Annotated in this window: 59 protein-coding genes and 1 pseudogene (2 of these 60 running past the window's edge); 32 read left to right on the top strand and 28 right to left on the bottom strand. The window is 46.5% G+C overall.

The features are described 5' to 3' along the window. Positions 1-51, top strand: the 3' end of a protein-coding gene (locus H3H32_RS15555; RefSeq protein ID WP_182463569.1) for an NIPSNAP family protein. The gene continues 744 nt to the left of window position 1, outside the view; only the last 51 of its 795 coding nucleotides appear in the window; its start codon lies off the left edge, out of view; its stop codon occupies positions 49-51. Positions 52-68: 17 nt separating this feature from the next. Then, complete coding sequence (locus tag H3H32_RS15550) at positions 69-581, top strand: heme-degrading domain-containing protein (protein ID WP_182463568.1); 513 nt, start codon at positions 69-71, stop codon at positions 579-581. Positions 582-774: 193 nt separating this feature from the next. Here the strand turns inward: H3H32_RS15550 and H3H32_RS15545 are convergent, their stop codons facing one another. Both H3H32_RS15545 and H3H32_RS15540 read right to left on the bottom strand, forming a co-directional pair. After that, on the bottom strand, positions 775-2136 hold the full coding sequence (locus H3H32_RS15545; protein WP_182463567.1) for an amidohydrolase: 1362 nt from the start codon (positions 2134-2136) through the stop codon (positions 775-777). 487 nt (positions 2137-2623) lie between these two features. Next, positions 2624-3172: a glycosyl hydrolase family 95 catalytic domain-containing protein gene (locus H3H32_RS15540; protein ID WP_374191843.1), complete on the bottom strand. Its 549-nt coding sequence runs from the start codon at positions 3170-3172 to the stop codon at positions 2624-2626. A 678-nt stretch (positions 3173-3850) separates the two neighbouring features. Here H3H32_RS15540 and H3H32_RS15535 point away from each other — a divergent pair. Beyond that, a complete protein-coding gene (locus H3H32_RS15535; protein ID WP_182463565.1) occupies positions 3851-4246 on the top strand; it encodes a hypothetical protein in 396 nt (131 codons plus the stop codon). Between the two features lie 8 nt (positions 4247-4254). On the opposite strand, the gene H3H32_RS15530 is transcribed toward H3H32_RS15535, so the two are convergent. The 6 genes and pseudogenes from H3H32_RS15530 to H3H32_RS15510 all read right to left on the bottom strand — a co-directional run bounded on the left by H3H32_RS15530 (position 4255) and on the right by H3H32_RS15510 (position 12287). Continuing rightward, positions 4255-5166: a helix-turn-helix domain-containing protein gene (locus tag H3H32_RS15530; protein ID WP_182463564.1), complete on the bottom strand. Its 912-nt coding sequence runs from the start codon at positions 5164-5166 to the stop codon at positions 4255-4257. A gap of 224 nt (positions 5167-5390) precedes the next feature. Beyond that, the gene (locus H3H32_RS15525) at positions 5391-6206 is read right to left on the bottom strand and encodes an SDR family oxidoreductase (protein ID WP_182463563.1); all 816 of its coding nucleotides are present in this window, start codon (positions 6204-6206) and stop codon (positions 5391-5393) included. Between the two features lie 398 nt (positions 6207-6604). Further along, complete coding sequence (locus tag H3H32_RS15520; protein ID WP_182463562.1) at positions 6605-7924, bottom strand: Gfo/Idh/MocA family protein; 1320 nt, start codon at positions 7922-7924, stop codon at positions 6605-6607. A gap of 122 nt (positions 7925-8046) precedes the next feature. Next, positions 8047-8430: a c-type cytochrome gene (locus tag H3H32_RS38435; RefSeq protein WP_445265560.1), complete on the bottom strand. Its 384-nt coding sequence runs from the start codon at positions 8428-8430 to the stop codon at positions 8047-8049. Positions 8431-9090: 660 nt separating this feature from the next. Continuing rightward, positions 9091-10109: pseudogene (locus H3H32_RS38015) on the bottom strand (DUF7133 domain-containing protein); the annotation flags it as partial. A 471-nt stretch (positions 10110-10580) separates the two neighbouring features. Next, positions 10581-12287 (bottom strand): hypothetical protein, encoded by a 1707-nt coding sequence (locus tag H3H32_RS15510; protein ID WP_182463561.1) that lies wholly within the window; start codon positions 12285-12287, stop codon positions 10581-10583. 272 nt (positions 12288-12559) lie between these two features. Here H3H32_RS15510 and H3H32_RS15505 point away from each other — a divergent pair, with 272 nt between their 5' ends. Beyond that, positions 12560-13324, top strand: coding sequence for a DeoR/GlpR family DNA-binding transcription regulator (locus H3H32_RS15505; RefSeq protein ID WP_182463560.1), 765 nt, complete (start codon positions 12560-12562; stop codon positions 13322-13324). Positions 13325-13346: 22 nt separating this feature from the next. On the opposite strand, the gene H3H32_RS15500 is transcribed toward H3H32_RS15505, so the two are convergent. After that, positions 13347-14057 (bottom strand): LytR/AlgR family response regulator transcription factor, encoded by a 711-nt coding sequence (locus tag H3H32_RS15500; RefSeq protein WP_182463559.1) that lies wholly within the window; start codon positions 14055-14057, stop codon positions 13347-13349. 181 nt (positions 14058-14238) lie between these two features. Then, positions 14239-15282: a sensor histidine kinase gene (locus tag H3H32_RS15495; RefSeq protein ID WP_182463558.1), complete on the bottom strand. Its 1044-nt coding sequence runs from the start codon at positions 15280-15282 to the stop codon at positions 14239-14241. A gap of 240 nt (positions 15283-15522) precedes the next feature. On the opposite strand from H3H32_RS15495, the gene H3H32_RS15490 reads away from it, so the two are divergent. Beyond that, positions 15523-17967 (top strand): outer membrane beta-barrel protein, encoded by a 2445-nt coding sequence (locus H3H32_RS15490; protein WP_182463557.1) that lies wholly within the window; start codon positions 15523-15525, stop codon positions 17965-17967. 4 nt (positions 17968-17971) lie between these two features. Here the strand turns inward: H3H32_RS15490 and H3H32_RS15485 are convergent, their stop codons facing one another. From H3H32_RS15485 to H3H32_RS15455, 7 genes are all read right to left on the bottom strand, one after another. Continuing rightward, positions 17972-18325, bottom strand: a complete 354-nt coding sequence (locus H3H32_RS15485) for a TerB family tellurite resistance protein (protein WP_182463556.1) — start codon at positions 18323-18325, stop codon at positions 17972-17974. 173 nt (positions 18326-18498) lie between these two features. After that, positions 18499-18600: a carbonic anhydrase gene (locus H3H32_RS37530; protein ID WP_240543828.1), complete on the bottom strand. Its 102-nt coding sequence runs from the start codon at positions 18598-18600 to the stop codon at positions 18499-18501. 75 nt (positions 18601-18675) lie between these two features. Continuing rightward, positions 18676-19077 carry a hypothetical protein gene (locus H3H32_RS15475; RefSeq protein ID WP_182463555.1) on the bottom strand — a complete coding sequence of 134 codons (402 nt, stop codon included), beginning with the start codon at positions 19075-19077 and terminating at the stop codon, positions 18676-18678. Between the two features lie 204 nt (positions 19078-19281). After that, complete coding sequence (locus H3H32_RS15470) at positions 19282-20643, bottom strand: HAMP domain-containing sensor histidine kinase (RefSeq protein ID WP_182463554.1); 1362 nt, start codon at positions 20641-20643, stop codon at positions 19282-19284. After that, on the bottom strand, positions 20640-21335 hold the full coding sequence (locus H3H32_RS15465) for a response regulator (RefSeq protein ID WP_182463553.1): 696 nt from the start codon (positions 21333-21335) through the stop codon (positions 20640-20642). The genes H3H32_RS15470 and H3H32_RS15465 overlap by 4 nt, the downstream gene beginning before the upstream one ends. Before the next feature lie 240 nt (positions 21336-21575). Beyond that, positions 21576-24320, bottom strand: coding sequence for an alpha-d-galacturonidase (locus H3H32_RS15460; protein ID WP_182463552.1), 2745 nt, complete (start codon positions 24318-24320; stop codon positions 21576-21578). A gap of 115 nt (positions 24321-24435) precedes the next feature. Then, complete coding sequence (locus H3H32_RS15455; RefSeq protein ID WP_220472644.1) at positions 24436-26475, bottom strand: aceric acid hydrolase; 2040 nt, start codon at positions 26473-26475, stop codon at positions 24436-24438. Between the two features lie 252 nt (positions 26476-26727). Between H3H32_RS15455 and H3H32_RS15450 the strand changes: the two genes are divergently transcribed. Together H3H32_RS15450 and H3H32_RS15445 are read left to right on the top strand one after the other, a co-directional pair. Next, positions 26728-27540, top strand: a complete 813-nt coding sequence (locus H3H32_RS15450) for an RpnC/YadD family protein (protein WP_182463551.1) — start codon at positions 26728-26730, stop codon at positions 27538-27540. Between the two features lie 128 nt (positions 27541-27668). Continuing rightward, positions 27669-27959: a hypothetical protein gene (locus tag H3H32_RS15445; protein WP_182463550.1), complete on the top strand. Its 291-nt coding sequence runs from the start codon at positions 27669-27671 to the stop codon at positions 27957-27959. Between the two features lie 148 nt (positions 27960-28107). On the opposite strand, the gene H3H32_RS15440 is transcribed toward H3H32_RS15445, so the two are convergent. Genes H3H32_RS15440 through H3H32_RS15420 form a run of 5 tightly spaced genes read right to left on the bottom strand, consistent with a single transcriptional unit; the run spans position 28108 to position 30469 of the window. Next, positions 28108-28671 carry a DUF4256 domain-containing protein gene (locus tag H3H32_RS15440; protein ID WP_182463549.1) on the bottom strand — a complete coding sequence of 188 codons (564 nt, stop codon included), beginning with the start codon at positions 28669-28671 and terminating at the stop codon, positions 28108-28110. 21 nt (positions 28672-28692) lie between these two features. Next, entirely contained in the window at positions 28693-29271 is a 579-nt protein-coding gene (locus H3H32_RS15435; protein ID WP_182463548.1) for a YdeI/OmpD-associated family protein, read from the bottom strand. Positions 29272-29280: 9 nt separating this feature from the next. Further along, positions 29281-29673 (bottom strand): DoxX family protein, encoded by a 393-nt coding sequence (locus tag H3H32_RS15430; protein WP_182463547.1) that lies wholly within the window; start codon positions 29671-29673, stop codon positions 29281-29283. Next, on the bottom strand, positions 29657-30139 hold the full coding sequence (locus H3H32_RS15425) for an SRPBCC domain-containing protein (protein WP_182463546.1): 483 nt from the start codon (positions 30137-30139) through the stop codon (positions 29657-29659). Before H3H32_RS15425 ends, H3H32_RS15430 begins: the two co-directional genes overlap by 17 nt. A gap of 6 nt (positions 30140-30145) precedes the next feature. Continuing rightward, positions 30146-30469 (bottom strand): ArsR/SmtB family transcription factor, encoded by a 324-nt coding sequence (locus H3H32_RS15420; protein WP_182463545.1) that lies wholly within the window; start codon positions 30467-30469, stop codon positions 30146-30148. A gap of 192 nt (positions 30470-30661) precedes the next feature. Here H3H32_RS15420 and H3H32_RS15415 point away from each other — a divergent pair, with 192 nt between their 5' ends. Both H3H32_RS15415 and H3H32_RS15410 read left to right on the top strand, forming a co-directional pair. Beyond that, the gene (locus H3H32_RS15415) at positions 30662-30916 is read left to right on the top strand and encodes a DUF8507 family protein (protein WP_182463544.1); all 255 of its coding nucleotides are present in this window, start codon (positions 30662-30664) and stop codon (positions 30914-30916) included. Further along, positions 30913-31347 (top strand): putative toxin-antitoxin system toxin component, PIN family, encoded by a 435-nt coding sequence (locus H3H32_RS15410; RefSeq protein ID WP_240543787.1) that lies wholly within the window; start codon positions 30913-30915, stop codon positions 31345-31347. Before H3H32_RS15415 ends, H3H32_RS15410 begins: the two co-directional genes overlap by 4 nt. 17 nt (positions 31348-31364) lie before the next feature. Here the strand turns inward: H3H32_RS15410 and H3H32_RS15405 are convergent, their stop codons facing one another. The 3 genes from H3H32_RS15405 to H3H32_RS15395 form a co-directional block, all read right to left on the bottom strand. Further along, positions 31365-32159, bottom strand: a complete 795-nt coding sequence (locus H3H32_RS15405) for a hypothetical protein (protein WP_182463543.1) — start codon at positions 32157-32159, stop codon at positions 31365-31367. A gap of 62 nt (positions 32160-32221) precedes the next feature. After that, positions 32222-32545, bottom strand: a complete 324-nt coding sequence (locus tag H3H32_RS38260) for a hypothetical protein (protein ID WP_374191841.1) — start codon at positions 32543-32545, stop codon at positions 32222-32224. Then, a complete protein-coding gene (locus H3H32_RS15395) occupies positions 32511-32798 on the bottom strand; it encodes a hypothetical protein (RefSeq protein ID WP_182463541.1) in 288 nt (95 codons plus the stop codon). The genes H3H32_RS38260 and H3H32_RS15395 overlap by 35 nt, the downstream gene beginning before the upstream one ends. A gap of 330 nt (positions 32799-33128) precedes the next feature. On the opposite strand from H3H32_RS15395, the gene H3H32_RS15390 reads away from it, so the two are divergent. The 14 genes from H3H32_RS15390 (at position 33129) to H3H32_RS38255 (ending at position 47792) form a co-directional block, all read left to right on the top strand. Further along, entirely contained in the window at positions 33129-34547 is a 1419-nt protein-coding gene (locus H3H32_RS15390; protein ID WP_182463540.1) for an L-fucose/L-arabinose isomerase family protein, read from the top strand. Between the two features lie 151 nt (positions 34548-34698). Further along, positions 34699-35589, top strand: a complete 891-nt coding sequence (locus H3H32_RS15385; protein WP_182463539.1) for an alpha/beta hydrolase — start codon at positions 34699-34701, stop codon at positions 35587-35589. 60 nt (positions 35590-35649) lie between these two features. After that, complete coding sequence (locus H3H32_RS15380) at positions 35650-37263, top strand: DUF1593 domain-containing protein (RefSeq protein ID WP_182463538.1); 1614 nt, start codon at positions 35650-35652, stop codon at positions 37261-37263. Between the two features lie 13 nt (positions 37264-37276). After that, complete coding sequence (locus tag H3H32_RS15375) at positions 37277-38086, top strand: transketolase (protein ID WP_182463537.1); 810 nt, start codon at positions 37277-37279, stop codon at positions 38084-38086. Positions 38087-38135: 49 nt separating this feature from the next. Then, the gene (locus tag H3H32_RS15370; protein WP_182463536.1) at positions 38136-39176 is read left to right on the top strand and encodes a nucleoside hydrolase; all 1041 of its coding nucleotides are present in this window, start codon (positions 38136-38138) and stop codon (positions 39174-39176) included. Positions 39177-39200: 24 nt separating this feature from the next. Next, positions 39201-40178 carry a transketolase family protein gene (locus tag H3H32_RS15365; protein WP_182463535.1) on the top strand — a complete coding sequence of 326 codons (978 nt, stop codon included), beginning with the start codon at positions 39201-39203 and terminating at the stop codon, positions 40176-40178. 110 nt (positions 40179-40288) lie between these two features. After that, a complete protein-coding gene (locus tag H3H32_RS15360) occupies positions 40289-41710 on the top strand; it encodes a DUF1593 domain-containing protein (protein ID WP_182463534.1) in 1422 nt (473 codons plus the stop codon). Positions 41711-41820: 110 nt separating this feature from the next. Continuing rightward, the gene (locus H3H32_RS15355) at positions 41821-42780 is read left to right on the top strand and encodes a D-ribose ABC transporter substrate-binding protein (protein ID WP_182463533.1); all 960 of its coding nucleotides are present in this window, start codon (positions 41821-41823) and stop codon (positions 42778-42780) included. Between the two features lie 6 nt (positions 42781-42786). After that, the gene (locus H3H32_RS15350) at positions 42787-43413 is read left to right on the top strand and encodes a DUF2291 domain-containing protein (protein WP_182463532.1); all 627 of its coding nucleotides are present in this window, start codon (positions 42787-42789) and stop codon (positions 43411-43413) included. An 80-nt stretch (positions 43414-43493) separates the two neighbouring features. Further along, positions 43494-44690 (top strand): sugar ABC transporter ATP-binding protein, encoded by a 1197-nt coding sequence (locus H3H32_RS15345; protein WP_256432995.1) that lies wholly within the window; start codon positions 43494-43496, stop codon positions 44688-44690. Next, positions 44653-45015, top strand: coding sequence for an ATP-binding cassette domain-containing protein (locus H3H32_RS37860; RefSeq protein ID WP_256432994.1), 363 nt, complete (start codon positions 44653-44655; stop codon positions 45013-45015). Before H3H32_RS15345 ends, H3H32_RS37860 begins: the two co-directional genes overlap by 38 nt. A gap of 80 nt (positions 45016-45095) precedes the next feature. Then, positions 45096-46076, top strand: coding sequence for an ABC transporter permease (locus H3H32_RS15340; protein WP_182463531.1), 981 nt, complete (start codon positions 45096-45098; stop codon positions 46074-46076). Positions 46077-46178: 102 nt separating this feature from the next. After that, positions 46179-47660: an FGGY family carbohydrate kinase gene (locus H3H32_RS15335; protein WP_182463530.1), complete on the top strand. Its 1482-nt coding sequence runs from the start codon at positions 46179-46181 to the stop codon at positions 47658-47660. Positions 47661-47693: 33 nt separating this feature from the next. Continuing rightward, the gene (locus H3H32_RS38255; RefSeq protein ID WP_374191840.1) at positions 47694-47792 is read left to right on the top strand and encodes a hypothetical protein; all 99 of its coding nucleotides are present in this window, start codon (positions 47694-47696) and stop codon (positions 47790-47792) included. Between the two features lie 79 nt (positions 47793-47871). Here H3H32_RS38255 and H3H32_RS15330 read toward each other — a convergent pair whose 3' ends face one another. Then, a complete protein-coding gene (locus H3H32_RS15330; RefSeq protein ID WP_182463529.1) occupies positions 47872-48225 on the bottom strand; it encodes a hypothetical protein in 354 nt (117 codons plus the stop codon). 61 nt (positions 48226-48286) lie between these two features. Here H3H32_RS15330 and H3H32_RS15325 point away from each other — a divergent pair, with 61 nt between their 5' ends. From H3H32_RS15325 to H3H32_RS15310, 4 genes are all read left to right on the top strand, one after another. Continuing rightward, positions 48287-48748 carry an OsmC family protein gene (locus H3H32_RS15325; RefSeq protein WP_182463528.1) on the top strand — a complete coding sequence of 154 codons (462 nt, stop codon included), beginning with the start codon at positions 48287-48289 and terminating at the stop codon, positions 48746-48748. 179 nt (positions 48749-48927) lie between these two features. Beyond that, positions 48928-49083, top strand: coding sequence for a hypothetical protein (locus H3H32_RS15320; protein ID WP_182463527.1), 156 nt, complete (start codon positions 48928-48930; stop codon positions 49081-49083). A gap of 111 nt (positions 49084-49194) precedes the next feature. Continuing rightward, positions 49195-49989, top strand: a complete 795-nt coding sequence (locus H3H32_RS15315; protein WP_182463526.1) for a thymidylate synthase — start codon at positions 49195-49197, stop codon at positions 49987-49989. A gap of 36 nt (positions 49990-50025) precedes the next feature. After that, positions 50026-50592, top strand: a complete 567-nt coding sequence (locus H3H32_RS15310) for a pentapeptide repeat-containing protein (protein ID WP_182463525.1) — start codon at positions 50026-50028, stop codon at positions 50590-50592. Positions 50593-50694: 102 nt separating this feature from the next. Here the strand turns inward: H3H32_RS15310 and H3H32_RS15305 are convergent, their stop codons facing one another. Together H3H32_RS15305 and H3H32_RS15300 are read right to left on the bottom strand one after the other, a co-directional pair. Next, entirely contained in the window at positions 50695-51891 is a 1197-nt protein-coding gene (locus H3H32_RS15305; protein ID WP_182463524.1) for an FAD-dependent monooxygenase, read from the bottom strand. Positions 51892-51899: 8 nt separating this feature from the next. After that, entirely contained in the window at positions 51900-52205 is a 306-nt protein-coding gene (locus tag H3H32_RS15300; RefSeq protein ID WP_240543786.1) for a 2TM domain-containing protein, read from the bottom strand. Positions 52206-52338: 133 nt separating this feature from the next. Here H3H32_RS15300 and H3H32_RS15295 point away from each other — a divergent pair, with 133 nt between their 5' ends. From H3H32_RS15295 to H3H32_RS15280, 5 genes are all read left to right on the top strand, one after another. Further along, on the top strand, positions 52339-54042 hold the full coding sequence (locus tag H3H32_RS15295; RefSeq protein WP_182463523.1) for a helix-hairpin-helix domain-containing protein: 1704 nt from the start codon (positions 52339-52341) through the stop codon (positions 54040-54042). Between the two features lie 110 nt (positions 54043-54152). After that, on the top strand, positions 54153-55424 hold the full coding sequence (locus tag H3H32_RS15290) for an AAA family ATPase (RefSeq protein WP_182463522.1): 1272 nt from the start codon (positions 54153-54155) through the stop codon (positions 55422-55424). Further along, on the top strand, positions 55424-56170 hold the full coding sequence (locus tag H3H32_RS15285) for an RloB family protein (protein ID WP_182463521.1): 747 nt from the start codon (positions 55424-55426) through the stop codon (positions 56168-56170). The genes H3H32_RS15290 and H3H32_RS15285 overlap by 1 nt, the downstream gene beginning before the upstream one ends. A 144-nt stretch (positions 56171-56314) precedes the next feature. Next, positions 56315-57031, top strand: a complete 717-nt coding sequence (locus H3H32_RS37525) for a carboxypeptidase-like regulatory domain-containing protein (RefSeq protein WP_240543785.1) — start codon at positions 56315-56317, stop codon at positions 57029-57031. Next, positions 57012-57671 carry the beginning of a TonB-dependent receptor plug domain-containing protein gene (locus H3H32_RS15280; RefSeq protein ID WP_240543784.1) on the top strand. It continues 1050 nt past the right edge of the window, so the window shows 660 of its 1710 coding nt (coding positions 1-660); it begins with the start codon at positions 57012-57014; its stop codon lies beyond the right edge, outside the window. Before H3H32_RS37525 ends, H3H32_RS15280 begins: the two co-directional genes overlap by 20 nt.

Raw genomic sequence — 57671 nt, 5'->3', positions numbered from 1 at the left:
TCGAACATTAACCGTATGTTTCTGATTCCTACCAATTTCTCCCAGATTTAGCCGATACATAGCACCTGATGGAATCACAAACAAACCTGGCTGCTGACCTGGCCCGAATAGCGCTTCAGGAGGAACGCCTACAGTTTGATTATTTTACGGCGGAGACTGCCTGGGAGTTGGGAGGTCGATTACGGGATGCGGTCAAAGCCCGGAATGGAGCTGCGGCAATTGATATCCAGCTCGCTGGTCAGCCCTTGTTTTTTCTGGCCATGCTTGGTACAACGCCCGATAACGGTGAGTGGATTCGGCGCAAACGCAATACAACCCTGCATTTTCACCGGAGTTCCTATGTGGTCGGACTTCGTTTGCAACAGACCCAGACTACGCTTTCGGATCGTTATGGTCTGAGTAACCAAAACTATGCATCGCACGGCGGGAGTTTCCCGATCTGGCTCAAAGGCGCAGGTTGCGTGGGGGCGATTACCGTTTCGGGCTTACCGCAGCGCGAGGATCATGGCCTGATTGTAGCCGTCCTAGCCGACTGGCTTAAAGTGCCTATTGAGGGTTTGGCGCTGGACGAATTGATTTAAAGCTCAGTTTTTCGTGGCGTTCCCGTGGCGTCAGGTTCTAAACCTGTCGTAGCGAGGTTTCTCAAAACCTAACTATATCCTAGTCTGTGTCCTCGTTGAGCGTAGTATTGACTACGTTCGAGCGTTATCCGGTCTCCGACCGGGGTGAAATGAAAAATTACCTTGTCCTCTATGGTTCAATCTAAATAAAATCTTATTTACCGCTTGTACTGCTTGCCGTAAGTTCTTTAACGGCAACGCCTTTGCTGGCAAACTCCATATAATCGGTGGTAAGGCGGCAGAGCGATTTCATACCTAATACAAAACCACCTTCGTCGACCTGGAAATCAGGCGTATGGTGCGGAGCTGCATTTTCCACTTTGGTTCCTTTTTTCATGCCGCCCAAAAAGAAAAAGAAGCCCGGCACTTTTTCCTGGTAAAACGAAAAGTCTTCGGCACCCGTCGAAGCGGGTGTAATGCGGAGATTGTTTTTACCGGCAACGGCTTCGAGCGTTGGTATCATTTGATCCGTTAGTTTAGGATCGTTGTACGTAACTGGGCAGCCAACATTAATCGTCACATCGGCTTTGGCTCCTGCACTTTCGGCAATGTTCGTAGCAATTTCGCTGATACGTCGATGAACCAGTTGTTGAGCTTCCGAGCTGAACGTGCGAATTGTACCAATCATACTGGCTTCTTCCGGAATGATATTTTGCCGAATCCCACCATGTAAAGCACCTACGGTGACCACTGCGGCATTATCGGTAAGGATAACGTTACGGCTAACAATGGTCTGTAAACCCATCACCACCTGTGCCGATGTCACGATCGGGTCCACACCCGACCAGGGAGCGGCTCCGTGCGTTTGTTTTCCTTTGATTTTGATAGCATAAGTATCTACAGCAGCCATTGTAGCACCAGGTCGATACTTGAGTGTGCCTACTTCCGTTTGCGAGTTAATGTGCAATCCAAAAATGGCGTCTACCTTTGGGTTTTCCAGAACGCCTTCCTTGATCATCAATTTGGCTCCCCCTTCTTCACCCGCTGGCGCTCCTTCTTCAGCGGGTTGGAAAATAAACTTAACCGTGCCACGCAGGTCATTTTTAACGGATGCCATCACTTCGGCCACGCCCATTAGAATGGCTACGTGCGTGTCGTGCCCGCAAGCATGCATCGTGCCCGTCTGCTGACCATTGTATTCGGTTCGCACTTCCGATTTAAAAGGCAGATCCACGCGCTCAGTAACAGGTAGCCCATCCATATCGGCGCGGAGAGCAACCACAGGACCTGGTTTACCGCCTTTGAGCAGAGCGACGACGCCTGTTTTACCAACGCCTGTTTTAACCTCCATACCAAGTGCCTGTAAATGAGCGGCCACTTTAGCGGCCGTTTGAAACTCCCGATTTCCCAGTTCTGGATGCTGGTGGAAATCCCGACGCCAGGCAACCACCTTTTTTTCTAGACTTTCGGCCGTTTTGTCCATGCGGGCGTTTAAGGTTCCCACCTGTGCCGAGGCAGAATAAACGCTCAGGACATTAAGCGCCAACGCAGCGATAAAGAATGGAGATTTTTTCATCGACTTGATCAATTTGGTTGTAAATGCAGGTTTAATGCAATTTACGATTAAGTCGATAGATAATTTTGATTTTTAATTATGAATCATATTTATTAATTAATAATCATAGATTATGCGGAATAATTCATCTTTTGTAGTCGTCTTTTCAGGTGCGATATTCCGTGGTGTCGGTTACTTTTAACCGACACTGTTAGGTTTCTCAAAACCTAAAGAGAGATGTGACATTAACGTGAATACAGGATTAGGAATGGCCTGTTAGGGCCTTCACAGCGCAGGTAAAAAAATCTCTTTGTAGATGGTTAAGTGTGCCGTCAGGTACACAATCGTTATGTACCTGACGGCACATGGCTCGTCCTGAAGTCAAATTTTACTACCTACACTACGTTGTGAAGGCCCTATAGGCCTATCTAATCCCGTATTCATATTATATTAGTAATCTTGGCGTGATGGCGGATGTAAGCATCTGCCATCACGCCAAGATTGTGGATTACAACACCGTCAAGTCGCCATTCAGCTTGTACGTTTTTCCTTTTTCAGTTTTGAGCTGTAGCTGCTTGTCGCCATATCGAAGTACGCAGGTTTGCCCAGCTTTAGAGGTAATATCGACTCCGCTCAGCTGCCCGTTTTGCCAGCGGATATTTAGGGTAAACCCACCTTGCGCGCAAATGCCGTTGATGTAGCCCGTTGGTAAGGCGGAAGGAAGGGCGGGTAGCAGATCAAGTGTTTTCCCCTGACTTTGCAACAGCATTTCGGTAATGCCGCTCGAACCCCCAAAGTTGCCGTCGATCTGGAAAGGAGGATGAGCGTCGAAAAGGTTAGGGTAGGAGCCACCGCCTGTAGTACCTTCTGGCGAAATGGCTGGCCGGAAGAGAAGTTTGAGCATGTTATACGCATGATTCCCATACCGGAAGCGTGCCCAAAAGTTGATTTTCCAAGCCAGACTCCAGCCCGTTCCTTCATCGCCACGTTCCAATAACGATTGCCGTGCCGCTTTCATGAGGTCGGGTGGATCATTCGATTTCTCGAATTTTTGCAGTCGTTCATCAGTAGGCAGGTTCTAGTTAGGAGAGTCTCCCAAATTGAGTGTTAGTGTATTGAAGTACGATTGACAATCGCGCACATGGGCTGCTTTGACCGTATCAAAACGCTTGGCTCGTAGCGCCTGGAAAGGACGCTGGCTCATCGCGGCAGGATCACCCGAAACGTCTTTGTAGTTTTTGAAATTAGTCCCTGCTGTTAAATATACCGTCGCTTCGTCGGCTCACGACACGATAAGTTTCCCGTCTGATACCGTTATCTGACCTTTTTGGGTCTGAATATGCAGCAGACTTTCGCCTTTTAAAGCCCCGTTACTGACCTGAACCGACAAGGCAATCGTTTGCTTATCAATTTGCCGTTCTCGGATACTGTGAGTTTGTTGGGGTCAGCTACTTGTTCGGTCGTTTTACAGGCAAGTATACTGAATGATAAAAAGATAAAAAGTAGTAATCGTTTGCGCATGAGATTTAGCATGCACAAAGAATGAGTTTTATCTAGCTGCTTCTTTGTATGATTTTATCAATCACCAATTTTTCTAAAATGAAGTACCTGGAAGTTGTGAGTTTGGAAAGGGAAATAGCTTACTGATTGAAGAAAATAAGTGTGTGGTTTGTGTGAAGATGGGCCACAAACGATTCTATACGCTAAATTCACTCGAAAGTACTATTTTTGGTAGGTGAACCGACGTATACATCCCGACGACCTTGATGCTTCCCCCTATAAAGAGTTGATCCAAACTCTGGCTTTTCAATGGGTTAGTGCCGACTTGCCTGCCGGTACGATAACTTATGATAATTATATCGTGGCCATTCGTACGTTGCTCTTAACGACGCAAAATCCGACACGAACGGCGACTGTTGTTCGGGCTGTTCTAAAGCAGGCCGTTGAGCTCAATAAAACATCGTTTTGGGTAGAAGAGGAACTCAAGTTTGAGGGCATGATCGATGGTGCTGATCGGAATGATTTTTTGTTGCTCGAACTCAGTCAGGCTGATGAGGTCGATGACCGAATGCTCGATATCTACAACGAGCGTGTGAACCGATTTACCTCCGATATAGCTGGTGATTCGTAGCCTTTCATCTAATTCATACTTCTAAACTCTACAGGTGTTTTGCCCGTTTTTTGCTTGAAAAGTTTATTGAAGTATTGAGGATAGTCAAACCCTAATGAGTAAGCAATTTCGCCAACGGATTTATTGGAGTTTAATAAACTATTTTTTGCTTCCTCAATTAAATAAAAATGGATATGATCCTGGGCATTTTTGCCCGTTTCCTTTTTTAATAAATCACTTAAATAGCCGGGTGATAAGTTTACCTGTTCTGCTACAGATTTTACAGTAGGTAAGCCATTTTCGTTTATGTCATTTCGTTTAAAATAGTTGCTCAATATTTTTTCAACCTGAGCAACTATCAGATTATTCGAATGCTTTCTGGTAATAAATTGTCTGCCATAAAATCGAGAACAATAATTTAATAGCAATTCGATGTTGGATACAAGAATATCCTGACTATGGAGATCTATATTTTCCTGTAATTCGGCTCGTAATTTCAGGATGCAATCATATAAAATCTGTTTCTCTTTTTCGGATAAATGAAGCGACTCCGAGATTTCGTAAGAGAAAAAGCTGTACCCCTTCATTTTGTCGTTCAGTGAAGTAGCTCTGATTAAGTCGGGGTGAAAAAACAATCCCCAGCCCATCATATTCTCTGATACGTCAATTTCATTATCCATTTCGAGTACCTGATTGGGAGCCATACAAATTAGGCTACCGTCTTGAAAATCAATAACTTTTCGGCCGTATTTTATATTGTTTCTATTGTAGGTTTTGAATATTAATGCGTAGAAATCGGAAGAAATCTTTGTTTCGGCATTTATCGATTCATTCACCTGACTAAAATCGACAACGGCAATCAATGGATGTTGTATGAGGGTATCCAATTGAAAGAAATTGACAATATCATTGACTGTTTGTAAATGAATAAATACACTCATAGCCTATTGATTGATTCTTGTAAGTATTTTGATTTTCTGTAATTACTATTTATTGAATCACTTTTTTGTCATTCCGACGATAGGAGGAATCCGCTCCGGCAGCCCGGTCAAGCTTGACTAATACACAACGTTGAGATTCCTCCTATCGTCGGAATGACAAAAAATAAGGCAAAGAATTTAGTAGGGACTTCAACATTCATTTTAGTCCCTACTAAATTCTTTAGTTAAAGCCCAAACTGCATTTTCATGTTTTTGATGAAAAGCTCATCACTCGATTCCTGACGGTTTTCTATGATTGCTTTGGCATCGTCTCCTGCTGTGTACCGTAGCTGGTTAGTACCGTCGGTAGCGGCCTGATAAATTACATTAGCTACTACACTTGCCGGAGACGCGTTTATAAATAGAGCGGGCAACGCCGACATTACTTTGCCAACCATAGGCTGGTATTCGGTAAGCGTTTCATCGTTACTAAAGTCAAATGAACTGCCCGAAAAATTAGTAGCAATCGCCCCCGGTTCAATGATTTTTACCTTTCCCCCAAACTGCTCAACTTCATAGCTCAACGATTCGGAAATGCCTTCGACGGCAAATTTGGTTCCATGATACAAGGCGCCTAAGGGGAAGGTCATTTTACCGCCAATGGAAGATATATTAATGATTACCCCGCTTTTGTTTTGGCGGAAGTGGGGGAGCAGGGCCTGGGTAACATCTAGGAGGCCAATAACATTAGTGTCAAACTGGCGAACGATTCGCTCCCTGGCAAAAGATTCTAAAGGGCCATAAGCGCCATAGCCTGCATTGTTCAACAATACATCAATTTTCCCCATTTTCTGGATGCCTTCTTTTACGGCTCGCCGAATAGAATCCAAATCCAGAACATCGAGTTGGGTAACCAAAACATTATCCAGGGCGGTTAATTCCGTTTCCTGTTCAGGCTTCCGCATAGTAGCGATCACGTTCCAGCCTTTTGCCTGAAATAACTTCGCTGTTTCTTTACCAATACCGGTACTTGCACCCGTAATAAAAATTGTCTGATTCATTTTTTGACAGTTTTAATTCGGATGCAAAGTTTTCGGTAAACGCTGGCTTGCGAATAATACGAATTCAGGGAGATTGTATGCTTTTTACGGATTCTGGCTGGAGACTGGGGATAGCAAAAGATCTAGTGTAAGTATTGTCCACAGAGGTACAGAGTCCACAAAGATTTTTATCTTTCATTGAAACTGTTTAAACTTTTCCTTCTATGGAAAAATCTAGGCTGTTTTTTGTCATTCCGACGTCAGGAGGAATCTCAACGTTGTGTATTAGTCAAACTTGAGATTCCTCCGTCGGAATGACAAAAAATAATTCAGTTTTAGCGAAATTTAGAAAGTCTAAATAGCTTAACTACCAGACCATTAAAGCTCCGTGCCTCTGTGGACAATAAATTCAGCAATTCTTAAATCTTAATCCCCCATTCGTTTGTCATTGGGCGACCAAGGAGCGCATTGGCTTCATCGTCATTTTTGAATTGCTCTTTCTTCGGATTCCATTGAAGCGGCCGTTTCAGTCGATAGGCGATGTTGCCAATATTACAAACCGATGCTGTTCGATGACCAATTTCGACGTCGCAAATGGGCTTGCTGCGTTTCCGCATGGCATCAAAAAAGTCTTTGTAATGATTGTCGCTGTGGTACACGTGCTTCTCGTTTTCGCCAATCACTTTTGTCGCTAACGAAGAGGGTGTAGTTTCCAGTTTTTTGCGCTGAACCCGTAGTTCTCCTTCCGTTCCGGTAAAGAGAATAGCATTGCTCCAATCCCATTTCTCGTGGGTCATCACAATCCCGTTGTCGTAGCGATAGGTTAAGAATGGATGCTCCTTACCATCGGGGGCAATGACCTCAACAGGGCCACTGTTATCCATATCCAAAGACCACTGCACAATGTCGAACATATGAGCACCCCAGTCGGTAACCATGCCGCCCCCAAACTCCCGGTAATTGCGCCAGTTTGGGAATACGTCTTTTGAGATTGGAGGGGCTAATTCTGAATTAAACGCAACGGGAGCATTGGGTCCGAGCCATTTACTCCAGTCCAGCCCATCGGGAATTGGCTCCGCAGGGAGATCGTAGGGGGTAGGCGGAGGACCAACGTTTACTTTGATGCTTTTAACCGTACCGATATAACCATTTCGAATCAATTCGGCTGTTTGGCGAAACTCCGGCCACGACCGTTGCATACTTCCGGTTTGGAACACACGGTTGTATTTACGTGCCGCGTTTACCATCGCCCGCCCTTCTTTAACGGTTAGGGCAAGGGGTTTTTCGCAGTAAATATCTTTTCCGGCTTCGGCTGCCCGAACGGCCATCGCTGCATGCCAGTGGTCGGGTGTGGCAATGACGACGGCGTCGACATCTTTGCGGGCGAGCAAATCCCGGAAATCAGTATAGACCGGTACATCGGAGTAAGCGCCTAACTGCGTGTTTTTCTCATAATGCGCCTTGATTCGATCGAGAGCCAGTTGAGATTTGGCTTTGTACACTTCACTGATGGCCACAATTCGGGCTTCGTTGGTGCCCAGAAATGAGTTAATCAGGCCTTTACCTTGCTTCCCTGTGCCAATAAAACCCAGTGAAATGACATCGCTGGGGGCTAGGTATTTCGAGCCATCGGGCCGTTTGCCGCCCAATACATACCGGGGGACAATCATAAATCCCGCTACGGCAGCGGCTGTTTTTCCAATGAAATCCCGGCGATTGATTGACTGTTCCTCGTTCATTATAAACCTGAATTAAGCGTTGCTGACAGATTAGTTAATTAAACACAACCGTTCGTTTTTCCGACCGGATTGTTTGTAGTTGGAAAAAGCCATTTCTGGGTTCATTCCTAATGTACGATTGCTTAATTTCGATTGGCGGGCGGAAAAAGGTTGTCAAACGCATCGATCGTCCAGGCCGTATTGACGGTTGAATACTGCTCGCGAAGGGCTTTCACATCGGCTGGCTGAACAACTGCCGATTGGCGTCCATTGGCGACTCGTATGGAAGTCCCCACGAATTCGTAGCGGATATAGCTGATAACCGAAGCAATCCATTCATCGGAATTCTCTTTCATCGAAGCCATTTCGCTCGGATACGATTTGCCTTCAATGGGGCCTTTTAGCCCATTTAGGAGAATCCGAATGGCGATTTCTTTGTCGGCGTTCACATGTTTGGCTCCCCGTAAAGCAGGCGCAGCATTGGTCGGAAGTCCTTTTCCATCGCCACCATGACAAGGCGAACACATGGATTTGTAAATTTCACTACCGCCTACAATCAGTTTTCGATCTGCTGGCGAAAAGCCTGCCAGTTTGGCTCCGTAGATCTTGGCGTCCTCATTTTTATCAATGCTCTTTTTAACGCTCGCCAGCATCTGATTCGTCGAATTCTGGGTTAGAATGTCCTGCGAAATTCGTTTGGCAAGCTCATTCTTACTAGCGCCCAACGATAAAAGTACCTGAACTTTTACATCGTAATTGGCGTCGGTCGCTAATTTTCCTACTTCCTCAATCCATCGATTGTCATTCTTTTTGATGTAAGGTTCGCTCATCCAGACGGCGGCCCGCCTGATTTGTGGATCGGAATCTTTTAACGAAACCGCGAGGATTTCTTTAGTAATTCCATTCAGCCCTTCGAGCGTCCATAAGGCATGCAGGCGTCCCAACGCGGAGACATTTTTCTTGCCGGTAGCCATCAGGGTTAACTCCGGTACAACCGATTTGTCGCCTAAAACGATGATCTGCTTTTGGGCATTATCGCGCCACCACCCATTTGGATGATCCAGATAAGCGAGCAGATTGCTGGCTGGAACATCGAGAAGAGCCGGTTTAGGCCCGCGTTTGTATCCATCATGAACCAATCGCCAGATTCTACCGCGTTGATTCACCTTGGCCAGTCCGTAATAGTCAATTTTTCCCCGCAGATAACTCCCTTTCTGGGTCCAGTTGGATTCCTGAATAATGCCCCGATTCATATCGATAATATACAGGCATCCATCGGGCCCGGAGTACGTATTAACGGGTCTGAAAAAGGCATCGGTGCTGGCTATGAATTCTTTGTGGTTATAGACATTCTCCAGATACGTTTTGCCGTCGCGGTTAACGACTTTCGCGCGTCGGATAATCGGGCAACTGGTTCGTTGATGATGTAATCGCCCACTAAATCGGCGGGCAGGCGGTCACCTCTAAAAATGGATTGACCATTGGCCGAGGTAAAGTGGTTCAGCGTGCTGTCCGGACGTACTCGGGGCAATCCACCCTGTACATCGGGGTTCTGTATCCGCGACCAGACCGGGCTGAACGTTTCTTCGCTATAAGCATCGGCAAACTCGAGCTGACCATATTTGGGGTTGATCTGAAAGCCAGAACCAGCGTTTTCGCCACCACCCCGGCTGAAGAATAAACGCCCATAATTATCGGAGGTTAAGCCCCATTGGCCATTCGAACCACTGTGTAGCGAATCGGGTTGGAGCATTCCGTTTACGTAGCGAAACCGGATTGGGTCAACGGTTTGATAGATGTAGTTATCGATGTTCCAGATCAAGCCACTACGTTGGTGTTCCAGATTTCCGGGGGCAACTTTCCCTACTGTATAAACCGCCTTTTTTACGTCCGAAACGCCATCTCCGTTGGTGTCTTTGTAGCTGAAAATATCGTAGGTATCAGTCTCGTTGACCAGTAATTCGTGGTTGACGCACAGGAGCATACGGGGCAAAATCATGTCTTTGATAAACACCGAACTTTTGTCCATTTTGCCATCATTGTTGGTGTCTTCCAGCAACATAACCCGACTTTTGGCGTCCTTCGTCCCGGTACCATCCGCATCCTGCGTATACGTTTCCATTTGCGCCACGTACATTTTGGCATTGCCATCCCAGGCAATAGCAACCGGCTCCGTGATCATTGGCTCACTCGCCACCAACTCCATATGATAACCTTCCGGAATGATGAATCTCGCCTGACTTTGTTCTGGGGTGAGGGGTGTAAGGACGAACGGCAACGTGTCTTTAACTGGAGCAACCTGACTGGGCGACGTTGTAGCCACCGTTGTTGTGGTAGGGCTTTTAGTCGCTACTTTAACCGAACAGGCATAAATGACTACCGCAAAAGCTAATAAGCCGTATTTAAGGTTACTGTGTTTCATCTTATTTTTAATGACCTGTTTTTAGACTGTCTATTATCCAAGATCTATTCACAGTCTAATGGACGGGGAGTTAAGATTCTACTCTAAAGTTTCTTTGGATCGTTTTACCCACGGGCTTCAGCCAGTGTTCCAATTCAACGCATACACAGACCGAGGCAGATCCATTAGAGGTTAATTAGCTCAACTCAATCAGTCCGTGTTTCAATTCAACGCGTGCACAGGCTAAAGCCCGTGGGTACAACAAAACCATACAGCTTAACTTAATAAAAGGCTGTGTTTGAATGGCGTAAATCCCGTCAGATAAACGGTGGGCGTATCCAGCGCGGGTAAGGCACCTCGCAATTGAATGCCTTTGTGGGCCACTCTGCCCGGCCCGAAGTGGATGGTATCACTCCCGACTGTATACGAGCCCGATTCGCCTGCCAGCAGGTAGGCTTTGTCTTTGTTCGGATAGTTTGCAACGCCAGCCAATATACCCCCCGCTCGAAAGATTAGCTCCAGCGCTACCGGAACGCCCTCAGTGCCCACCATGTCAATGTCAATTTGTAGGCCATTGGGGGTTTCTTTCACGGCAACCGTTGTCTCCAGCTTTTGGACCTCACTTTGCTGGCGGTTGCTTCTTGGCATTTTATCCCAATCGCCGTCAGGGGCAATCTTGTCGGAGGAAAAAGGCTGGTAATAGGGGCCTTCCAGCGAGTTGTGCATCACCCAGTTATTGCCTTTCTGCTCAATCTTACTGGCCTGAAATTGCCCTTTTCCGAAAAATGAAGCCGCTACCCGGACGCCCTGCAACACAGCATTTCCTTTATGAAAGGTAAGCCAGGCTGCATTATTCGATAAAAGGGTGGCATCCCAATTCCCTCGTCGAATACGTACGAGACCCGAGTAAGGGAACGCTTTGGCGTAGTTAGTAGGCAAGGGCTTACTGGCTGGAAGTTCGTTCCAGAGGGTAGGATCTTCTAAAAAATAATCGAGATAGCCTGCCAGCTGCTCCTTCGGACAAGTGGCTTCGATAAGCCGACACATGGCCGCCATCTCGCCATTTTTATCCAGCAAGGCCATGTATCGGTAGCAATAATAATACTTGGCCATGCTCCCAATGGTCCCTTTGTCCTGCCGGTTCGACGCTTCGGTGACTACCTCGCCATTGGGGTGAACATAGTAAAGCGTCATCATCAGATTCCTGCGGACGGGCTCAAACAGTTCGGGTTTAGGCAGGCCTCTGGCGATGATTATCAACGACCGATCGACGATCGGCGAATAGCTGTTGGTGCTTTTCTCATTGAATTGGCCGTCGGGGTCAATATCGATGTGTTCGGCCAGCCACTGGTTGATTCGGTTGACGTAACGGCTGTCTGGAAACACGCCATTCAGTTTTGTAAGAGCCGCAGAGACCACCCAACGATGGTTTGGCGTATGAATTCCGCCCACAGAGAGCGCATCCCCCGCTTTTTTCAAAAACGTTTTTAGTAAGTCGATTGTCGTTTTCGCACCGTTAACATTGGATTGTACTAAAAACTTATAGGCAGGGATGATATTTTCCGTGAGGAAAGCAGTATCGGGCGTTGAATGAAAGTTGGTATCGATGTAATCGATGGTGCCGTCGGCATTCTGCATCTTGAGCAAAGCTCTGGCTGCCAATTCGATATCGGATAACAATTCTTTGGCTTGATAATGAGTCGATTCAGGGCAGGAGAAAAGCATGCTTGCCCGCATGATAAAGCCGCTGGTCGAATGCGGATTGGGTATTTCCACATCGTTCATGTAGCCGCCCACATACTTGCTGGTTGAGTCAGTAACCTTATAGGGCTTGTAATTGGCCAGCTGTTGGTCGTTGATGCGAATCCATTCGAGTAACCAGGCTGGTTTGGCCGCACGTTGCTTTTCGAGCATCTTAAAACCGGACGCAGACATCAGGCAAAGCGATGTTGCGCCAATCGTTACAAAATTCCGTCTATCCATTCAAGGAAACAGGTTTAGGGAAACTTACCTACCGACATTCTCCAAGTTGGAACTGCCATGAGGTATTCTACTTCTAAGACAAAGTTTTTCGATTTTACCCCCCAATCGTTTTAAAATATCTGGTTTTGGTACAATACACTCGACAGCCCAGATTCGATGCCGAGAACTGCTGAATTTTTGTTTAGTTCCGATTACTTTCGTTTGTCTCGGATAGCGAAGAAGATTATTCTTTTCCTTACTTTTGGCCGATTCAGAAAAGAAAGAATAAGCTTATGTTGCCGAATCAACGTCGGGATAAAATACTCGAACTATTGAAGGAAGATGGCTCGGCCAAAGTAATCGACCTGGCCAGAATCTTTAAGGTAACGGAAGTGACGATCCGTCAGGACCTCGAAAAACTAGAGAAAGATGGCCTCGTGATTAAAGAGCATGGGGGGGCTTACCTGAAAAACGTTGAGGATCAGGTTCGAACGTTTTCGTTGGGTAACCAGGAGAACATTGATCGAAAGGAACTCATTGCGGCCAAATGCATGGAGTTCATTGAGAGCGGAGATACCATCATTCTGGACTCAGGCTCAACCACGACCGAAATTGCCAAGAAACTTCGGGGTTATAAAAACCTCACGGTGATTACCAATGCCCTGAATATTGCCCTGATTCTGGGGGCTGAACCAGGCATTGAAGTCATTATGACGGGGGGTGAATTTAAGCCGCCAACGCTATCGCTAACGGGTCAGAAAGCCGCCGATTTCTTTAGAGGGATCAATGTCCAGAAATTGTTTCTGGCTACAGCAGGTATCTCGTTAAAATCGGGGCTAACCTATCCGAGCCTCAGTGACTTAGTGGTGAAAAAAGCTATGATCGATGCGGCCGATGTGACGTATCTGGTGGCTGATTCAACCAAGATCGGGAAGAGCGCTTTTGCCAGTTTAGGCGCCTTATCGCTGATCGATTACATCATTACGGATGTGGGTATTGAAGAGAAACACAAGCAAGTCTTTCACGATAACGAAATCGAATTGATCATCGCGAATTGATGTGTAACGCCGACGCGCTACTTTACAATCCCAACTCCCTCATAAACTCGTCCTTATAATTACTGCCAATCGGTATTTCGGTGTTGCCGATGAAAATTCGGTTACCTTCGATGTGAGTAATTTTTGATTTGTTGACAACAAATGAGCGGTGCACCCGTAGGAACAGTTTTGGGGGAAGTAGGCTGACAAAGCTCGAAAACGTCATCGTCGGCAGGAAGGTGTTGTGGGTCGTCGTAATTTTTGTGTAATTCCCATTGGCTTCTGCGAATAACAAATCCTCGTGGAGTATTTTGTAGATTTTACCGTCAGTTTTTACAAATGTGTAAGCTTCGGATTTTTCTGGAGTAGTTGCCTGATTTGGTGATAAACTGGGTTGCAAACGTTCTAACGCTTTATCGACAGCAACAATAAATCGTTCCAGCGAAAAGGGTTTTAATAAGTAATCGCAGGCCGATAAATCAAACGCGTCTAGTGCATATTCTTTATAGGCCGTTGTGAAAATCACCTGTGGCTGATTTTTGAGCGTTTTCAAAAAAGAAATGCCATTCAGAACGGGCATGTTGATGTCTAAAAACAAAATATCGACTGATTGCTTTTGTAATTCAGCTTTGGTCGCGATGGCATTATCGCAGGAGGCAACCACAGTCAGAATGGGCAAATGATTGCAATAGGTTTGTATGATCTCCCGCGCAATCGGCTCATCATCAACAATTAAACAACTGACAGTCTTCATTTTAGAAGGGTATTAAACACAGAGGGCCAGGGTGATAAATAATATGGATTTTTGTCATTCCGACGCCAAGAGGAATGACAAAAAAAGCATAGTTTATTGACTATTAAGAATTTAATTAGCTTCTCAATATAACTCTGTATTCTCTGGGTCTCAGTGACGAACCACTCTGTGTTTAATAAAATCACTTTACCCGAAGTTGTAACAAAACCGTATAAAATCCATCAGTATCCTGAATAGTCAGGTCATGCCTATTGGGATATAATAAATCAAGTCGTTTTCTGACATTAACAAGACCAAGTCCACTACTTTTTTCCAGCGCATCCTGTTTGTTATCAGCAGGGCCGAAGGAGTTTTTTACAGAAAATAGAATTGAATTAGCCCATACTTTTACCTGAATATCAACAACAATTTTCTGATCCAGCGTATTCTTCGAATGCTTAAACGCATTTTCAATGAAGACGATCAGGAGCATTGGGGCAATCTTGATTGCCGGGTCGATTCCACTTTCTATTGACGTTGTTAAGTCAAGTCGATTGCCAATGCGTATTTTCTCGAACTCAATGTAATTGTTAATGTACGCTAATTCATCGAGCAGAGGCACAAACAACTCTTTAGCGTCGTATACAGAATACCGTAATAGGTCAGCGAGTTTCAATAAAAGCGTTGGTGTTTTATCTGGCTGCGAAATCGAAAGACCGTACAGATTATTCAGCGTATTGAACAGAAAATGAGGGCTTAACTGCGATTGTAGCAAATGGAGTTCACTCTGACTTTGTTGCGCCTGGGCTCTTGCCTCCTGCAACTGGCTGTTTATTCGGGTTCTGATTAGTTTAAGGAAAAGGCCGCTTAGTACGCAAAAGAGAAAGAACGGTAAGATCAGAAAGATGACAAACATTAACTGATCCGAATGGCTACGTAAACTGTTGGCAAACTGCGCAATCACAAACGCGAAGCCAGTCAGTAGCAGGGGTAAAAAAACTAATAGCCAACTGGGAACCTTTTTGTTGGCGGGTATCCACAAATGCGCAAGGTATCGGCCAAAGTAAATGCCAACCAGACAAAGAAATGTGCCAGCCAGGGCCGCTTCTTCATCGTCTTTTTCCACCACCGTTTGCGTATACAAATTGATGATCAGATAGATTGGAACTGCGGAAAGCACGCAGATGAGCAGATGCTTCTGTAATCCGGTTAGCTCGTTTACACCTGTGTTTTGTTCTTTTTTCACGATCACTTGATGAATTGGGAGGTACAAAGCTGAACACGCAAATCGAGACCGCTAAACGTACAGGACAGACACGTAAAAATAGCTGACGAAATCTCGGTAAACGCGTACGAAGCAATTCGACATCCCAAAAATGGATTCTGTCAGACTGATCCTGTTGTCCGACACAATTAGTTTCTGAGCCGCTCCACCCCGCCAATATTTGCTCATCATCTTATTGAGCCGTGCTCTTAAACATACACCATGCGACCTGTTTTGCTAATTATCTTCTGTTTTGTGGTAGCCATTTCCTTATCTGCCCACGGGCAGACCAAACTCATCAATGGGCTCGTGAAGGATCTCCAGAATGAACCCATACCAGGTGCCACCATTCGACTGATTAACGTGACTGATTCAACGCAGCTACTCGGTGAGTTGACCAGCGTAAGCGGAAAATTTACCTTTAAAAACCTCTCGAATGGCAGCTATCGTCTACAAGTGACAAGCGTCGGAAATAACGACTACCGAACTGGAATAATAACCATTGATGACCAGCACCCGATTATCGACTTGCCCGTGTTTATCGTAAGTCCTTCAAAAACAACGCTGAAAGAAGTAACCGTAGTGGCTAAGCGACCAATGATTGAGCAGGAGCTTGACAAAACCATCGTGAATGTAGATGCCATGATTGGCAGTGCGGGCAGCAATACCCTGGAAGTACTGGAAAAAACACCCGGCGTTACGGTGGGCACTGACGGAGAAATCAGCCTGAACGGAAAAACGGGTGTGCTCGTCCTGGTCGATGGTCGGCCCACGTATATGTCGGGGCAGGATTTGGCGGCTTATTTGAAATCCTTGCCGGGTGGCTCTTTGGATAAACTGGAACTGATGACCAACCCGCCCGCCAAATACGATGCAGCTGGCAGTTCGATCATTAATATTCGACTGAAACGCAATCGGGTACAGGGCTTTACCGGCAGTGTCTCGGCCAGTTATAGTCAGGGCGTTACGAGTCGAAGTAATGATGTGGTTAACCTGAATTACAATCACAGGAAGGTAAATCTGTTCGGAAGTGTCGGCTATAACAAAGATGGTAATTACTCAACGGATGTGTATGACCGGACATTTTATGATGCTACTGGGGCGATAAACTCGTCGGTGCAATTGCAGAATCAATATACCTACACTAGCCACGGTGGTATGGCCAGATTGGGTATGGATTATGCCGCGTCGACGAATACGACTTATGGGTTCCTCGTGGCGATTCAAAATCGATCCAGGCAGGATAGACTCGATTATACCAGTAAAACTTATGGTCAACGTTCGGAATTAAGTTCAATTGGAACGGGCTTTACCGATGGTAATTACCCGTGGCTGAATACCAGCGCCAACGCCAATGTTCTGCATAAATTCAAGGATACGGGACGGGAACTGAGTGCAGATCTGAATTATATCACCTATAATTCGACGGGCGATCAGGTACTAAAAACCGCTGTTAATCAACCCGATGGGGCGCTCATTAACAACAATCAGTTTGTGTATAGTCTGCCGTCGGACATTACGATTTACTCGGCCAAAGCCGATTATGTGCATCCGCTACGAAATAAAGCAAAACTGGAAGCCGGGATTAAATCGAGCGTGGTCGACAATGACAACAACTCGCAGTATTACGCCGTAGTGGGCGCTATCCAGACGCCCGATTATACAAAGTCTAATCACTTTACCTACCACGAAATTATCCATGCGGGATACATCAACTTCCGAAAAGAGTGGAAGCGGTTCGCAACACAGGGTGGCTTCCGGCTCGAAAATACGCAGATAACCGGGCGTCAATTAGGGAATCCTGAGGTCGCCGAAACATCGTTTAACAGGACGTATACAAGTTTATTCCCAACCGCTTTTCTTAGCTATAAAGTAGATAGTGTCGGAAATAATACATTGACTGCCAGCGTTACCCGACGCATAAATCGGCCTAATTACCAGTCGCTTAACCCCTTTTTGTTTTATCGGGATCAGTATTCGTTCACAACAGGTAATCCCTACCTTAAGCCCCAGTACAATTATCAGTACGAACTCAAATACCAGCACAAACAATACATTGGTATTGCGATCCAATACGGTCGATTTACGGATGTGATTTTTCAGTTAACGCAGGCCGTAGGCGATATTTTTTACATCCGTCCCGGCAACGTAGCCAGTGGTTATATTCTGGGTCTTGCCACCAATCTATCGCTGTCGCCTACAAAATGGTGGACTATTAACGCCAATGGGCTGATCGGACGGATGGCACTCAATGGTACGGCCTATTCTGAAAATCTTACCCCTGGTTTGTACACTGTACGAATGGATTTGTTCAATCAATTCAAATTCGACAAAGGATGGGCAGGTGAGTTGAGCAGTTTTTATTCGGGTAAAAGCATTTCCGGGCAAACTATAACCAATCCTCGCTTTCGGCTTGCTGCTGCCGTGCAAAAGAAAATATTGCAGAACAAAGGCAGTCTTCGGCTTACACTAGAGGATATTTTTCATTCATGGAAACCAACCGATCAAACGGTTAGCCTACAACAAGCTGCAGCTTTTCATACCAACGAAACCGATACCCGAAGAATTGGCCTGGCCTTTACCTACCAGTTTGGTAAAGAGACCTTTGCGCGAAAACGAAGACATGCCGACAATGCCGCCGATTCAGAAAAGGGTAGGGTAGACTAAGGCGTTAGAGCGCCCGGATGTCTCGCCAAAATTGCCGAATAAACAATCGTTCCTCCGGCGAGATACCGTTGTGTGCTCCGGCAACCCGCAGGAGAATACGAACGAATCGTTTCTTGATGTGTTCTGTAAGCTCGAGCCGCTTCGCCACTAACCGACGCATGCCAAATGCATAGGCATCGTGTCCAGGTTCGCCCGTGTTTTCCCGCAGAAAGAAAGCTGAAAGAGCTAAATCGCCATAAGGCCCCTGCGCCAGAAGCGCTTTAACGGCCCACTGTTCCTGTTTATGAAGGCGACCATCTAGTTTGGATAAGGCATAAACAATACTGCCCAGACTCATCGATAAATCGGGAGAATACATGGTTGTTGAGTAGTTAAAGGATAAGTTTTAGGTAATAGAAGCAGGGCTGGCCAATAAACTGGCAGCCCTGCCGGGTAATCGCACGCTATTGAAGAACTAATTGGCAGGCCGCTTTTAGGCGTACACGGGTTCTAGCCAATACACATCTTTGATATAACGTAGCCAGTTGTCGATCAGGCCAACCTGTTGCTGACCATAACGGCTGCTACCCCGCCACAACCATACTGACCACATACGATTACGTGTTGAACTTCGAGCTTGAGTACGCTCAACATGCTCATGTCGTTGAGAATAAGTTAGATTGAAAAGAAAAGCTTCATAACGAATGTTTAATCGCAATGGACAGCTTCTTAATTGCCTTCGGTAGTGGCTTGAGACTGTGGTTTGTTCGCTACTTCCGAAGCAGACTTATCGCCTGGATTGGACAGACTAACCCGCTGAATTTTGTAATTGTGCTTGTAATTATGTTTGGCCACATCCATGTCTGGCGTATGGGTAGTCACCACACCGCCAGCCGGGATAGCGTTCGGCACGGGCTGCTTATAGCTAGTCATTGGCCCGCGGGCAAGACCAGGCGCGTTAACCTCAATTCCTTGTTTCGATTCCCACTTCCGAGCGGTAGCCGCTTTGTTAGGGTGTTTATAATTATTGGCCGAATAGGTAACGTCGTTCCGTAATTTGGAATCGTCCTGGGCCGAAGCCGTTAGGATCGAAAGACCACTTAAGGCGAGTATAAACAAGTAAGTTTTCATGGCTTCTTTTGTTGTTTAAGTAGTTGTCAATCCTGAAGAGAACCGGAAAACGGGTTCCAACTGAATGACAGTACAAAGGTCATACCCCAGCGTTAGGCTCGTGTTAGAGCCGCATTAGAACGGCATTAGAAATGCTATCGTAGTTTACTTCAACCCCGGCCCCTCTCCTGAAAAGCAGGAGAGGGGCCGGGGGTGAAGGGGAAGTTAATGAGGCAGCGTGACTATAAACGTAGTCCCCGCATCGACTGAGGATTCGACCTGAATAGTACCCTGGTGTAGTTGAATAATTCGTTCGGCGAGGGGTAGGCCGATACCGTAACCTGGTCGTCCGCTGGCATTTCGGCCTCGCTGGAAAGGGACAAAGATGACGGCTAACTGATCAGTTGGAATGAGCGAGCCATCATTATGAACACTCAGCTGAATCGAGCTACTAGTGGCCGATAAGGTAACGGATACAGTATGGTCTGGTGAAAACTTGCCACCATTATCGATCAGATTAAAAATGGCCGTTTGTAGCAGAGGTTCACTACCGATTAATTGCCACAGACTGCCGGGTGCATCGGGTGGTATCAGATGGGTATGAATCGTGTAGTTTGGTTGAAGTCGCTGAAAATCAAGTCGAATTTTGTCCAGCAGAACATCCAGTTGAACAAGGCCCATTGGCACCGACGATTCGTCCATGTTCGCTTTGGCTAGTGCCAGCAATCCATTGACCATTCGATTTAATCCCCGTACATCGTCCAGCACCGAGTGTAAAGTTGCCCGAAGTTCATCGGGTTCATCATCGGCCAACAGCGAAACCTCTAACTGGCCCGTAATGGCTGTTAGCGGGGTGCGTAACTCGTGTGAGGCATGCGATACAAACGATCGTTGTAGGCTAAAAGCTTCTTCAAGCCGGGTAAGCATCCGGTTGAATCGTCGGGCCAGTTGAGCGAGTTCGTCACCACTGGCGCCTTCGGATAAGCGTAGCGATAGATTTGAGGCCGTAATCTCGTCTATCCGTCTGTTAATCTGAGAGATGGGCTGCAGGGTGCGGCCCGCATAAAATCGTCCGACGATCACCATCAGGGCCGTCATCAGAAACCAGCCAATGGTCAGAATATACGCCAGACTCTGAATGGTACGCCCACCAAAGATGTCGATGGCTGAGGCAAAAATGACCGAAGGAGTTTGATTCTCGGTAAAAAAAATGCCTACCACATCCCGTTCTTTATCGCGCCAGTGGAGCGTTCGTACTTGCCGAACTCGCTTTAATATTCCGGGGGTAATAGTTAGGTAATCAGTACCACTTTCGTAGATTAATTGATTTTGATGATTGTAAATAATGATCTCTTCCTGTGGCAAAACCGTTAACTGATTTTTGTCGATCAGTTTGAATAACGTAGGGCCAACCGGCTCGCGACCAACTAATAAATGCCCTGCCGTCAACGCTTCGGACCGTAAGCGAGTCTGGAATTCGTTCGATACGTATTGTCGGGCCACCAGAAACAGTAGCAGGCAGAAAAAGGCCAGCAAGACCGAGACACTGGCGGTGAACAGAAGAGTCAGTCGATTGCGGAGGCTCATTTTTCTTTCAGCACATACCCCATGCCAATCAGGGTGTGAATCAGTTTAACGGGCGAATCTTTGTCGATTTTGGCACGCAGGTAACTCACATAAACGTCAATCACATTTGTGCCCGTATCAAAACCGATATCCCAAACCTGCTCGGCTATATCTACCCGCGACACCACTCGTCCGGCATTGCGCATCAGGTATTCCAACAGCGCAAATTCGCGGGCAGTCAGTTCAATCGTTTGCCCTCTTCGTCGGGCTACCCGTTCGTGTAAATCAAGCTCCAGATCGGATACGCGTAGAATTCGACCAACTTCTTCGGCCGGAGTCGACCGGCGAAGGAGGGCTTTGAGTCGAGCCAATAGTTCCAAGAAATCAAATGGTTTGGCCAGGTAGTCATCAGCACCCGCATCGAAGCCCAGCAGCTTATCGGCCGTAGTGTCCAGCGCTGTTAACATAAGAATGGGCAACTGCGCTTTCTTCCCACGGATATATTCGGCCAGGTCAAGACCACTGATATCGGGCAGATTGACATCCAGAATAACCAGATCGAAGGCCGTTGAATCGAAGAGTTTTTTGCCTTCCTCGCCCGTCAAGGCCACTTCTACCGTGTAAGCTTGCGTTTGAAGCCCTTTTTTTATGAACGTTGCTACCTTGGGTTCATCTTCAACCAGTAGCAAATGCGCGTTTTGGCCAGTCGTCATACGTTGGATTTACCCTATTGCAAATAAGATGCAAGGTAATGACCAAAACGTAACATGCATCTAAAGGTACCAGCTCAAACAGGGCTTTTCATAAAGCGTTTTGATGTGGCGTCGATTACTAATAACCGACGTTGTGAGGTTTCTTAAAACCGAACTAGTATGTATAAAACGAGGTTTTGAGAAACCTCACAGCGTCAGATGTAAGCATCTGACGCCACAATAAAAAGAATATCGACTGCCTTACTCAAACAGCCAATCGATATTCTTTTTATTCCCAGCAAGACCAGCGTCAAAGGGCGTAATCTCTTGATTGCCATTTATAAAGCCTATCAATAAACAAGCGCCTTTACCCAGATTCAGCGTGTGCTTACCGGCTTTGAATGAATAGGCGTGAATGTTTACGGGTGGTAACCCAGCTACTAGAATTGCGTTTGAAATCTTTATCTCCGACTGCCCGTAATCGTTAGCACTTGCATCCGTTTCGAGCTCGGGCGTTGGCAGGTATTTGGGGTTCTTTTCGTTGAAAAAGCCGATCAACAACTTAACCGGTTCCGTGGTCGAGAATGTCAGGCTGGTGCGCTCCGTTTGCTGTTTCGCTTTGGCTAATTTCAGCCCTTTTACGTTCTTTAGTTCTGGCGCAAAATCACTAATAGCAGCAGCTGTATCCGAAAAAACACGCTGCCCTTTTTCGATGGAAAAGGTTTCAGTCTGAGGAGATTCCAGCGTAACGGTTGCTGAGTTAAGCGGTACAACTTGCTTGGCGACTGTGTTGGTCGTTGATTTTAGTGAATCAATGACATGTTTGAAACGATCCAGTTCTTTCTGATAAACCGGTAACATTTCTTCCCAGGTTATATAGGTCGCATCGACACCCCGCATGGGAATTTTACGCTGTTTTGTTTGCATGCTGTTGGCATACAGATAGTTATCTTTCGTCAATTTCACAAGGTCAGTGTAGTGATTGACGCTGCTTTCCAGTAAAGGCAACGCCTTGTCGAGATCACGAACGTCATTGGAATATTTGTACCGCAGAACCGCCAATGCAGCCCGAGCTTTTTGGGCGTAGAAATTCGCCATGGCATCCTGGCAATAAACATCGTTTCGAAAGCGGGCAAATTCCGCCTTGTTTTTGGGGACGGTACCAGCTGCTTTGTCAATCGCCAGGATGGCTTTTTTACCGTGCTCTACGACTTCATCGGCTATCTGAACAGGGGTTTCGCCAATGTGTTTTTCATGTTTCCAGTCCTTCTCGGCGTAGTCGATAATCATCTCGCCTTCAGGAGCTTCGGATTCGTACAGCAAGGTTAGCAGACCGTAGCGGAAGGGATTTATGAGTTGGGTCATTAACATGCCTAAGGTCAGGGTTTGGCGATTGCCATCGGTAATGCCGTATCGACGTAATAGCTTCGGAGAAATCTCTCCCGTTTGCTCGTAGGCTTCCAGAACATCTTTCCCTTTATCGAGTGGTAAGCCATATTTCTCGGCTAATTGATTGCCCCAGAAGTTAACCTCCTCAGGGCGACTTCGGCCTGATTTCCAGGCGTATCGGCCCCAGGTTTTGTACCAAATCCAGTCACGGTCGAGTTGGAGTAGGCGAGGGGACGTTTTGTCGGCGGTGTAGGGCCAATCCCAGTACGAAGCTTGCGGGTAAAGATGCAATCCGTTGGCACCATACACACTGTGCATCGCCTGCACCGACTTCTGAATAAAATCGGCAGAACCGTAGCGGAACGGCTCCAGGTTAGCCAGAATGTGCACATTTTCAATTTGAACCGTACCAATGTTACTGAGTGTACGGTGCAACTCGGCCCATTTACCCCGTGGTGTATAGGTGGTCAGGGCTTCACCATTGAACTTGGCTTCGGTGTATAGGTTCTTATACAAGGGCAAAGCAGCTTTCATGACGCGAGGTGCATCGGTATCATGGGCACGGAGTACAATGGGGGGTTCGGTCGTTTTGCGGAGGGCTTTCAATCCATCTTTTACGCCCGGAATAATGGTTTTGGTAAACCAGTCCACATCGTCCTGCCCAACGCCTTCCATGGCTTCACCCAGCGCAATGAGCAACCCAACATTAGGGTATTTTTCAACAAAGGCCGCAATTGATTTTCGGGTATAATCGGCAATGAGCGGGATAATTGGCCGGTTGCGGTCCTGGGTTTTAATGTGGTGATGTTCCGCGAAAGGTTTTGAAACGATGATGTTATAAAACATTTGAATCACCCAAATACCCCGTTTATCGGCCTCTTCGGTCAAGAAACTGAACATCTCCTCATTCTTTTTAAAGGTAGCCTCATCGACTTCCACCGCATATGGATAATCTTTCAACCGAACCAGCGAGGCAAATGGATGTCCGTTCCACAAATACAATGAGTTATAGCGATTCTCGACCATCATATCCAGGTAGCGAATCCACAGCGCCTTGTCGTACAGCCAGGGAAACGTTTCGGGCGTATAAGGATATTCATACACATCCCGACCGGGTAGATAGGTAGGCTTCTGAACACCCACACAGGTACCACGAAGCACCATTTCGGGCTTATCGGTCAGGCTGATTTTTCCGGGAAGTTTGCCGGTTTCGGTTATCTGCGATGCCAGCTCCAGACAACCGTACAATGTGCCGGATGGGTCAGTTCCGGCTATGAGCAGTGGTTTTTGAGCATCTTTCTGAATCGTGAAGCCTTCTTTACTTGTATCCCTGGATGCTGTAAGCGCATAATTAGAAGCAACTTGCTTGATGGCATTGTCTGACCATAACCCAATCACAATCTGTTGATTACCGCTTGCTTTCGTTCCCTGAGTTATCGTCGCCTGATAGCCAGCTTTTGTTAACGCCTGTTTCAGCTTCTCAGCGCCAAAAGTAATCCGCACATGGGTGGATGCCGGGACGACGATGGTGACGTTCTTATTTGTCTGTGCCGTTGATGGCTGAAAAGAGATAACGAATAAGAAGAGTGTGAAGGAGAAATATTTGTAGGAAGGCATGCCAGGAATTGGTTTGTCGTGAATGTGGTGTCAGGTTCTTCAACCTGACACAGCGAGGTTTTAAGAAACCTTACTGTGCCGGGTTGAAGAACCCGACATCACTGATAAAAAAAATTTACCGAATCAGCGGAATCCAGACTTCCATTTCCGAATGACCGCGATTGGCCCAAGCGTAGTATGGAATTAGGCGAATGCTAGTCGTTTGGGGTACTTTATCCGACACTTCACGGTACAATTGGTTTGCCCAATTGCCTTCGTTCAGGAGTTTGGCGTCGCCCTCCAGCGCCATCACTTCGCTGTTGTTAACCTTGATAAGGCTCGGTTTGAACTTTACCTTAGTCGATAACCCAATGTTATTTAATTTCGCCGTTTGATTGTCTACTGATTCCGCACAGTACACGATTGGTCCGCGTTTGACCGCCACCTGATTACGATTTTCTTCGACCAGGGGATTCGCTTCCATGAGTTTAACGGGCATCGGCAGGTTGATTTCCACTTTGTCGCCAGGAGCCCATTTTTTGCTGAGTTCAGCGTAAGTACCTGCCTGAAGATTAGTCATGGCGGGCTTTCCGTTTATAGTTATCGTTGCACCCTGGCACCAGCCAGGAATTCGAACAAATACCGAAAAAGGCTTGGCGGGTACTTGCTCGAGTTGAAGGCTAATCGCGCCATCCCAGGGATAATTCGTGGTTTGGGTCAGTCGAATAGCCGATCCATCTTTGAGCGTCGTGTTCAACTGATTACTGCCGAATAGATTCAACCACAGTCCTTTATCTGAAATGCTGTAAGCGTAGTTACTCACTTCCGAAATGGTACGGACAGTGTTAGGCGGGCAGCAATTCGACAGGCGGATATAGTTTTGGCGACCGCCCATCCAGCGCATCTGATACGGATAATCATCCGACGCACTCAGGGGATTAGTGTAGAAAAACTTATTCCCATCCAGACTGATACCCGACAGAATGCTGTTGTACAGAGCCAACTCCATTACATCAGCATACTTGGCGTCACCCGTAATTTGCAGCATTCGGTAATTCCAAAGCAGGTTACCAATGTTGGCGCAGGTTTCGTTGTGAGCCGAATGATTAGGCAGTTGATACGCTTTACCATAAGCCTGGTGAATTTTCTGTACTGATTCAGGCTTGTAAGCAGTGCCTTCGGGCGAAACGCCATCGTAGAGTGCACCACAACCACCCGTTACGTACATTTTGTGATTGACGACATCATCCCACAGCAAATCCAGTGTCGAAAGCAACGTACTATCGCCCGTTTCGGCAAAGACGTCGGCGAATCCTGCAAACAGATAATTAGCGCGCACAGCATGGCCGATTACCTTTTTCATTTTCCGAAAAGGCACCCGATCTGAGTTGTCATCTGTTCCTTCCGAAAGTCCCCGAATGTCGATTAGCTTTTGCGCTAAGGCCAGGTATTTCGGGTCGCGGGTGGTACGGTACATTTCGGTAATACCCATGTAGTGCGACGGGCAGATGGCATTACGGGCTTGCTCGGGGCTAGCATTAGTATAAAAACCAATTAGAAAATCGGTGGCTTTTTTGGCGATGTTTAAGAGAGAAGTCTTGCCTGTAGCACGGTAATGTACGCAGGCGGCTGTCATCAGGTGTCCAAAGTTATAAGCCTCAAAGCTGAGCTTATCATCAAACATCTTCGTCTCGCCCGTTTTCTTCTGCTGGATAATAGCTTTCGTGTAGACATAGCCGTCGGGAGCCTGCGCTTTGCCAATTACGGAGATGGCTTTATCCATCTGCTCATCCAGCTTTTTGTCTTTAGTGAGCGCATACATACTCGCCACAGACTCCAGCATTTTGTAGAAATCGCCATCGTGAAAGGAAGGACCTTTAAAGTTGCCCGATTCCAGACCCGCAGCAATCTCGAAGTTGCGAAAGGCGTGGCTAATGTTGGCGTCGGTATAGGTATTCCATAAGTGTGGCACCATCGAATCCCGACAAACGGCAAAGCGATCCGCCCAGAAACCAGTTGTCCATTTCACGGCGTTCAGATCGGCACTTTCCAGTCGGGCAAACTTACTTTTCGACGTATTGACAAGGGCGTTGGTTTGGCCTAATGCAACTTGCGCCAATGGCATCAGGGCAATTAGCAGAGAAGCGCACCTGATTGATTTCTTATTCAGATTCATATCACTGAATAGCTAGGATAGAACGCAGATTAGTATGAGTATTATGATTAATAATGATCTGTGAAAATCATAGTAATCAGTATAATCTGTCTTCTATCTGAAGAGGTTGAATAGTATAAAAATCAAAATTAATAGTAATAATCTCCTATAAAATCTGCTATTTTCTCTGGTAATTATAGGATATTAGCACATAATTAAGTGTATTTTTATAACTACTAAAGTTACTTTTCTCATTTTGACTAATTTTGCTTTATGGGAAAGCAGGCCAGTCAATATGACAAGATTTTTAAAGAGAATATAGAAGTCGTCTTGCCGAGTCTGTTGGAGAATATTTTTGGTATTACGGCAGTTGAGTCGGAGGAGTTACCTGATGATCTTCAGCACACAAAAGAGCGAAAACCGGATGTATTAAAAAAAATTACTGATGCGAAGGGAGTTACGTTTGTACTTCACATTGAATTTCAATTAGTTGACGAGTCAGAGATGGTTTACCGTATGGCTGATTATTTTATCATGCTGATGAGAAAATATAAAACCCCGGTCCGCCAGTTTGTAATCTTTCTCGGGCCAAGTCAGCCACAAATGCCTACTCAAATTGAGGTAGACTGCTTGCAATTCCGTTTTCCTCTGGTTGCGTTTATTCAGCTTGACGTTGAGCTTTTCCTTAAATCGAATCAACCTGAAGAAGTTCTTTTAGCTGTATTAGCCAATTTCAGCGACAAATCTCCAGAGGATGTCCTGAAGCGTATTATTGGGCGTATTGAAGAAACGACTGAAGGCGATTTGTCGTTAAATAGATACTTTAGTCAGTTGCGTGTGTTGGCGCAGTTGCGTAATTTGGAGCTTACATTAAAGACTACTATGGATAGTATTGCTAAGTTTATCAGCGAAGAAAGGGATGTTCTCTACCTAAGAGGTTTCGATAAAGGAGAGGAGAAAGCTGAGGAACGGTTTGTAAAAAATCTACTCACCAAGTTATCCTTGACGATTGAACAAATTGCCGAGATAGCGGGAGTTTCTGTTGAATTTGTAAAAAATGTGCAACAAAAGCTTAGTACTGAGTGAGAATGAAATTTGCAGCTGTAACCACTAGGTTATGTGTTTAATAGGGCTGGTGCAATTTTTTTATGTTCATACTTTGAAATACAAAGTACTTTATTAATTTTGCTATTGTTTTTAAAACAGGACTAGCTATGATCACTCAGAACACAAGACTTACTGGTATTCTGCTAACAGCCACCACGTTACTACTGATTCCATTTATTGCGATGCAGTTCACAAACGAAGTGAATTGGTCACCGTTCGATTTTATCGTTGCTGGGGTTCTGTTGTTCGGGACGGGACTAATGTGTGAGCTTGTTCTGCGAACAGTGACTAAAAAGGAGTACCGAATCGCACTTTGTGTCGTTATTCTGGTAGCGCTGGTCCTTATCTGGATAGAGCTTGCGGTTGGCATTTTCGGGTCTCCAATTGCAGGAAGCTAGTTTTAAAAGCCTAGATTGCTTTTTTGTCATTTCGACGCAGGAGAAATCTCAAGCTTGACTAATAGGTAAGATTGAGATTTCTCCTGCGTCGAAATGACAAAGAACTATTCAGTTTAAAACAGCCTCTGTGGTTAAAATCTTGTAAGTGCTACACTCTCAGCGAACCTCGGAATCCTCTGGCGGCATAGTAAGATTCGGCGCCGTTGTGATAGGTGAAAACAGTATCGTAACGACGATCACAAAAGAGAGCACCGCCGAGTTTTCGGATAGGAGCAGGGGTTACGATCCAGCTTGATGTTTTTAAATCGAACTTCCCAAGTTGCTGTAACCCCCGATATTGTTCTTCCGTTAGCACCTCAATTCCCATCTCGGCGGCCATATCCATAACCGTATTTTCGGGTTTGTTCTCTTTCCGGGATTCCCAGGCGGTCCGGTCGTAACAAATACTTCGGCGACCTTTGGGGCTTTCGACCGAGCAATCGTAAAAAATATATTCGCCCGTTGTTTCATCGTATCCTACAACATCGGGTTCCCCGCCGGTAACTTCCATCTCATCGAGGGACCATAATTTTTCAGGACTTACCTCCAGCTTTGCCTGTACAGAACTCCAGTTAAGTCCCTGATGACGGTCCCTGTTTTTTTCAAAACGGATTTTCAATACGCTGAGAAGGTCTTGGCACTGTTCTGGTGATAATTCTTTTTTGTTAGTCATGGTGCTGTTGTTTACTGTTTCCTACTCATTTAGCCCTTTTCCATCGAGAATCTGTTGAATGCTTTTGTCAATTCTTGATTCACGCGTTTTGGCTTGCTTGGGCTGTGAAAAATGAAAAAGATAAGCTCGTTGTCTACCCGGCGTCAGTGAGTCAAAGGCCGTTTTTAAGGCTGGATTTTCGTCTAGTTTGGCTTGGAATTCTTCGGGAACGGCGAATTCTGCTGTTGTTTTGAGCAGTACTTTCAAGCCTGCTTTTTCGACTTCAATAGCCTCATAAATGTAGGCTTTCAGCGTGGAGGTCATCTCTACAATGTCGCGAACATTGGTGAACCGAACCTGGCGAGCTGCCTGCACATTCTCCGTTTGTTGGATAAGAATACCATTGGCATCGTGCAACAAAGCGCCTTTGAAAAACAACAGTGCGCAGTATTCTTTAAAGTCGTGAATGAGAACAATGTTGCGTTGCTGAAATGTATAGCAAGGACAACCCCATTTTAATTCTTCGGTCAGCCCACAGTCGAGAATGATTGTTCGCAACTGCTCCACTTCTTTCTGCCACTTTTCGGCTTTCGTAAAATACCAATCAACCTTAGGATTCATGGGCTGCATTTATTGAAGAACTGAACTGATTTTCCGGTCGACTGGTCTGAAATACCACGATACCACTGTCAGGACTAAAAGCAACAGGGCTGGCATTGCCGAACCGATCGAATCGCCCGATGCGATGTGCGAAACTATAGCGCCTGCCATCATAAAGAAAAAGCCAGCGTACGCCCATTCCTTTACCACAGGGAATTTGGGGACAAGAATGGCGATAACGCCCAGAATTTTGCAGATACCCAGCAAAGGTAATAGGTATAAAGGGTAGCCTTGATGCGTAATCATATCGGCGCCACCCTGCCCTTCTTTTGCTTGTATCAGTTGTACTACACCAGTCGACAGCATGCCTAGGGAAAGCCAGAGGGTAGCAATCCAATAAATGATTTTATCGCGCTTTGTCATGATTTGTTAAGTTGCTTACTACGTGTTGAAGTCGATTGTGAGCCATGTTTATACCCTGAGCAAAAGGCAGTTGTAATACCTGATTTCTGATCGAGACGGATTTATAGACGACATGCATGATGAGTTTGCTGGTGTCGGGAGTTAGTTCTTCAAATTCCAGAAACTCTAGCTGAACCCCCATGGGAGCATTTTCCATTTCGAATGTCCGGATGATGGTCTGGTTCGGAACAAACTCATGAATTACCCCATTGAACCCGTGCTTATTGCCCTTGGGATCGGTGGTTTCGAATTGCCAGCTACCATGCTTTCTGTTTTCGAGTTTCAGCACTTTCGTTCCCATCCATTGCTCAACGATTTCGGGCTCCACGTAGGCTTTAAACAGCAACTCCAGCGGTAAATCGAACTCCCGCGTTATCTGTAACTCCTGTTTCCCATCTTCGGCATGGACCTTGGTTTTACGTTCCATGAGCGTCTATTTGTTGGATTGATAGTTTTTCATGATGGCTTCCAGCTTGTTGAAGCGGTCATCCCACATCTGGCGGAATGGCTCAATAAAATCAGCGACTTCTTTCATTTTTTGAGCATTAATATGATAGTAAATCTCTCTGCCAGTCTGTTCCTGTTTCAATAATTCGCACTCCGTGAGGATGTGTAAGTGCTTGGATACAGTGGGGCGGGCGGTGTCGAAGTTGGCTGCTATGGCCCCCGCCGTCATGGCTTGTGAAGCTACCAAAAGGAGGATAGCTCGTCGGGTTGGGTCGGCTATGGCCTGGAAAACGTCTCGTCGTAAATTCATTGTGTAGCTATTTGACTACAAATTTATGTGTAGTTATTTGACTACACAAATTTTTCTGAGTAATTGGTGAGATTTTGTGCCTGCTAGCTGTTTAAAGAGTATTGTAGGATTGAAACTTGCCTTGGCTTCAGCTTTTTGTAAATTGTGAGCATTGGTGGACCTTTGGGTAAGACATCTTAATTGTTGAGTAGTATGCAGATAGGTAAACAGCCGGCCAAACTGAATGAGGCACAAATGGTGTTGCTGGACCTTTTTCAGCATCGCACGATGAGTGCCGATGAGTTGTCATCACTAAAAAGGACATTAGTTCGGCACCTGAATGCTGAATTAGATGTGGAGATGGATAAAGTGATGCAGGAAAAAAGAATAACAGCGAAAGATGTAGCGATAGATGCTCATTTTGACAACCGGACAGAGCATCTGAAACAGATCCGTAACAATTTATGATTCAGGCGGTCATTGATACCAATGTATTGCTATCCTCTATTGCAAAACTTGATGAAACTCGCTGGGTGTATGATAGCTTCGCTAACGAAGAGTTTTGTTGGGTATTTAGTAACGAAATCCTGACGGAATACACGGAGATGCTTTGCTGGAAGTATACTGAACGAACGGCTGAAATTGTCACTTCGATACTACTTATTGCCGAAAATACGCGACGTTTTGAACCAACCTACAAGTATCAGCTAATCGAAATTGATCCTGATGATAACAAGTTTGTTGACTGTGCTATTGGGGCAAACGTTGACTGTCTTGTAACGGCCGATAAGCATATTCTTGAGCTTAGAAAAATTCAGGGCTTATTTCCTCCTGTTCCAATACTTACCCCCGTTGAATTTCGTAGACTGTTAGATTCTATGCGCTATAAGAATCTTTAAGCATGTTTAGTCGAAAATTAGTTCCGTTTACCAGTTTCAATGCCAATAAACTCAAAATAGCTTCCCTTAAGTTGGTATAGAATATTCCGTTTCGACACCTTCCCCTGATCATCGACAACGGGTATGTAGACGATTTTTCGTTTATCGTCGTACGTGATTAATTCCAAAGGTCTTTCGGGTCGATCAACGACACTGAAAAAATCGAACCCAACATCAATTCTGTTCAGTGTACTTGTTTTGGTTTTAAATAGCTCAACTGTATCGTTGAGTTTTTCATTATCGATCGTAAAAACGGAAATCGATTGAGAAGCATCTTTTGTAGAATACACTCCGTTTGAAATGACCAGATAGTAGTTCTTGTTTTTAATCGTCACCGTGTAAATTTTTGAACAGAAATATCCAGCATCACCACCTTCTTCTTCACTGTATTTAAGGACTTTGGTGAATACCTTCGAATTATCGCTCCATTGATAAATCTGATTGAAAAAATGCATCGTACCACCCGATTCTGTATCCCAACTGTATACCCTGAACTTTCCATCGGCAGAGGTTTGCGTAAAGCAGAAAATCTTGTCTGTTAATTTTTTGAATGGGTAAGTTAGCGTAGCAGGATTCGCTTTTAGCACTGCGGCCAACTCGTTCGCGAACCTGGTAGCGTTCTTATCGATTTGGTCAGGATCTCCTTTTAGTTTAGCATAGAGCGATACAAGTTCATTTTCTTTTGCCGCCAGGGTTTTGGTCTGAGCGAAAGACCTGCCAGATGTTAAAATGGCTAGGGCAATGAGACAGTAAAGGCTAAATAATTTAATCATGTAGGGTTGATTTCGGCTGGTGAACAGCAAAAATGCCAGAAGCTATTTTAATTTTCTACAATTTATGTTTGTTCGTACAGCATGGAAACCCCATTCCGAGACACATTGCCGTCAAACTGCACATTCACGTACCGAAACGCTTTCGTCAACTCCATCACCGAATCGTGTTGCTGTGTCTGATTGATTTGAAGGAAGTCTGTTGTCTCAGCATGAGCCGTATCGCGCGTTTCTTCGGGCGATTCACCGTAGTAAATGTTCACGTTTCCCTTGCCCGAAAGCCCTTTCAGCTTGATAAAGCCAAAGGTTTCTTTTCCAAAATCGAGTAGGAAGAGCCTGCTTTTTTGTCGACGGTTACAGCTTCCATCTCTTTCGTTGTGAGCTTGAATTTAGAGGTAGGTAGTTGACAGCTTCGGCCTGCGTCAGATCGAAATCCTTGTGAAAATCAATCAGATTGTAGTGGCTGTCTAATTTCCAGAAAGGGGGCAGAAAGATGGTTCGCTCAGTCCGCCGATTCTGCATGTTGTTCCCTAACCAGATCTCAAAATCACCCGGATACCAGATCCAGGTAGCCTGCTTCTGAGCTAGGACAGGCGATACAAATGATAAGAGTAGACAGATGAACGAAAGGCCTTTTTTCATGTAAATGGAGAGACTAAGCAGTATAAACGCAAAAGTAGTCGCCATTTAGAAAGTAAACGAAAGTATTCGTGTTATTTTTTAATTATAGTTAGGATAAATACTAAATAATCGACTGTTTTGATCTTATTAGTCATTTTATTGTACTATATTATCTAGATTTAAACTAAGAAACTATCTTGGGGTTTGAATTTTTGAGGAATATTTTCCTGACTTTGTTTATTGTTTGTTTGTTTTGTTTTCGAATTATTGTTTTTACCTTTGCTCGGGTCGCGAGTGATTCATTTAATGCCCGGCAATACCCCTACTGACCAGAATTAGAGAGACTAAACCATGAGCGTAAAAAGCGGTACTCCTGCAACCATAGGTGTCATTATTGGCAACCGGGATTTCTTTCCCGATAAATTAGTGGCCGAGTGCCGGGCCGATCTGCTGGAAGCTTTTGAGAAAGCGGGTATTAAACCCATCATGCTGGATGAATCGGCCACGAAGCTTGGGGGCGTTGAAACGTTTCAGGAAGCGCAGAAATGTGCAGAGCTGTTTCGGAAACATGCCGATGAAATTATGGGGGTGCTGGTCGTTCTGCCCAATTTCGGCGATGAAAAAGGGGTGGCCGAAACCCTGAAATGGGCTCGTTTGGATGTGCCGGTATTGATTCAAGCCTACCCCGATGACTTAAATCGACTGGACGTTGCCCGTCGGCGGGATGCGTGGTGCGGCAAAATTTCGGTTTGTAATAACCTATATCAGTTCGGGATTAAGTATTCACTGACGACAAAACACGTCGTGCATCCATCCGATCCTAGCTTCCATGCTGATTTGCTCAACTTCAAAGCGGTATGCCGGGTGGTAAAGGGCCTACGGAATGTTCGGATTGGGGCAATTGGAGCCCGTCCGGGTGGATTTAATACGGTTCGTTACAGTGAAAAAATCCTCCAGCGCAACGGCATTTCGGTCGTTACCGTCGATTTATCCGAGATTCTGGGGAATGCTAATAAACTAACAGCAGCCGATCAGGCGGTGAAAGAACGGCTCGATGCGATTAAAGCGTATACACCAACTGGTCGGACACCCGACGACAAGCTCGTTCAGATTGCCAAGTTAGATGTTGTCCTGAACAACTTCATGGCTGAGTACTCGCTGGACGCAACGGCGATTCAATGCTGGACTTCCGTTCAGCAAAATTATGGCTGTAACGTCTGCACGAGCATGAGCATCATGAGCGAAAATATGCTCCCAAGCGCCTGTGAGGTCGATGTTACGGGTACGTTGAGCATGTACGCCATGCAATTGGCATCGGGCTCGCCAAGTGCACTGGTCGATTGGAACAACAATTACGCCGACGACGAAAACAAGTGCGTACTGTTCCACTGCGGTAACTGGGCCAAGTCGTTCCTGCCCGATATTGAAATCAGCACGGCCCCAATTTTGGGAACAACTGTTGGGGAAGAAAACACCTATGGCGCATTGGCAGGCCGCACACCAGCCTCTCCGCTCACCTTCGGACGCATTAGTACCGACGATCCTAAAGGCATCATAAAAGCCTACATTGGCGAAGGTGCCCTGACCGACGATGCCCTGAATACCTTTGGTAACCGCGCTGTAGCTCAGATCGATAACCTACAGGGGCTGATGCAGTACATCTGCCGGAATGGGTTCGAACACCATGTCGTGATGAATGCTTCCAAAACGGCAGGTATCCTTAAAGAATCCATGGAAAACTACATGGGCTGGGAGGTTTATAGTCATTAGGGTGATCTACCCCACCCCCGTCCCCTCCCCTGAAAACAGGAGAGGGGTGTAGAATCGGCCTCCTCTAGCCCCTCCCTTGTTTTCAGGGGAGGGGTTGGGGTGGGGTAAAATGATGTAATGCTAGACTAATTGACCCTAACCTAAACCATCCATGAAGAAAATCCTCCTGCTTTTCCTCCTGTTATCCGGCGTTGCCCAGGCGCAGCAAAAAGAAATTCGAATCTACGACGGTCCGGCACCCGGTTCCGAAAATTGGAATTGGGTTGAGAAAAAGAATAATGCCAATGCGATAAAACTGATGACGGTCTTTAACGTCGTCAACCCATCGATTACGGTATTTCCGGCAGATCCGGCCGTTGCCAATGGCACATCTGTGATTATTTGCCCAGGTGGAGGCTTTCATTTTCTGTCCATTGATAACGAAGGAAATGATGTCGCTACCTGGTTAGCGAAGAAAGGCGTTACTGCATTTGTCCTGAAATACCGTACGGCCTATATCAACACCGACGACCCGTTTGCCGATATGATGGCGGGCATTAACGGGCCGCGCAAGGCCGAATGGGATGCGGAGAATAAAGCGACCATTCCACTATCAATTGCTGACGGTAAAGCAGCCATTGCCTACGTGCGGAAACACGCGGCCGATTATGGAATCGATCCTAATCGCATTGGTATTCTGGGCTTTTCGGCGGGTGGTACCGTGACGGCTTCCGCAGCTTTCAACTATACTCCTGAGAACAAACCGGCGTTTGTAGCGCCCATTTATCCGTATATGCCCGCTTCGCTTCAAGGTACGGTCGCAGCGGATGCGCCACGATTGTTTGCTGTCTGCGCATCCGACGATCAACTAAATCTGGCTCCACATAGCGTAGAGTTGTACAGTAAATGGCTGGCGGCAAAACAACCCGCCGAGCTACACATGTATGCTAAAGGAGGACACGGTTTCGGGATGAACAAGCAAAATATACCAACTGATCATTGGATTGACCGATTTGCCGATTGGCTCGCGCAGCAGGGGTTTATGACTCAGTCGAAAAAATAAGTGAATGTTCTGGTAGCCCTACCGATGAATCCGGTCAAACAGCCTCAAATCCAAAACCTTATGCGGTTACATCGACTACGTTTACAGTGGAGTGTCTGCCTTTACCTCGGGCTGTTCATGCTGTACTTTTTGACAACCCGTGCAAACGCCCAACCTACGGGTAAGCAGGCCCGCCCCCGCATCATTATAACCGCCGATCCAGAACTGGATGACAATAACTCACTGATCCGGTTTTTACTATATAGTAGCGACCTGGACGTGGAAGGACTCATTTATGCCAGTAGCCAATTTCACTGGAAAGGGGATGGGAAGGGGACAAAATGGGCCGTTCCGGGACGAGAATATAGTCGATTTGGTTTGAATATATGCCCTTGTGAATCATGGCGTTGGGCTAAAGACGAGCGCTTCATTCACGATGCGGTTGGGGCGTATGCGAAAGTATACCCGAACCTGAAAGTACATAACGCCAATTATCCCACGCCAACTGACCTCCAGTCAAAAATTCGCTATGGCAATATTGAGTTCGACGGCGATATTTCCAAGAATTCGGCGGGTTCGGACCTGATTAAATCGCTGATGCTGGATGATAAACCTGGTCCTCTTTTTATTACCGCCTGGGGCGGGGCAAGTACGATTGCCCGTGCGCTCAAAGCCATTCAGGAGCAATATGAATACACAACTGAATGGGATGTGATCAAAAAGAAAGTGTCGCGAAAAGTTGTGCTGCTGCCTTCTGGCGATCAGGACGATACCTACGCCAGCTACATAAAACCGAACTGGCCAGATATGGAGTACCGGCAATTTAAGGAAGGGCCAAATTATGGATATGGAGCGCAGTTGGGGGCCAAGCCTGAAAATGCGCCCTATTTGACGCCCGCCTGGATGAAAGAAAACGTATTGGACCGTGGCCCAATGGGGGCCTTATACCGGGTTTGGGGCGATGGGAAGCAGATGGTGAAAGGCGACATCATGGATTATTTTGGTCTGGCTGGCCACACGAATGAGGAACTGAAGAAAATGGGCTATGTAGTCTGGATGCCCGTACAGCCGAAAAACTCCTGGCTGGGCGAAGGAGACGACCACACCTTTATGAATATGTTGGGGAATGGATTACGAGCCTATGAATCAGGTTCGTATGGTGGCTGGGGTGGTCGTGGAATTGGCAACCGGGATGCCGTAGGTTTTTCGTTTGCAACCCCTCAGGATACCAGCGCCAACGCCATGGCAAACGCACTTAGCACGGCGAATACTCGGGCGACCAAAAGTGGTGATGAACTGTCTTTTCCTAATTTTTTCCCGGCTGCGCAACGTGACTTTGCCGCCCGACTTAAGTGGTCTGTAACTCCTAAGTATGCCGATGCTAATCATGAACCGGTTGTGAGAATCGCAGGGCCGTTGACAGTAATGGCCAATGCTGGCGAGAAAATACGACTCACGGGGGCTGTTTCGGAGCCCGATGGAAATGCGGTTTCCATCAACTGGTGGCAATTGCCGATAGGTAATCAAACGCCTAAAGTGACGATCTCGAATCCGACTTCGGCGCACGTGGACGTACTGATTCCGAAGGAAGTTGTAGGTGGTCAAACGATTCATCTTATTCTGGAAGCAACCGACAATGGGACGCCAGCCCTGACCAAGTATCAACGGATCATTATTAAGGTACGAGAGAAGTGATTTTGAATCAGTTATGACAATCAACGAATTAGCTCAAAAATCGGTGAACTATCGCCGGAATATTCTCAAATACATTGTTGGGGCCAACGCTGGCCATACCGGCGGAAGTTTGTCGTGCATCGACATCCTGAATGTCCTCTACAATTATGTCCTGAATGTCAGCCCCGAAACAGCCAAATCGCCGGATCGGGACCGCTATATTCAAAGCAAAGGGCATACGGTCGAAGCGCTCTATGTGGTGCTGGCCGATAAAGGTTTTTTCCCTGAATCGGACCTGGAGACCCTGTGTAAATACAAGTCGCACTACATTGGCCATCCTACCAAAAAAGTAGCGGGGGTTGAGCAAAATACGGGTTCGCTGGGTCATGGATTGCCACTCAGCGTCGGTACAGCGATCTCGGCCAAGCTGGATGAGAAGCCATTTCGGGTCTTCACCTTACTGGGCGATGGCGAATTGCCCGAGGGGTCTAACTGGGAAGCGGCACTGTTAGCTCCTCAGTATAAGCTCGATAACCTCTGCGCTATTGTCGATAAAAACGGTTTGCAAATTACCGCTCCCACGGCCGATGTGTGTAGTACCGATCCCCTCGACAAGAAGTTCGAAGCCTTTGGCTGGTCTGTGCGGCAGGTTGACGGACACGATTTGGGAGCCATGATGGAAGCCTTCGATGCGCTCCCCTTCGAAGCCGGAAAACCCAGCCTGATTATCGCGAATACCGTAAAAGGCAAAGGCGTCAGCTACATGGAAAATCAGCTGAAGTGGCACCACGGCGTACCCAACAAGGAACAATACGAACAGGCATTGGCGGAATTGAGTGATTGAATGATTGAGTGATTGAATGAATGAATGAGTGATTGAGTGAATAAAACCAATGGAAAAATTTATGACAATGGGTTTGCGCCTGTGGAATTTTGGGCTGATTGTATTACTCTGTCTCACAGCCTCATTCTCAACCTTCGGGCAATCGAAAGGGCTAGCAGCGGTGGAGCCTCGTATGCGCGTCATCGTGGATAACGATTTCAGTGGCGATCCTGATGGATTGTTCCAATTGGCTCACTTACTGATGTCGCCTTCAGTGGAGATTCGGGCAATTATCGGATCGCACTTAAACGCGCAGGATGGTTTTGATCCGTCGAAAATACAGGCCGACAATGCCGCCAAAAAGGCAAAGGAAGTGTTGCAGGCGATGAAAGTGACTAAAAGCATTCCCGTCTTTGCCGGATCGAACACCGCGATGGTGAATGACAGTACCCCGGTTAAAAACGAAGCCGTCAACTTCATCATTCAGGAAGCGTTACGTACCGATACGAAAACACCGTTATACGTGGTTTGTGGTGCCGGACTTACCGAAATCGCGTCGGCTGCGTTGACCAATCCGCTGATTGCCAACAAGCTGACGCTCATCTGGATTGGCGGACCTGAGTATAGTGAGCTAGCCTTGCCACCACCGGGTTATTCGGAAGTAGAATACAATCTGAACATCGATCAGGCGGCCGCTCGGGCGGTCTTCAATCGATCGTCCCTGCATTTGTGGCAAATACCCCGGAACGTGTACCGGCAATGCCTGCTGTCGTATGCGCAACTACTAACAAAAGTAAAGCCGCGTGGCCAAATTGGCGCTTACCTGAGCGGAACCCTGGAGACATTAATGACTCGTATTCAGCGGTTTATCAATATCGGCGAAACCTATATTCTGGGCGATAGTCCGCTAGTGCTGCTTACAGCCCTTCAGTCGTCGTTTGAGCCGGACCCTTCGTCAAGTCAGTATGTCGTTCGGCAGGCTCCACGCATCAATCAGGCCGGGACCTATGCACACAACCATACGGGCCGACCGATTCGAGTGTATACCCAGCTGGATACGCACCTGATGTTCGCTGATTTTTTCGCCAAACTGGAATTGATGAATCCGTAACGAGTTCATCCAATCAATACAACTATGGGAGAAGTGAGTGTAGTGACTGATAAAAAAGCCCATCCTAGCGTGGACCGGGCAAACCTGGATGTGTTTTCAAACACGTTACAGGAGCTGGCGGCTACCGATAAACAGATTCTGGTCGTGACCAGCGATTCGCGAGGATCGGGAAAGTTGGTGCCGTTCGGGCAGAAGTATCCGGCGCAGCATATCGAAATCGGGATCGCTGAACAGAATCTGGTCGGTGTGGCCGCCGGACTGGCGTCTACGGGTAAAAAAGTTTTTGCCGTTTCGCCTGCCTGTTTTCTGACGGCCCGGTCGTTCGAGCAAATCAAAACCGACGTTGCTTACTCGGATAATCCAGTAAAACTGGTGGGTATCAGTGCCGGAGTGAGTTATGGTGCCTTGGGTTCTACCCACCACAGTCTGCACGATTTTGCAGCACTTCGGGCCGTGCATAATCTGATCATCGTAGCCCCTGCGGATAACTTCGAAACCGAGCAAGCTATTCGTCTGGCTGCCGAAACCGAGCATCCGATCTATCTTCGATTCGGTAAAAAAGCGATGCCACTCTTATCTGAAGAGAACCAGCAATTTGAATTTGGCAAAGGTCGAATTGTGAACGAGGGCGACGATCTGGTGCTGGTGGCAACTGGTGAGACTGTTTATCCCGCGCTTCAGGCAGCCCGCCAGCTAGAAAGTGCACACGGCATTCACGCGACGGTCGTGAGTATGCACACGATTAAACCGCTGGACTACGATCTACTGGCGACTGTAGCGACTAAAGGTTGCCCTATTCTGACGGTTGAGGAACATAGTGTGTTTGGCGGATTGGGTGAAGCCTGTGCCTCATTTCTGATACAGAACGGGTTTCGTAACAAGTTCAAAATCATGGCTATCCCCGATGAATATACCGTTACCGGCTCGCAGGTAGAAATTTTTAATCACTATGGTCTGTCGGAAGATGGCATTGCCGAAGAAGCGCTGAAGTTGCTACAATAGAACCGCACGGGCGGCCCCGGCAGATTTTTATGATCGTTATGATTCATTAAGATCATTTTTTATCATGACAATCATAAAAATCCGTGTTCTATATTTTTCCTAAACCTCACATGAAACGCATCTATTTCTTAATAGTCCTACTCTTGCTGGCGAGCTTATCTACGCCCAGTTTCGCCCAATCCCCCCCCCCTCAAAAACTGCGGGTATTGGTGCTAACCGACATTGAAAATGAGCCCGACGATGCGCAGTCGCTGGTGCGTTTCCTGACATATGTGAATCAATGGGATGTAGAAGGACTGATTGCCACAACTTCTGTTCACCAGCAAAAACGGATTGCCCCCGAACGGATTCGGCGAATCGTAGAAGCCTATGGGAAGGTTCGGAATAATCTGCTGCTCCACGAAAAAGGCTACCCCGAAACGGCTTATCTTCTGAGTGTTATCAAACCTGCTATTCCCAAATATGGTATGGATGCCGTTGGATCAGGCAACGATTCAGAAGGGTCGGAGCATATTATTGCTGTGGTTGATAAAAAGGATGACCGGCCGGTTTGGGTGCCCGTTTGGGGAGGAGCGAACTGTCTGGCGCAGGCACTTTGGAAAGTTCGCCAGACGCGTACGCCCGAAGAGGTTGACAAGTTTGTGGCTAAGCTTCGTGTGTATACCATTTCCGATCAGGATGATTCGGGGCCGTGGTTGCGCAAAACATTCCCGAATCTGTTCTACATTGTCAGCCCCGGTTTTCATGCCCTTGGTGGGTATGAACCGTCGACCTGGCGGGGGATCAGTGGAGATGTGTTTCCCTATGCTCCCGGTTTCGCAGGGCCCGATTCCAATATTGTCAATAATGCCTGGCTGGATGCGAACATTCGTAAGAATCACGGGCCATTGGGAGCCGAGCATCCGCACACAGATTACATTATGGAAGGCGACACGCCCAGCTTTTTTAACCTGATCGACAATGGATTAAGCGACCCTGAGCATCCGAATTACGGGAGCTGGGGTGGTCGTTATGAACTCTACACACCCCGAACCCGTAAGTGGTTTCTTGAACCCGAAACCCGACCGATCTGGACGGACGCGGAAGATCAGGTAAAAGGAATTGACGGTGGTTGGTATGCGAGCAACAAAGCGACGATCTGGCGGTGGCGACAAGCGTATCAAAACGATTTTGCGGCCCGCATCAACTGGACGACTAAACCCTATAAGGAAGCGAATCATCCGCCTGTAGCCAGGTTGAGCCACGCCAACCAATTACAGGCTAAAAGCGGAGAAACGGTGACTCTTAGCGCCGAAGGCTCAACTGACCCGGATGGTAATGAGTTGACGTATGAATGGATTTACTATCCCGAAGTAGGCACCTATGCCGGTAGTCGGTTGCCTAAGGTTAGCAACAGTCAGCAGAAAGTGGCCTCGTTTACGGCCCCGAAAGTAACCAAGCCCGAAACGATGCATTTCATTCTGGCCGTAACCGATAAAGGCACCCCGGCTTTGACGCGCTATCAGCGAGTGATTGTAACGATAATGCCATAATTTTTTGTCATCCTGTGGTTGTCATTCCGACGATAGGAGGAATCTCAAGCTTGATTATTGAGAAAATTGAGATTCCTCCTATCGTCGGAATGACAAAAAAACTAAGCCTCATGAACAGTCGAAGAATCATTTTTCTATTGCTTTTTATCCTCTTCCTGATCGGAAGCTGTACGAATAAGTCAGCTACTAACCAGCCGAAGAAGGTAGCGGTGATTGTGTCGACGCTCAACAATCCCTGGTTTGTGGTGTTGGCCGAAACGGCAGCAGCTCAGGCGAAGGCGTTGGGTTACGAGACCAAAATCTTCGACTCGCAGAACAACACGGCCCTGGAGAGCGACCATTTCGAAAACGCCATTGTGTCGGGCTTCAACGCCATTCTGCTCAACCCGACGGATTCTGATGGGTCGATTGTGAATGCGCGGAAGGCCATTGAGGCAGGCATTCCGGTATTCTGTATGGACCGGGAAGTCAACTCACCCCAGGCCGCGACCTGCCAGATTTTGTCCGACAATTACTCCGGCTGCGTGGCTATTGGGAAATACTTTGTGCAAACGCTGCGAACGAAAGCGAAAGATGCCCCAATTAACTACGTCGAAATTCTGGGATTGGTCGGCGACAACAACACCTGGAACCGCTCGAAAGGCTTTCATAGCGTGGTTGATCAGTATCCGAACTTTAAGATGGTGGCTCAGCAAAGCGCTGATTTCGACCGAAATAAGGCGATGGAAGTGCTGGAATCTATTTTGCAGGCTCACCCCGATGTCAACGCGGTTTTTTGCGGAAACGATGCGATGGCAATGGGGGCGTATCAGGCGCTGGTGGCCGCTGGAAAAGCGAAAGACGTAGCCGTTTTTGGTTTCGATGGGGCCGATGATGTGATGAATTCCATCCGCGATGGCAAGATCAAAGCAACGGGCTTGCAATCACCCCAAACGATGGCCAAAACAGCCGCTGAGTTCGCTGATGCGTATTTTAAAGGCAAACGGGATTTTGCTAAGAAGATACCCGTAGCTGTCGAACTAGTTGATCAGGCGAATATCAAGGATTATCCAACTGCTAAAAAATCCTGACGAATCATGCCGAAAAACGCACTCAACTACTCGATTCTTCTGGTTCTCTTGGCGGTTGTCGCCTACAACTCAGTCTATTTCAAAAAGCTGGATGAGGTAAACGCTAATTCAGGCTCCAGTGCTGGCGAGAAGTTCAATGCGACCGCCTATGCGCAGACATTCTGGACTACGAAGTTATTACCAGCCAGCGCAACCTCCGCAACCGATTTATCGATGCTACTTTCATCATTGAAAACCGACAGGGAGAAAGCGGTCGATACCTATTCTCACGCATTGGGCATCGGCAACATCCGCTACTTTCTGGTCAAGGGCGAAGGTAAACTAACGGCCATTAACGATAATGACGTGACGATTTCGCTGCCCTCCGGCGAATCTGTAAAGCTGGCAACGGAATACATTTTTGGTAATGCCGTGCGGGATGCGTCGGGCCTGATCAAGATTATCGAGTTCGACAATACGATGGACCTCAATAATGTATCGGCTGAACTCAATGCGATTATTCGTAAGAAAGTTGTGCCCCCTTTTCGAGCTAGTGCGAAGGTAGGAAATACGGTGAAGTTTGTCGGAGCTATCGAACTGAATAAAGAGCATTTGCATCTGGATAATGTAGAGGTAATTCCGATAAAATTATAGACCGCAGATTGTCATGATTTATATGATCAAAAAGATCTTACTTAATCATAATAATCAGCGTTCTATTGACCCCGCGCCCTATGTTAGTAGCAGAAAATATCACCAAACGATTTGCGGGAGTAACTGCCCTGGACCAGGTCTGCCTTGAATTTTTGGCGGGTCAGGTAACTGCTGTGATTGGCGAAAATGGAGCGGGGAAGTCGACGCTAATGAAAATCCTGTCGGGTGTTTATCCAGACTATGAAGGGCAGATTCGGTTCAATGGGGAGCCAGTCCGCTTCAATTCGATTCGTGATGCACAGGCTTGTGGCATTGCGATTATCCACCAGGAGCTAAATCTGATTCCGTATCTGAGCATCACAGAAAACATCTTTCTTGGGCGAGAAATCACGACGCGCTGGGGCACCCTCGATCAGAAAGCCATGCGACTCCGAACCCGTGAACTCCTCGAAAAACTCCGGCTAGATATTGACCCCGATACATTAGTCGCAGAATTGAAAGTGGGTCAACAACAGGTAGTTGAGATTGCTAAAGCCCTGTTGGTTGAGTCGGAAGTGATTATTATGGACGAGCCGACGTCGGCCATTACAGAGAGCGAGGTCGCCGTTCTGTTCACGATCATCAACGACCTCCGACGCGAGAACAAAGCCATTGTTTACATCTCGCATAAGCTAGATGAGCTGTTCACGATTGCCGACCGCTATACCGTTTTGCGTGATGGAAAGTCAATCGAATCGGGCAGTATGCAGGGAATTGATCATGATACACTCATCCGAAAAATGGTGGGTCGGGATGTGAAGAGCATCCGACGACAATCGACGGAACGGGTACACCAACCACTTCTTTCGGTCGAAAACCTGTGTCTTAAGCACCCGATTCGCACACAAGAGAATCAGCTAAAAGACATTTCGTTCACGGTCGGTAGGGGCGAGGTGGTTGGCATTTTTGGGCTCATGGGAGCGGGTCGCACCGAACTTTTAGAAACCCTGTTTGGCCTTCATGCAAAGCGTACTAGTGGCGTAATTACTATTGATAGTCAGCCGGTTAAATTTAAGGCTCCGATTGACGCAATCAAATCGGGACTGGCATTGGTGCCGGAAGATCGTAAAAAAGATGGGTTAGTGCTGGGGATGGATGTGCAAACCAATATAAGTCTGACGGCTCTGGAGAGCATTGAACAAACGGGTTTCCTGAGTCAGAAAAAAAGAAACTTCGTTAGCCAAAAAATACATTGCCGATTTGCGGATCAAAACGCCTTCGGAGAAGCAAGTCGCTAAAAATCTGAGCGGAGGGAATCAGCAGAAAATCGTGCTGTCGAAATGGCTGGCCACAAACCCAAAACTGTTGATGCTCGATGAGCCCACGAGGGGCATTGATGTGAACGCCAAGAACGAAATCTATAAACTCATTCTGCAACTGGCTGATGAGGGTATGGGTATTATCGTCGTATCCTCCGAACTGCCTGAAATTCTGGCTATTTCGGATCGTATCCTTGTCCTGTGCGAAGGCACCCTAACGGCTGAAATGGCCATTGCGGACGCATCGGAAGATTTGATACTCAAAGCCGCTATTTCAATATCAAATGAGCGAAAGAGTGAATGAGTGAATGAGCGCAAAGCTGATGCAAGTTTTTTACGCTCTTTCACTCATTCACTCTTTCGCTCATTACATTCTTTACATATATGCAAGCCACCTTAACTTCCTATCGTCCTTTTCTAACGCGCTTTCAATCCCTGATTGCTCTGTTCATTCTGTGCCTGGGAATCAGCCTGATGTCCGATAAATTTCTGACGGTTGCCAACTTCTGGAATGTACTACGGCAGATTTCGGTCAACGTCTGCATTTCTACGGGCATGACGCTCGTGGTACTCACGGCGGGTATCGACTTATCCGTCGGTTCGGTACTGGCGCTTTCGGGGGCTATCACAGCGGGCTTATTGCGCAATGGCATTCAACTTCCATCACAGAATCTGTATATCGGCTTTACGTTGTTAGGTGCCACATTGGCCGGGTTGATTACGGGTTCTGGGTTGGGCTGGTTCAACGGCTGGGCTATTACGCGATTCAAACTGCCACCCTTCGTAGCGACACTGGCCATGCTGACCATCGCCCGTGGATTGACGATGCTCTGGACAGAAGGCTTTCCAATCACTGGCCTCGGTGATTCGTTCACTTTTCTGGGAACAGGCTGGTTTTTAGGGATTCCGTTACCCGTTTGGTTATCGGCCATTATCGTAGTCGTTGCCGTCTTGATTACCAATAAAACCCGACTGGGGCGTTACATATACGCCATTGGCGGCAGCGAAAGTGCGGCTCGCCTGTCGGGAGTGAATATCAATAAAATCAAAATAGCCGTCTATACTATCGCAGGGGCTCTTGCGGCTGTTGGCGGTCTACTCGTTACTTCCCGATTAGACTCAGCTCAGCCGAATGCGGGAACCAGTTATGAGTTAGATTCCATTGCGGCTGTAGTGATCGGCGGAACGTCATTGTCAGGTGGGCGGGGGAGTATTTTGGGAACTGTGCAGGGGGCTATTATCATCGGTGTATTGAACAACGGGTTGGTCCTCCTCAACGTATCGCCGTTCTGGCAGCAGGTCGTGAAAGGGTTCGTGATCCTGTTGGCGGTAATTATTGATAAATCAAATTCGAAGAGTGAATAGCAGTTTTTTGTCATTCCGACGCCAGGAGGAATCTCAAGCTTTATCAATAGGAAACTTGAGATTCCTCCTGGCGTCGGAATGACAAAAATTGACATTAAAAAAATGACCAATTCCTACATTCTTGCCATCGACCAGGGCACTAGCAGCACCAAAACGCTTCTGTTTGATGCCGAAGGGCGTGTTGTTGCGCGTGCTTCGGAACCACTGAAAACCAATTACTTCGGCGATGGCTACGTTGAACAAGTTCCAGACGAAATTTTTCGAAATGTGCTCACGTCTGTCGGCAAGTGCATTGGCACATTTGCCGCTGAAGGCGGTGATCTAAAGGCGATTAATGCCTGTGGGATTTCGAATCAGCGCGAGACATTTATCGTTTGGGACGAGTCGGGCGAGCCGTTGCATAATGCGGTTGTCTGGCAGTGTAAACGATCTATTGGCGTTTGCGAGCGACTAAAAGCCGAAGGATTGGAAGAGACGATTCAGGCGAAAACCGGGCTGTTCATTGATCCTTATTTTTCAGGAAGCAAACTGATCTGGCTCAACGAAAACGATGAGAAAGTTCGGCAGGCTATCGATGCTGGGAAAGCGTATTTTGGAACCGTAGATACCTGGCTGCTTTATAAACTAACCAACGGTAAGTGCTACCTGACCGATTATACCAACGCATCCCGGACCCTGTTTTTTAACCTGAAAACACTAAGCTGGGATCAGGAATTGCTAGCTACGTTTGGTTTGTCGAAGCTGAATCTGCCAGAACCGAAACCATCTTCGGCATACTTTGGTGAATCGAATTTCAATGGTTTATTCGACCATAGTATCCCAATCACCAGCCTCATTGGCGACTCCCATGCGGCTGCGTTTGGCGAAGGTTGTTTCTCGCCGGGTACCGCCAAAGCGACGTTAGGTACAGGGTGTTCGATTATCATGAACATCGGTGAAGCCGTAACGACCTCGAACCACGGTATGGTGACTACCATTTGCTGGAGTACCGAAGAGCGCGTCGATTATGCGTTAGAAGGCGTCATTGTCACTTGTGGAGCGACTATCGAATGGTTGAAAAACACGCTGGAATTGTTCGCCGAAAGTCGCGAAACGGAAACGATGGCAACGGCGGTGACCGATAATGGTGGCGTTTATATTATCCCGGCATTCAGCGGCTTAGGCGCTCCGCACTGGCAAATGTCTCGTAAAGCATCTATTTCAGGGTTGACGTTCGGATCGACTAAAAATCACATCGTCCGGGCAGCGTTAGAGTCCATTCCGTACCAGATTAAGGATGTTATTGTGGCGATGGAGCAGGATACCGGCATTTCGCTGGAAGAACTCATGGTGAACGGCGGTATCAGTGCCAATAAGTTTGTGCTTCAGTTCTTAGCCGACTTGCTGGGTAAATCGGTCGTTAATAAAGGTATGCCGGATGTGTCTGCGCAAGGTGCTGCTTATTTGGCTGGTCTGAAAGCGGGTATTTATAAAGATCTGGCTTATTTAAGCTCCATTAATTTGACTAAAGAAGAGGTTAATCCCGGTGCAGGGCAGGAAAAAGTAGCTATCGATTATGCCGGTTGGCAAGCGGTGATCAACTAAGTGAGTGCTGGGTAGTTCAGCCCCCAGGATGCTATCGCCGGAAAAACAATCCACCTGATTCTTGAAGTAACCGATTCAGGAACACCACAACTGACTCGTTATCAGCGTGTGATTGCGAAAGTGGCTGACTAGTGTAATAATGGATAATGAGCAATGAATAATGACGGGCAATAAATCATTGTCAATTATTCATTGCTCATTATCCATTTATTTAGAATAACCCCTGCCCCAAAAGGTGCTCTAAAGTGATTGGCTCGTTGTGAAGAATAAAGAAGTAAACCAGGCCTGCTAAAACCAAATAGCTGAATGCCAGCCATTTCTTCTTTTGGGCGAACTCGGCAGGGTGATGATAGTAATCGTAAATCATGGAAGCCGATAAACCCATCACCATCAGAAAGAACGAGAACACCCCAAAATCTGTTCGATAAATGCGCACCGATTGCATAAACTGCGCACCCGATACGATGTAGAGCAACCAGGCTCCAAAGCCAGCCCGGTAGAGATACACGCTTAACCGCCGGTCGTTTTTGAGGTCGAAGAGGTCGTCGGTGAATTTTTCGGACATGATTTTATTTACTTTGAGATGGTGAAAATAAACACTTCACCTGATAAACGCAAAAAAGACAATGATTGATTCACAACCAGTTGATGCCATTCAGGAATACACTACCATGCAAGTTGAGCTCGTTCGTGTCGACGACGCTTTTCATTTTGAAGCTTTAGGTAAATCGGGTGTGGCGCAACACATCGATGCCGCTACGGATATTGGTGGTCATAATGCCGGAGCACGACCAATGGAAATGATGTTGATGGGTCTGGCTGGTTGTTCAGCCATCGATGTTATCCTGATTTTGAAAAAACAGAAACAGGTCATCGAAGACTTCCGTCTGAAAGTGGATGGGTTACGCGAAAAAGATGCCATTCCAGCTCCGTTCAAGAAAATTCATATTACTTACTTGCTAAAAGGTGAGTTAAATCCTGAGAAAGTAAAACGGGCCATCGACCTGTCGATGGATAAATACTGCTCAGCAACTGCCCAACTGCGCCCTTCGACAGAGATAACGTATTCATTTGAAATTGAGGCTTAAACACAGAGTTAACGGAGGTTAACACGGAGAGCACAGATATATTTCTTTTAATGACAATTCTTCCGTGTTCTCCGTGTTAACCTCCGTTAACTCTGTGTTTAAAAACGAATGGCGTGGTTTTTGCATAAATTTCGTCGGAACGCGTTAATGCGTTAAGAACCTTAATAACAGCATTTACCATGAAAAAAGCCTTACTTGGTCTGGCCCTGCTGACCACCCTAACTACTGTTTCATTTGCTGGCGAAGTCAGTAAAGAGAAGAAAGTAAAAAAAGCCAAGTCGGCATCCTGCGAAAAAGGTAGTCATGCCTGCTGTATGAAAAAAGCCAAGGCGTAAGTCGCTGACTGAAACTTAATTCCATGACCAACCCCGCTCTTTTCACAGAGGGCGGGGTTATTTATTTGCTCTAAAGTTTGCCTGACGACGCTCGACTTCCGATTTTTGTTCATGCAACAATATCACGACCTGCTTCGCCATATTCTTCAGAAAGGCACTCGCAAAACAGACCGCACCGGCACCGGAACCATCAGCGTTTTTGGCTACCAGATGCGTTTCAATCTGCAAGACGGCTTCCCGTTATTGACCACCAAGAAAGTTCACACCAAGTCCATTATTCACGAATTACTGTGGTTCATCAAAGGCGATACAAACATCAAATACCTGAAAGACAATGGCGTGTCGATCTGGGATGAGTGGGCTGACGAAAACGGCGATTTAGGTCCCGTTTATGGCAAACAATGGCGTAGCTGGGCAGCTCCCAATGGACAAGTGATCGATCAATTGCAGGACGTATTGAAGCAGTTGAAAAACTCACCTGATTCGCGTCGAATGATTATTTCGGCCTGGAATCCGGCCGATGTGCCAAACATGGCGTTGCCTCCCTGCCATCTTCTTATGCAGTTTTACGTGGCTGATGGGAAGCTATCCTGCCAGCTTTACCAACGTAGCGCTGACGTATTTCTGGGCGTGCCTTTCAATATTGCCAGTTACGCGTTGTTCACCATGATGATTGCGCAGGAGTGCGGCTACACTGCTCACGAGTTTATCTGGACAGGTGGAGATACGCACTTGTACCTGAACCACCTGGAGCAGGTTGAAACGCAGCTCGCCCGCGAACCACGCCCATTATCCACCATGCGTCTGAATCCGGATGTAAAATCGGTGTTTGATTTTACCTATGCAGATTTCACGCTCGAAAACTACGATCCTTATCCGGCTATCAAAGCGCCTGTGGCGGTTTAGGAAGGTTCATAATTGAGCGGTTTTTGACAAATAAGAATGGAGTATTATAAACAGGTATTTACTCAACTCGAGGACTTGCCGGAGCAATGGACGAATCATGAATTTGAACACTGTACATTCAAAAAACTGGATTTGTCCCGCATCGAGTTTGCCAACTCGAATTTTATTAATTGCCGTTTCGAGGAATGCAATTTAACGAGAGTTGGGTTGGGAAATGTAAAACTCTTCGACGTCAATTTTTTCAATTGCAAGCTGGCGTATGTTGATTTCGGGCAATGCAATGCTTTCGGATTTCATGCCAATTTTCAGGAGTGCCAGCTGGATAACACAGCTTTCCTGAATCGTAAACTGAAGAAAGCTAAGTTTATCGACTGTTCAATCCGGGAAGCTCACTTTATACGTTGTGAACTAACTGGAACCATCTTTAAAAGCTGCGATCTGGAATTTGCCAGATTTGAAGGGAATGATTTGGCCCAGGTTGATTTTTCGAGTTCCTATAATTTAGAACTAAATCCAGACGAAAATAAGCTGAAAAAAGCCAAGTTCTCGTTACAAAATTTGCCCGGTTTGTTGACCAAATATGATCTGGTTATTAAGGGCTAATCCTATTTTTTGTCATTCCGACGCCAGGAGGAATCTTGAATTATCCTTATTTGAGAGTAAGGAAACCTTGAGATTCCTCCTATCGTCGGAATGACAAAGAAATCAAACTACTTTCTCCTCCCAGTCAACTTTATACGAGTAGACCCAGGCCATTTTTTTTGCTTCCATCTTGACGAAGAAGGGCAATAGTAAGTCCCTGAAAAACTGCTGGAATTTATTGGGCACGGTTTTATTGTCACCAACTTTTCGAGCCTCTTTAACCATCTTTTGTACGCGACGTTGCCGTAATGTCTGGAATTTAGCAAATGCTTCCTCCAGGGTGGGCAAATCCCGGATGCATTTGGCTAAAACGATTGTGTCCTCCAGCGCTAGTGATGCTCCCTGCCCGATATGCGGTGCTGTGGCATGGGCCGAATCGCCAATCAGGCAAACACGGCCCTTGTGCCATTTTTCTAAAAACGGAATGTCATAAATCGGATAAATTTCTACTTTCTGGGCCGATTTAATAATGTCGGTAATGGGGGCTGGGTCGTGTTTATGCAGGTTCAGTAACGTGTTCTTGAGTTGATCCAGCTCTAGCTTGCTTAGCTCATTTTTTGCTGGTTCTTTTTCCTGCGAGATATTATTGAACCACCAGACGTCGCCCAGATTAGAAACCGCATAGGCGAAAAACGCCTTCTCCCCAAACGTCATTCGGATTGAGCCATATAAATCTTCTACATTCGGCAGCTTCGTAAAACCGCCCGTCGAGAGCAAACCGGTATACGATAATTTTGGTCCGTTCGGGAATATTGATTTGCGGGTTGCTGAATGAATACCATCGCAACCGATGATAAAATCGGCAGTGGCGCTTGTGCCATCTTCGAAAAAAGCAGTCGCTGATGGTTCATTCTGTTGAATTGATATCAGTTTCTTACCTAATTCTATGTTAATTCCATTGGCTGTGGCAACTTCTCGAATTGTTTTATTCAGCACTCCTCGTTTTAGTTGTACCGTTTCGGCACCGTATAATTCTTTTTGATTTACATTATCGATTTCCCCAATGTTCTTATTCTTCGCATTGAAGAATGTCATTTTTCCGGGTGTAAAATCGGTGAGAATAGATTTAAGCGGAATAAATTGTTTCAGGATGTTTAAGCCATTGGGCGTAAGCCCTAAAAAAGCCCCAGCATCATCTCTATGCTGCGTTTGAGCTTCATAAATAGTGGCTTCAATTCCGATTTGTTTGAGAAACAGCGCCATCATAGGGCCAGAAATTCCACACCCAATCAGGATTGCTTTTTTCGTGTTGATTGTCATCGATTTTCCTAGCGCTGCTGGTTCACTAACTTCTGATATTCTTCCTCAATCATTGAGCGTTCATTGCTGTGATAGACGCCCAAATAATGAGAAGCTAGGCCAATGCCCCAACCAATCATGGGGAAGAAAGGCCAGGGGAAAATAGAGCCGTAGTGCCCCGACGAACGGAATGCAAAATTGGTAAAGACCCAGATGAGCCACAGGCCAGCATTGATGATTAGATACGTGCGGAGATGAATCCGAAAGCCGACACGGGCTTTGGCTTTTTTCCAGAGGTAATTATCGCGCTCAGGCATTGTTGTCATCGATTCCATGATCTTGAGTTTAAGTTGGTTTGACTGTCAGTGAATTAGCTCGCTGGCGAAGTAAAGGTAGACTCGCGTTGGCGTCAAATCCCCCGAAAATCTGACCGATTGCCTAACTTGCGGAGTAAATGACCGTTTTCTCATGACTAATTCCGAAATCGTTGACCTGCTCGAACTAACGGCCCGGTTAATGGAACTCCACGACCGCGATCAATTTAAGACTCGTACCTTCCAGACAGCCGCGTTTAACCTGGATAAATCAACTGCCGATCTGGCTAACTTGCCTGTAGACGAGTTAGTTAAGCTGCAAGGCGTTGGTAAATCCATTGCTCAGAAAATCCGCGAGATTGCTGAAACAGGCCGCCTGACTGAACTTGATGAGTTAATGGCCGAAACACCGTCGGGCGTGCTGGATATGTTTCGTATCAAAGGGCTGGGTGTCAAGAAAGTACGTACATTATGGCGTGAGCTGGGTATCGACAACCTGCGTGATTTGCAGCTAGCGGGAGAGAACGGTCAGATTGCGAAGATCAAAGGCTTTGGGGCTAGCACGCAGGAGAAAATTCTGGCTGCTCTGGAGTTTTTGCAGGAGCAACAGGGCAAAGTGCGTATGGATAAAGCGGCCATGATCGCCAATATGTTACATGATGAACTGATAAAACACTTTGAGCGAGTTGAAGTCAGTGGGCAGGTTCGTTTGAAAGCACAGGAAGTCGATACGATACAATTACTCGTCCAAACCAGCGATCCTGTATCGGCCATGCTGACGTTGAGCAATTTGCCCAATCTGGTTCAAAATGAACGAGAATCGTCGCCGTTTGTGTGGCGTGGGCAACTCAATGGATTCGATGTGCAGGTGGAAATTCTGTTTTATTCTGCCAGCCAGATCGACCAGCAATTGTTTATTCATAGCGCTGCCGAGCCTCACTTGAAACAGGCTGGACCTACAGGCGTATCGCTTTTGCAGGCAGCTTACACAACGACAGATACCGTCGAAACCGCGATTTATGAACGGGCAGGCTTGCCCTACATCGTTCCTGAAATGCGCGAAGATGACTTCGCCTTTCGCTGGGCAAGTCGCCACCATAACGACGAGCTCGTAACCTGGGAAGACCTTCGCGGAACGCTCCATAACCACAGTACGTGGTCGGATGGGAAGCAATCGGTGGCGGGTATGGCGGCTTACTGCCGCGAATTGGGTTTAACGTATTTCGGTATTGCCGACCACTCCAAAACGGCTTCCTACGCGGGCGGGCTGGATGCGGAACGGGTACAACAGCAACAACTTGAAATTGATGAACTTAACAAAGGTTTTGGCGATGACTTCCGTATTTTCAAGGGCATTGAGTCAGATATCTTAAGCGACGGTTCCTTAGATTACGATGATGCTACACTAGCCACCTTCGATTATGTCGTGGCGTCTGTCCACCAAACCCTAACGATGTCGCTCGAAAAAGCAACCACACGCTTGCTTAAGGCCATCGAAAACCCATACACAACGATTCTTGGCCACCCAACCGGCCGATTGTTACTAGCTCGAGAAGGTTACCCCATCGATCACCGGGCCATCATCGACGCCTGTGCTGAACACAACGTCGTGATCGAAATCAACGCCAGCCCGTACCGTCTCGATATCGACTGGCGCTGGATCGAGTATGCCATGCAGCAGGGCGTCATGCTCAGTATTAACCCCGACGCGCACGATTTGGCTGGTTTGCTGGATATGCACTATGGCGTGGCCGTTGGCCGAAAAGGGGGCTTAACCAAAGCCATGACCTTTAATGCACTGACCTTACCAGAAATGAACGACTACCTGCAACAGCGACGGGAGAAAATTCGGGGATAATAATTGAAGATTCTTGGAGTACTTGTTAGAAAGATATATAAAATGACTAAAATTTGAGATTTTTTCTCAAATTTTAGTCATTTTTGAATTGTAATAATCTTTACCTCCTTATGCTTATTGAATTCAGTGTTGGCAATTTTCTTTCGATCAAAGACCGACAGACTTTGCGGTTAGACGCAGCGTCAATCAGCGAACACCGCGATCAGTTGATTGATGCAGGGCGTTATAAGTTATTGCGAAGTGCGGTCATATACGGGGCTAATGCAAGTGGGAAGTCGAATGTGTTGAAGGCAATGGAGACTATGAGCCTGATTGTAACAACTTCATCTAGACATTCTTCAACAGATTCTATTGAGGTTGAGCCATTTCGACTTAGTACAGAAACGGAAGGGAAGCCTAGCTACTTTGAGGTGTTATTTTTACTTGGTGGCATTCGATATCGTTACGGCTTTGAGGTTGATCGAAAAGTAGTGCAATCAGAATGGTTGTTCATGGCTCGGAAAGAACAGGAAAAAACACTTTTTCTACGAGAAAAGAATGAAATTAACGTATTTAAAGATTTTAAAGAAGGTAAAGGATTAGAAGAGAGAACACGTGATAATGCATTATTTCTGGCTATATGTGACCAATTCAATGGAGAATTAGCTAAGCGAATTCTGGAGTGGTTTAGCCAGCTTGTATCTATTTCTGGTATATCTCATGAAAGACTTCGGAGATTTACTATGAGAAATATAGAAAAAAATGATCAATCTAATTTATTGAAATTTATCAATAGGGTTGACTTAGGAATTAATAATATAAGCTTCGGGCAAGAATCTTTTCCAATTGACGATCTAACCGGATTTACCGATGAATTTAAAAGACTTTTGGTGGATGGTTTAAAAGATGGGAAGTTAACAACTATTGAAACACATCACCAAAAATTTGATGCAGAGAAAAAATTAATAGGCTACGAATTTTTTGATTTAGATAAAAATGAGTCGTCTGGCACAAATAAATTATTCGATTTGTCGGGGTCAATTTTCGATACATTGGAAGATAGTGGCGTCTTAATAGTTGACGAACTTGATGCCAAGTTACACCCCCTAATGACTCAAGCGATTATTCGTCTATTCAACCAACCTGAATTAAATCCGAATAATGCACAATTGATTTTTGCAACTCATGATACGAATCTTCTCTCAGGCAAGCTATTCAGACGCGATCAGATTTATTTCACTGAAAAAGACCAATATGGAGCAACAAGTCTCTATTCATTAGTTGAATATCAGGAAGAAGATGGCACAAAAGTCCGTAAAGACCGTTCGTTTGAGGAGGACTATATTCGGGGACGCTACGGAGCTATTCCATTCATTGGTGATCTATCGAAACTAGCATCCTGATGGCCAGAAAAGCGATTAAAGTTGATAGTAAGCGATTTGCTCGTCAAGAAACTTCCCGAAAACAGGATATCCAAGCCAAACGTAAGTACTATTTGATCGTTTGTGAAGGGACTGAAACTGAGCCGAATTACTTCAATGGGCTTAAAAAGAGTTTGCGGCCAGGGATGATTGAGATGGTAGACCTTCATGCGGAAGGGACTGGTCATGATCCACTTACTGTTGTCAATGACGCTTTAGAAATTCGTAAGCGTCAAGAAGAGTTTTCGGGGAGAGTGTTTGATGAAGTCTGGGCAGTATTTGATAGAGATGACTTTCCTGCACAACGGTTTAATAATGCAATTTCTAAAGGGCGTGATGTCGGCGTTCACTGTGCTTGGACCAATGAAGCTTTTGAACTGTGGTTCCTCCTTCATTTTCAATTCGTCCAGCATGGTATGTCTCGTGGCCAGTATAAAGCCAAGCTTGAGAAAGAGTTAGCTCAAAAAATGGGACTTCCTTTTGCTTATAATAAAAATAGCCGGGAAATGTATGACCTGCTCATTAAGCACGGAAATCAAGAACAAGCAATTTTGTGGGCTGAGAGGTTGGAGGCAGTATTTGCTGGACAAACTGATTACTCCAATCACAACCCGTGTACAAAAGTGCATACTCTAATAGCAAAACTGCTCTACCCCGGTAAGAAGGAAGATGAAAGTATGAACGACTACCTGCAACAGCGACGGGAGAACGTGCGTAAGAGAGCATAAGTTAGGTTAGCTAAGGAATATTAATTATTGGTTAATGACAATAGAAATAGGGTAAATCAAGTAGATTACCCCTTTTATAGGATTAACCTATCTATCGTTAGTAATATTCCTGCTGGCTAATCCGCGCTTTCTAAACCTGGTTCTATGCGTTTTTTACGTTTACTGTTACTGTCGTTTTGTCTGATCAATGGGGCAGTTGCCCAGCAACGAGTAAATCCTAACGGACCTACGTTTTCGGCGACGGGCTATGTCAAGGATGTGAAAACGGGTAAGCCTATTCAGGGAGTGAACATCGTAGTACTGAACGTATCCAAAGGCTACGTAACGGCAAAGGATGGGTTCTATACGGTGCAGCTTCCGCCAGGGAATTACATTCTGCGGTTTTCACACGTAGGCTATAGGTCTAAGCAGGACACGATTTCGCTGCAAAAAACGCTCTTCCGTGAAATCACGATGGAAGATGATTCGAAAGACCTGGAAGAGGTTGTCGTGACGAGTGAAGCACCGGATCGCAACGTGCGTAAAATTGAAATCGGTGTTTCCCAATTAACCATAAAAAGCATCCGGCGCATCCCGCCGTTGATGGGCGAGGTGGATATCGTGCGCAGCCTTCTGCTATTGCCCGGTGTAACAACGGTAGGCGAGGGGGCACCCGGCTATAACGTTCGAGGGGGCAGTGCGGATCAGAATTTGATTCTTTTTGATGATGCCCCTGTTTTCAATTCCAGCCATTTGATGGGTTTTTTCTCGGTGTTCAATCCCGATGTTGTGAGCAACGTAACCCTGAATCGGGGGGGGCGTTGCGGCTGCGTATGGAGGTCGAGCGTCATCGGTGCTGGATGTGAAAATCAAAGAGCCTGATGCGGAGAAATGGGGTATCAACGGAGGAATTGGCATTATCTCAAGCCGGTTGGCGGTTGAAGGGCCACTGATCAAAAACAAACTGTCATTCCTGGCGGCTGGCCGGGCTTCGTTCAATGATTTTCTGTTCAAGATAGCTCCGCCGAACCTGAGAGGAACAAAGGCCAACTTCTATGATGTGACGACGAAACTTAAGTATCAGCCAGATGAGAAAAACACGATTACCCTGACAGGTTATATCAGTAAAGATATTTTCAAGCTGGCGTCTGATTCGCTCTCGGGGCAGGAGATCAATGCGTCGTCGACCCAGTTCAACTATCAGACGTCGAATGCCGTATTGCGCTGGAATTACTTCATGAATAAGCAAGTCAATCTGGCGACGGCGGTTATTTTGAGTCGATATCGGGCCAATTTATCATCGCCCGATTCATCGAATGCGTTCCAACTTGAGTCGGGCGTGTGGCACAAACAGATCAAATCCGATCTGACATTTACACCCAACGAGACGCATCAGTGGCAGGTGGGCCTTAGCGCTATCGATTATTTAATTCAACCCAACACCCGGACGCCTGGTCCCTATTCCAACGTACTGCCGGTAGATCTTGACCGTGAACGAGCCTACGAACTGGCAGCTTACATT

Origin of the sequence: Spirosoma foliorum, from assembly GCF_014117325.1 — a bacterium.
Classification (GTDB): Bacteria; Bacteroidota; Bacteroidia; order Cytophagales; family Spirosomataceae; genus Spirosoma; species Spirosoma foliorum.
This window is presented reverse-complemented; position numbering and strand designations above follow the sequence as displayed.

Bases quoted from the DNA above. Each gene is read 5' to 3' on its own strand.
- H3H32_RS15385 (WP_182463539.1), top strand. From the start codon at position 34,699: ATGAAGAAAATCCTCCTGCTTTTCCTCCTGTTATCCGGCGTTGCCCAG.
- H3H32_RS15490 (WP_182463557.1), top strand. From the start codon at position 15,523: ATGCGACCTGTTTTGCTAATTATCTTCTGTTTTGTGGTAGCCATTTCC.
- H3H32_RS15300 (WP_240543786.1), bottom strand. From the start codon at position 52,205: ATGGAATCGATGACAACAATGCCTGAGCGCGATAATTACCTCTGGAAA.
- H3H32_RS15285 (WP_182463521.1), top strand. From the start codon at position 55,424: ATGGCCAGAAAAGCGATTAAAGTTGATAGTAAGCGATTTGCTCGTCAA.
- H3H32_RS15395 (WP_182463541.1), bottom strand. From the start codon at position 32,798: ATGAAAAAAGGCCTTTCGTTCATCTGTCTACTCTTATCATTTGTATCG.
- H3H32_RS15355 (WP_182463533.1), top strand. From the start codon at position 41,821: ATGAACAGTCGAAGAATCATTTTTCTATTGCTTTTTATCCTCTTCCTG.
- H3H32_RS15350 (WP_182463532.1), top strand. From the start codon at position 42,787: ATGCCGAAAAACGCACTCAACTACTCGATTCTTCTGGTTCTCTTGGCG.
- H3H32_RS15375 (WP_182463537.1), top strand. From the start codon at position 37,277: ATGACAATCAACGAATTAGCTCAAAAATCGGTGAACTATCGCCGGAAT.
- H3H32_RS15525 (WP_182463563.1), bottom strand. From the start codon at position 6,206: ATGAATCAGACAATTTTTATTACGGGTGCAAGTACCGGTATTGGTAAA.
- H3H32_RS15430 (WP_182463547.1), bottom strand. From the start codon at position 29,673: ATGACAAAGCGCGATAAAATCATTTATTGGATTGCTACCCTCTGGCTT.
- H3H32_RS15360 (WP_182463534.1), top strand. From the start codon at position 40,289: ATGAAACGCATCTATTTCTTAATAGTCCTACTCTTGCTGGCGAGCTTA.
- H3H32_RS15485 (WP_182463556.1), bottom strand. From the start codon at position 18,325: ATGTATTCTCCCGATTTATCGATGAGTCTGGGCAGTATTGTTTATGCC.
- H3H32_RS15295 (WP_182463523.1), top strand. From the start codon at position 52,339: ATGACTAATTCCGAAATCGTTGACCTGCTCGAACTAACGGCCCGGTTA.
- H3H32_RS15320 (WP_182463527.1), top strand. From the start codon at position 48,928: ATGAAAAAAGCCTTACTTGGTCTGGCCCTGCTGACCACCCTAACTACT.
- H3H32_RS15435 (WP_182463548.1), bottom strand. From the start codon at position 29,271: ATGAATCCTAAGGTTGATTGGTATTTTACGAAAGCCGAAAAGTGGCAG.
- H3H32_RS15365 (WP_182463535.1), top strand. From the start codon at position 39,201: ATGGGAGAAGTGAGTGTAGTGACTGATAAAAAAGCCCATCCTAGCGTG.
- H3H32_RS15315 (WP_182463526.1), top strand. From the start codon at position 49,195: ATGCAACAATATCACGACCTGCTTCGCCATATTCTTCAGAAAGGCACT.
- H3H32_RS15420 (WP_182463545.1), bottom strand. From the start codon at position 30,469: ATGAATTTACGACGAGACGTTTTCCAGGCCATAGCCGACCCAACCCGA.
- H3H32_RS15415 (WP_182463544.1), top strand. From the start codon at position 30,662: ATGCAGATAGGTAAACAGCCGGCCAAACTGAATGAGGCACAAATGGTG.
- H3H32_RS15345 (WP_256432995.1), top strand. From the start codon at position 43,494: ATGTTAGTAGCAGAAAATATCACCAAACGATTTGCGGGAGTAACTGCC.
- H3H32_RS15380 (WP_182463538.1), top strand. From the start codon at position 35,650: ATGCGGTTACATCGACTACGTTTACAGTGGAGTGTCTGCCTTTACCTC.
- H3H32_RS15465 (WP_182463553.1), bottom strand. From the start codon at position 21,335: ATGACGACTGGCCAAAACGCGCATTTGCTACTGGTTGAAGATGAACCC.
- H3H32_RS15310 (WP_182463525.1), top strand. From the start codon at position 50,026: ATGGAGTATTATAAACAGGTATTTACTCAACTCGAGGACTTGCCGGAG.
- H3H32_RS15445 (WP_182463550.1), top strand. From the start codon at position 27,669: ATGATCACTCAGAACACAAGACTTACTGGTATTCTGCTAACAGCCACC.
- H3H32_RS15510 (WP_182463561.1), bottom strand. From the start codon at position 12,287: ATGGATAGACGGAATTTTGTAACGATTGGCGCAACATCGCTTTGCCTG.
- H3H32_RS15340 (WP_182463531.1), top strand. From the start codon at position 45,096: ATGCAAGCCACCTTAACTTCCTATCGTCCTTTTCTAACGCGCTTTCAA.
- H3H32_RS15505 (WP_182463560.1), top strand. From the start codon at position 12,560: ATGTTGCCGAATCAACGTCGGGATAAAATACTCGAACTATTGAAGGAA.
- H3H32_RS37530 (WP_240543828.1), bottom strand. From the start codon at position 18,600: ATGTTGAGCGTACTCAAGCTCGAAGTTCAACACGTAATCGTATGTGGT.
- H3H32_RS15325 (WP_182463528.1), top strand. From the start codon at position 48,287: ATGATTGATTCACAACCAGTTGATGCCATTCAGGAATACACTACCATG.
- H3H32_RS15475 (WP_182463555.1), bottom strand. From the start codon at position 19,077: ATGAAAACTTACTTGTTTATACTCGCCTTAAGTGGTCTTTCGATCCTA.
- H3H32_RS15450 (WP_182463551.1), top strand. From the start codon at position 26,728: ATGGGAAAGCAGGCCAGTCAATATGACAAGATTTTTAAAGAGAATATA.
- H3H32_RS15290 (WP_182463522.1), top strand. From the start codon at position 54,153: ATGCTTATTGAATTCAGTGTTGGCAATTTTCTTTCGATCAAAGACCGA.
- H3H32_RS15455 (WP_220472644.1), bottom strand. From the start codon at position 26,475: ATGAATCTGAATAAGAAATCAATCAGGTGCGCTTCTCTGCTAATTGCC.
- H3H32_RS38435 (WP_445265560.1), bottom strand. From the start codon at position 8,430: ATGTGTTCGCCTTGTCATGGTGGCGATGGAAAAGGACTTCCGACCAAT.
- H3H32_RS15410 (WP_240543787.1), top strand. From the start codon at position 30,913: ATGATTCAGGCGGTCATTGATACCAATGTATTGCTATCCTCTATTGCA.
- H3H32_RS15405 (WP_182463543.1), bottom strand. From the start codon at position 32,159: ATGATTAAATTATTTAGCCTTTACTGTCTCATTGCCCTAGCCATTTTA.
- H3H32_RS15335 (WP_182463530.1), top strand. From the start codon at position 46,179: ATGACCAATTCCTACATTCTTGCCATCGACCAGGGCACTAGCAGCACC.
- H3H32_RS15330 (WP_182463529.1), bottom strand. From the start codon at position 48,225: ATGTCCGAAAAATTCACCGACGACCTCTTCGACCTCAAAAACGACCGG.
- H3H32_RS15370 (WP_182463536.1), top strand. From the start codon at position 38,136: ATGGAAAAATTTATGACAATGGGTTTGCGCCTGTGGAATTTTGGGCTG.
- H3H32_RS37525 (WP_240543785.1), top strand. From the start codon at position 56,315: ATGCGTTTTTTACGTTTACTGTTACTGTCGTTTTGTCTGATCAATGGG.
- H3H32_RS15530 (WP_182463564.1), bottom strand. From the start codon at position 5,166: ATGAGTGTATTTATTCATTTACAAACAGTCAATGATATTGTCAATTTC.
- H3H32_RS15305 (WP_182463524.1), bottom strand. From the start codon at position 51,891: ATGACAATCAACACGAAAAAAGCAATCCTGATTGGGTGTGGAATTTCT.
- H3H32_RS15460 (WP_182463552.1), bottom strand. From the start codon at position 24,320: ATGCCTTCCTACAAATATTTCTCCTTCACACTCTTCTTATTCGTTATC.
- H3H32_RS15440 (WP_182463549.1), bottom strand. From the start codon at position 28,671: ATGACTAACAAAAAAGAATTATCACCAGAACAGTGCCAAGACCTTCTC.
- H3H32_RS15550 (WP_182463568.1), top strand. From the start codon at position 69: ATGGAATCACAAACAAACCTGGCTGCTGACCTGGCCCGAATAGCGCTT.
- H3H32_RS15545 (WP_182463567.1), bottom strand. From the start codon at position 2,136: ATGAAAAAATCTCCATTCTTTATCGCTGCGTTGGCGCTTAATGTCCTG.
- H3H32_RS15500 (WP_182463559.1), bottom strand. From the start codon at position 14,057: ATGAAGACTGTCAGTTGTTTAATTGTTGATGATGAGCCGATTGCGCGG.
- H3H32_RS15520 (WP_182463562.1), bottom strand. From the start codon at position 7,924: ATGAACGAGGAACAGTCAATCAATCGCCGGGATTTCATTGGAAAAACA.
- H3H32_RS15425 (WP_182463546.1), bottom strand. From the start codon at position 30,139: ATGGAACGTAAAACCAAGGTCCATGCCGAAGATGGGAAACAGGAGTTA.
- H3H32_RS15390 (WP_182463540.1), top strand. From the start codon at position 33,129: ATGAGCGTAAAAAGCGGTACTCCTGCAACCATAGGTGTCATTATTGGC.
- H3H32_RS15470 (WP_182463554.1), bottom strand. From the start codon at position 20,643: ATGAGCCTCCGCAATCGACTGACTCTTCTGTTCACCGCCAGTGTCTCG.